Source organism: Agarivorans albus (assembly GCF_019670105.1).
GTDB classification, from domain to species: Bacteria; Pseudomonadota; Gammaproteobacteria; order Enterobacterales; family Celerinatantimonadaceae; genus Agarivorans; species Agarivorans albus.
Genome location: NZ_AP023032.1, coordinates 956,545 through 1,014,215, shown reverse-complemented (window position 1 = coordinate 1,014,215; position 57,671 = coordinate 956,545). Strand labels below are relative to the sequence as shown.

47 protein-coding genes (2 of these 47 only partly in view) are annotated in these 57,671 nt (G+C 44.9%); 19 read left to right on the top strand and 28 right to left on the bottom strand.

Annotated features, from left to right (window positions below):
* Positions 1-1,543, top strand: partial view of a M48 family metallopeptidase gene (locus K5620_RS04715; RefSeq protein ID WP_016400386.1) — the 3' portion only. The gene continues 425 nt to the left of window position 1, outside the view; 1,543 of the gene's 1,968 nt are visible here — the last part of the coding sequence; the start codon falls outside the window, past its left edge; the stop codon is at positions 1,541-1,543.
* Positions 1,544-1,582: 39 nt separating this feature from the next.
* Here the strand turns inward: K5620_RS04715 and add are convergent, their stop codons facing one another.
* On the bottom strand, positions 1,583-2,581 hold the full coding sequence (gene add, locus K5620_RS04710) for an adenosine deaminase (RefSeq protein ID WP_016400387.1): 999 nt from the start codon (positions 2,579-2,581) through the stop codon (positions 1,583-1,585).
* 273 nt (positions 2,582-2,854) lie between these two features.
* Between add and K5620_RS04705 the strand changes: the two genes are divergently transcribed.
* Positions 2,855-3,793 carry an aldo/keto reductase gene (locus tag K5620_RS04705; protein WP_016400388.1) on the top strand — a complete coding sequence of 313 codons (939 nt, stop codon included), beginning with the start codon at positions 2,855-2,857 and terminating at the stop codon, positions 3,791-3,793.
* On the opposite strand, the gene K5620_RS04700 is transcribed toward K5620_RS04705, so the two are convergent.
* From K5620_RS04700 to K5620_RS04675, 6 genes are all read right to left on the bottom strand, one after another.
* Complete coding sequence (locus K5620_RS04700) at positions 3,790-4,191, bottom strand: MerR family transcriptional regulator (protein WP_016400389.1); 402 nt, start codon at positions 4,189-4,191, stop codon at positions 3,790-3,792. The two genes, K5620_RS04705 and K5620_RS04700, sit on opposite strands and share 4 nt — an antisense overlap.
* 49 nt (positions 4,192-4,240) lie before the next feature.
* Entirely contained in the window at positions 4,241-4,804 is a 564-nt protein-coding gene (locus K5620_RS04695) for a DUF4136 domain-containing protein (protein WP_016400390.1), read from the bottom strand.
* 347 nt (positions 4,805-5,151) lie between these two features.
* Positions 5,152-5,769: a hypothetical protein gene (locus K5620_RS04690; protein ID WP_016400391.1), complete on the bottom strand. Its 618-nt coding sequence runs from the start codon at positions 5,767-5,769 to the stop codon at positions 5,152-5,154.
* Between the two features lie 490 nt (positions 5,770-6,259).
* The gene (locus tag K5620_RS04685; RefSeq protein ID WP_040306828.1) at positions 6,260-8,149 is read right to left on the bottom strand and encodes a transglutaminase TgpA family protein; all 1,890 of its coding nucleotides are present in this window, start codon (positions 8,147-8,149) and stop codon (positions 6,260-6,262) included.
* Positions 8,142-9,119, bottom strand: a complete 978-nt coding sequence (locus K5620_RS04680) for a DUF58 domain-containing protein (RefSeq protein ID WP_016400394.1) — start codon at positions 9,117-9,119, stop codon at positions 8,142-8,144. The genes K5620_RS04685 and K5620_RS04680 overlap by 8 nt, the downstream gene beginning before the upstream one ends.
* A gap of 2 nt (positions 9,120-9,121) precedes the next feature.
* Positions 9,122-10,033 (bottom strand): AAA family ATPase, encoded by a 912-nt coding sequence (locus K5620_RS04675; RefSeq protein ID WP_016400395.1) that lies wholly within the window; start codon positions 10,031-10,033, stop codon positions 9,122-9,124.
* A 276-nt stretch (positions 10,034-10,309) separates the two neighbouring features.
* Here K5620_RS04675 and K5620_RS04670 point away from each other — a divergent pair, with 276 nt between their 5' ends.
* Positions 10,310-11,125: a class I SAM-dependent methyltransferase gene (locus tag K5620_RS04670; protein WP_016400396.1), complete on the top strand. Its 816-nt coding sequence runs from the start codon at positions 10,310-10,312 to the stop codon at positions 11,123-11,125.
* Between the two features lie 129 nt (positions 11,126-11,254).
* Here K5620_RS04670 and K5620_RS04665 read toward each other — a convergent pair whose 3' ends face one another.
* The 4 genes from K5620_RS04665 to K5620_RS04650 all read right to left on the bottom strand — a co-directional run bounded on the left by K5620_RS04665 (position 11,255) and on the right by K5620_RS04650 (position 14,051).
* Positions 11,255-11,518: a CBU_0592 family membrane protein gene (locus K5620_RS04665; RefSeq protein WP_016400397.1), complete on the bottom strand. Its 264-nt coding sequence runs from the start codon at positions 11,516-11,518 to the stop codon at positions 11,255-11,257.
* Positions 11,519-11,732: 214 nt separating this feature from the next.
* On the bottom strand, positions 11,733-12,695 hold the full coding sequence (locus K5620_RS04660) for a S1 family peptidase (RefSeq protein ID WP_016400398.1): 963 nt from the start codon (positions 12,693-12,695) through the stop codon (positions 11,733-11,735).
* A gap of 99 nt (positions 12,696-12,794) precedes the next feature.
* Entirely contained in the window at positions 12,795-13,619 is an 825-nt protein-coding gene (locus K5620_RS04655; protein ID WP_016400399.1) for a nucleotidyltransferase domain-containing protein, read from the bottom strand.
* Between the two features lie 96 nt (positions 13,620-13,715).
* Positions 13,716-14,051 carry a DUF2960 domain-containing protein gene (locus K5620_RS04650; RefSeq protein ID WP_016400400.1) on the bottom strand — a complete coding sequence of 112 codons (336 nt, stop codon included), beginning with the start codon at positions 14,049-14,051 and terminating at the stop codon, positions 13,716-13,718.
* 314 nt (positions 14,052-14,365) lie between these two features.
* Between K5620_RS04650 and K5620_RS04645 the strand changes: the two genes are divergently transcribed.
* On the top strand, positions 14,366-15,493 hold the full coding sequence (locus tag K5620_RS04645; RefSeq protein WP_016400401.1) for an efflux RND transporter periplasmic adaptor subunit: 1,128 nt from the start codon (positions 14,366-14,368) through the stop codon (positions 15,491-15,493).
* Positions 15,494-15,507: 14 nt separating this feature from the next.
* Positions 15,508-18,660 (top strand): efflux RND transporter permease subunit, encoded by a 3,153-nt coding sequence (locus tag K5620_RS04640; protein WP_016400402.1) that lies wholly within the window; start codon positions 15,508-15,510, stop codon positions 18,658-18,660.
* 66 nt (positions 18,661-18,726) lie between these two features.
* On the opposite strand, the gene K5620_RS04635 is transcribed toward K5620_RS04640, so the two are convergent.
* A complete protein-coding gene (locus tag K5620_RS04635; RefSeq protein ID WP_016400403.1) occupies positions 18,727-19,440 on the bottom strand; it encodes a substrate-binding periplasmic protein in 714 nt (237 codons plus the stop codon).
* A 113-nt stretch (positions 19,441-19,553) separates the two neighbouring features.
* Here K5620_RS04635 and K5620_RS04630 point away from each other — a divergent pair, with 113 nt between their 5' ends.
* From K5620_RS04630 to K5620_RS04620, 3 genes are all read left to right on the top strand, one after another.
* Positions 19,554-20,432 carry a LysR family transcriptional regulator gene (locus K5620_RS04630; protein ID WP_016400404.1) on the top strand — a complete coding sequence of 293 codons (879 nt, stop codon included), beginning with the start codon at positions 19,554-19,556 and terminating at the stop codon, positions 20,430-20,432.
* A gap of 206 nt (positions 20,433-20,638) precedes the next feature.
* The gene (locus K5620_RS04625; protein WP_016400405.1) at positions 20,639-20,797 is read left to right on the top strand and encodes a hypothetical protein; all 159 of its coding nucleotides are present in this window, start codon (positions 20,639-20,641) and stop codon (positions 20,795-20,797) included.
* A 334-nt stretch (positions 20,798-21,131) separates the two neighbouring features.
* Complete coding sequence (locus K5620_RS04620) at positions 21,132-22,793, top strand: long-chain-fatty-acid--CoA ligase (RefSeq protein WP_016400406.1); 1,662 nt, start codon at positions 21,132-21,134, stop codon at positions 22,791-22,793.
* 78 nt (positions 22,794-22,871) lie between these two features.
* On the opposite strand, the gene K5620_RS04615 is transcribed toward K5620_RS04620, so the two are convergent.
* Positions 22,872-24,077 (bottom strand): carbohydrate porin, encoded by a 1,206-nt coding sequence (locus K5620_RS04615; protein WP_152780148.1) that lies wholly within the window; start codon positions 24,075-24,077, stop codon positions 22,872-22,874.
* 494 nt (positions 24,078-24,571) lie between these two features.
* Positions 24,572-25,861: a carbohydrate porin gene (locus K5620_RS04610; RefSeq protein WP_016400409.1), complete on the bottom strand. Its 1,290-nt coding sequence runs from the start codon at positions 25,859-25,861 to the stop codon at positions 24,572-24,574.
* A gap of 554 nt (positions 25,862-26,415) precedes the next feature.
* Here K5620_RS04610 and K5620_RS04605 point away from each other — a divergent pair.
* Both K5620_RS04605 and icd read left to right on the top strand, forming a co-directional pair.
* Positions 26,416-27,540 (top strand): endo-1,4-beta-xylanase, encoded by a 1,125-nt coding sequence (locus K5620_RS04605; protein ID WP_016400410.1) that lies wholly within the window; start codon positions 26,416-26,418, stop codon positions 27,538-27,540.
* Positions 27,541-27,685: 145 nt separating this feature from the next.
* The gene (icd, locus tag K5620_RS04600; protein WP_016400411.1) at positions 27,686-28,945 is read left to right on the top strand and encodes an NADP-dependent isocitrate dehydrogenase; all 1,260 of its coding nucleotides are present in this window, start codon (positions 27,686-27,688) and stop codon (positions 28,943-28,945) included.
* 10 nt (positions 28,946-28,955) lie between these two features.
* Here the strand turns inward: icd and K5620_RS04595 are convergent, their stop codons facing one another.
* Positions 28,956-29,465: a P-loop NTPase family protein gene (locus tag K5620_RS04595; RefSeq protein ID WP_016400412.1), complete on the bottom strand. Its 510-nt coding sequence runs from the start codon at positions 29,463-29,465 to the stop codon at positions 28,956-28,958.
* A gap of 661 nt (positions 29,466-30,126) precedes the next feature.
* On the opposite strand from K5620_RS04595, the gene K5620_RS04590 reads away from it, so the two are divergent.
* From K5620_RS04590 to K5620_RS04580, 3 genes are all read left to right on the top strand, one after another.
* The gene (locus K5620_RS04590; protein ID WP_016400413.1) at positions 30,127-32,565 is read left to right on the top strand and encodes a carbohydrate binding domain-containing protein; all 2,439 of its coding nucleotides are present in this window, start codon (positions 30,127-30,129) and stop codon (positions 32,563-32,565) included.
* An 80-nt stretch (positions 32,566-32,645) separates the two neighbouring features.
* Positions 32,646-33,395: a hypothetical protein gene (locus K5620_RS04585; protein WP_016400414.1), complete on the top strand. Its 750-nt coding sequence runs from the start codon at positions 32,646-32,648 to the stop codon at positions 33,393-33,395.
* Between the two features lie 32 nt (positions 33,396-33,427).
* Positions 33,428-36,235 carry a carbohydrate binding domain-containing protein gene (locus K5620_RS04580; RefSeq protein WP_016400415.1) on the top strand — a complete coding sequence of 936 codons (2,808 nt, stop codon included), beginning with the start codon at positions 33,428-33,430 and terminating at the stop codon, positions 36,233-36,235.
* Positions 36,236-36,284: 49 nt separating this feature from the next.
* Here the strand turns inward: K5620_RS04580 and K5620_RS04575 are convergent, their stop codons facing one another.
* The 3 genes from K5620_RS04575 to K5620_RS04565 form a co-directional block, all read right to left on the bottom strand.
* On the bottom strand, positions 36,285-36,848 hold the full coding sequence (locus K5620_RS04575; RefSeq protein WP_016400416.1) for a hypothetical protein: 564 nt from the start codon (positions 36,846-36,848) through the stop codon (positions 36,285-36,287).
* Positions 36,849-37,094: 246 nt separating this feature from the next.
* Positions 37,095-37,955, bottom strand: a complete 861-nt coding sequence (locus K5620_RS04570; RefSeq protein WP_016400417.1) for a hypothetical protein — start codon at positions 37,953-37,955, stop codon at positions 37,095-37,097.
* A 252-nt stretch (positions 37,956-38,207) separates the two neighbouring features.
* Positions 38,208-39,155: a LysR family transcriptional regulator gene (locus K5620_RS04565; RefSeq protein WP_016400418.1), complete on the bottom strand. Its 948-nt coding sequence runs from the start codon at positions 39,153-39,155 to the stop codon at positions 38,208-38,210.
* A 278-nt stretch (positions 39,156-39,433) separates the two neighbouring features.
* On the opposite strand from K5620_RS04565, the gene K5620_RS04560 reads away from it, so the two are divergent.
* Both K5620_RS04560 and K5620_RS04555 read left to right on the top strand, forming a co-directional pair.
* Positions 39,434-41,032, top strand: coding sequence for a methyl-accepting chemotaxis protein (locus tag K5620_RS04560; RefSeq protein ID WP_016400419.1), 1,599 nt, complete (start codon positions 39,434-39,436; stop codon positions 41,030-41,032).
* A 588-nt stretch (positions 41,033-41,620) separates the two neighbouring features.
* Entirely contained in the window at positions 41,621-43,408 is a 1,788-nt protein-coding gene (locus K5620_RS04555) for a putative bifunctional diguanylate cyclase/phosphodiesterase (RefSeq protein WP_221077450.1), read from the top strand.
* On the opposite strand, the gene K5620_RS04550 is transcribed toward K5620_RS04555, so the two are convergent.
* The 3 genes from K5620_RS04550 to K5620_RS04540 all read right to left on the bottom strand — a co-directional run bounded on the left by K5620_RS04550 (position 43,405) and on the right by K5620_RS04540 (position 47,128).
* On the bottom strand, positions 43,405-45,711 hold the full coding sequence (locus K5620_RS04550) for an FdhF/YdeP family oxidoreductase (RefSeq protein WP_016400423.1): 2,307 nt from the start codon (positions 45,709-45,711) through the stop codon (positions 43,405-43,407). The genes K5620_RS04555 and K5620_RS04550 overlap by 4 nt on opposite strands.
* The gene (locus K5620_RS04545) at positions 45,701-46,645 is read right to left on the bottom strand and encodes a formate dehydrogenase accessory sulfurtransferase FdhD (RefSeq protein ID WP_016400424.1); all 945 of its coding nucleotides are present in this window, start codon (positions 46,643-46,645) and stop codon (positions 45,701-45,703) included. The genes K5620_RS04550 and K5620_RS04545 overlap by 11 nt, the downstream gene beginning before the upstream one ends.
* Positions 46,646-46,762: 117 nt before the next feature.
* Positions 46,763-47,128 (bottom strand): 5-carboxymethyl-2-hydroxymuconate Delta-isomerase, encoded by a 366-nt coding sequence (locus tag K5620_RS04540; protein ID WP_016400425.1) that lies wholly within the window; start codon positions 47,126-47,128, stop codon positions 46,763-46,765.
* Between the two features lie 191 nt (positions 47,129-47,319).
* Here K5620_RS04540 and K5620_RS04535 point away from each other — a divergent pair, with 191 nt between their 5' ends.
* Positions 47,320-48,273, top strand: a complete 954-nt coding sequence (locus K5620_RS04535; RefSeq protein WP_016400426.1) for a response regulator — start codon at positions 47,320-47,322, stop codon at positions 48,271-48,273.
* Positions 48,274-48,385: 112 nt separating this feature from the next.
* Here K5620_RS04535 and K5620_RS04530 read toward each other — a convergent pair whose 3' ends face one another.
* Positions 48,386-49,042, bottom strand: coding sequence for a carbohydrate binding domain-containing protein (locus tag K5620_RS04530; protein WP_215426339.1), 657 nt, complete (start codon positions 49,040-49,042; stop codon positions 48,386-48,388).
* 336 nt (positions 49,043-49,378) lie between these two features.
* On the opposite strand from K5620_RS04530, the gene K5620_RS04525 reads away from it, so the two are divergent.
* Together K5620_RS04525 and K5620_RS04520 are read left to right on the top strand one after the other, a co-directional pair.
* The gene (locus K5620_RS04525; protein ID WP_016400428.1) at positions 49,379-50,608 is read left to right on the top strand and encodes an ABC1 kinase family protein; all 1,230 of its coding nucleotides are present in this window, start codon (positions 49,379-49,381) and stop codon (positions 50,606-50,608) included.
* Positions 50,608-50,811, top strand: a complete 204-nt coding sequence (locus K5620_RS04520) for a hypothetical protein (protein ID WP_040306835.1) — start codon at positions 50,608-50,610, stop codon at positions 50,809-50,811. Before K5620_RS04525 ends, K5620_RS04520 begins: the two co-directional genes overlap by 1 nt.
* Before the next feature lie 197 nt (positions 50,812-51,008).
* Here K5620_RS04520 and K5620_RS04515 read toward each other — a convergent pair whose 3' ends face one another.
* Positions 51,009-51,914 (bottom strand): endonuclease/exonuclease/phosphatase family protein, encoded by a 906-nt coding sequence (locus K5620_RS04515; RefSeq protein ID WP_016400430.1) that lies wholly within the window; start codon positions 51,912-51,914, stop codon positions 51,009-51,011.
* Positions 51,915-52,439: 525 nt separating this feature from the next.
* Positions 52,440-52,877, bottom strand: coding sequence for a DUF4399 domain-containing protein (locus tag K5620_RS04510; RefSeq protein WP_016400431.1), 438 nt, complete (start codon positions 52,875-52,877; stop codon positions 52,440-52,442).
* Between the two features lie 243 nt (positions 52,878-53,120).
* On the opposite strand from K5620_RS04510, the gene K5620_RS04505 reads away from it, so the two are divergent.
* A complete protein-coding gene (locus tag K5620_RS04505) occupies positions 53,121-53,396 on the top strand; it encodes a DUF3634 family protein (protein ID WP_016400432.1) in 276 nt (91 codons plus the stop codon).
* Positions 53,397-53,409: 13 nt separating this feature from the next.
* Here the strand turns inward: K5620_RS04505 and K5620_RS04500 are convergent, their stop codons facing one another.
* The 4 genes from K5620_RS04500 to K5620_RS04485 form a co-directional block, all read right to left on the bottom strand.
* Positions 53,410-55,065, bottom strand: a complete 1,656-nt coding sequence (locus tag K5620_RS04500) for a trypsin-like serine protease (RefSeq protein ID WP_016400433.1) — start codon at positions 55,063-55,065, stop codon at positions 53,410-53,412.
* Positions 55,066-55,346: 281 nt separating this feature from the next.
* Positions 55,347-55,847 (bottom strand): carbohydrate binding domain-containing protein, encoded by a 501-nt coding sequence (locus tag K5620_RS04495; RefSeq protein ID WP_016400434.1) that lies wholly within the window; start codon positions 55,845-55,847, stop codon positions 55,347-55,349.
* Positions 55,848-56,326: 479 nt separating this feature from the next.
* A complete protein-coding gene (locus tag K5620_RS04490) occupies positions 56,327-57,019 on the bottom strand; it encodes a substrate-binding periplasmic protein (protein ID WP_215426340.1) in 693 nt (230 codons plus the stop codon).
* A gap of 193 nt (positions 57,020-57,212) precedes the next feature.
* Positions 57,213-57,671 carry the final stretch of an ABC transporter substrate-binding protein gene (locus tag K5620_RS04485; RefSeq protein ID WP_016400436.1) on the bottom strand. It continues 777 nt past the right edge of the window, so the window shows 459 of its 1,236 coding nt (coding positions 778-1,236); its start codon lies off the right edge, out of view; it ends in the stop codon at positions 57,213-57,215.

Sequence of the window (57,671 nt, the reverse complement as noted above, 5' to 3'; positions counted from 1 at the left end):
TTTTGCAGCAGGGCACACCCCAGCCGACGCAGTGATTGGCATTACTCAAGGCGCACTTGAACAGCTTAATAGAGAGCAGCTGCAAGGTGTAGTCGCCCACGAGTTTAGTCATATTCTTAATGGTGATATGCGCCTAAACGTGCGCTTAATTGCCTTGCTTAGCGGGATAGTTTTTATCGCTAACCTTGGTGAATTTATTTTGCATACTCAGCGTTATAGCCACCGTTCATCGAGCCGTTCTAACAATAATGACGCTCGGGTGGCTGCTGCAGGATTTGGCTTACTGGCTCTAGGCTGGATAGGTTTATTCTTTGCAAATATGATCAAAGCGGCCATCAGTCGCCAGCGCGAGTATTTGGCAGATGCATCGGCTGTGCAGTTTACTCGCAACCCCAATGGCATCGCCGATGCGCTAAAAATTATCGGCGGTTATGATGCTGGTTCGGGTTTACGTACCCCACTCAGCCAAGAAACCAGCCATATGTTTATAGGTGATGCTCGCCGTTTAGGCAGTTTTTTTGCTACTCATCCAGCCATTAAATCACGGATAAAACGGATTCTTCCTCGTTGGGATGGCGCATTGATCAAGCGCGATATTAAAAAAGTAGCCAAACCTATTTACAGTAAAACCAGCCAACAGCAAGCCAAAAAGCAACGCCAGGAGCAACTCAAAAAAACCGTGTTTGTAGCAGCGGCAGCAGAAGCGGCCATAAACGCTCTAGATAACAAATCTGATAAAGCTGAGTTTACCCTGTCAGAAAATACCGTAACGGTAAGTGGCGAATTAGCCCACTTACCCGATGGATTGCTCAGTTTAGCTCATGATCCTTGTGGCGTTATCAGTGTGGTTTATGCCTTGCTGCTTAGTAACTATGAAGCACAACGCGCTAAACAGTTAGACGATATTAAAGACAACCTGAGTAAATCTTCAAGAATTGAAGAAACCCTTCAAGCATGGAATTGGATAAATTCGGTGGACAAAAGCTACCGCTTACCCTTGCTTGAACTATCTTTTCCTGCGCTTAAGTGTATGTCGGCTAAGCAATATCAGCGTTTTATGGATAACCTGCGCAGCCTAATTAAGGCAGACCAACAAGTGGATATGTATGAATGGTGTTTATACCACTTAGTAAAACACTACTTATCTCATCAATTTGAAAAAGTCACACACAGCAAACCGGTCTATAGCAGTATTCCAGCGTTATCTGAGCCATTTTCAGTCGTATTATCGAGCCTCGCTTACTTTGGCCATGATAATGATACCGAGACTCAGCGCGCCTTTGGGATTGGCGCCAACAGCATTGGTTTATATACCATTACCTTGTTGCCTCTAGAGCAATGTCAAGTTGAGCATTTTGGCCCAGCAGTGAAAAAGCTCGCCAACGCCTACCCGCAAATTAAACAGCGTATTTTGCGCGCCTTGGTAGCGTGCGTTTGTTTAGATAAACAACTTACTGTGTTAGAAAACGAAATGATCCGCTGCATTGCAGCAGTAATGGATTGCCCAGGTCCACAGATAAGCTTAGGTGTGCGGCGCCCATAAAAAAGCCCGTGCTAATGCACGGGCTTTTACTTAGCTCCTTTAGCGTTTTAAGGCTTTTTCCCGCAAGGCCTGACGCGCACTTTCACTAATAAAGGCCATTTTTAAACCATTGCTTTGCAGTTTGGCGATCTGTTCATCTCCAAAACCCAACTGCTCGCGTGCAATGCGGTATTCGTCGGGTAAATCAATCGCCGATACGCCAGGATCATCGGTATTTAAGCTAGCTCGAATACCATGTTCTAAAAAGCGTTTGAGTGGATGCTGGCTTAAGTCTGGCGTGGTATTGGTTTGGAAATTAGATGATAAACAAGACTCAACACCAATCTTATGTTTTGCTACATAGTCCATTAGTTTTGGATCGTCGGCAATCTTAACGCCATGACCAATACGGGTTGCACCTAGTTCGCGAATCGCTTGCCACACACTCTCTGAACCCGCGGCTTCGCCAGCGTGCACCGTAATAGAAAAACCTGCATCTCGAGCACGTGAAAACTGCTCCACAAATAAATTACCTGGATGACCTAACTCGTCACCCGCCAAATCTACCGCCACGATTTGATCGCGAAACGCCATACAAGCGGCTAATTCATCGCTACAACTTTGCTGACCAAAAGTGCGGCTCATAATGCCAATTAAGTTTACTTGTACATCATGCTTTTGCATGCCACGGCGCACGCCTTCGATAACCGCTTCAACCACCCCTTCTGGGTTCAGTTTATGGCTCATCGCCATATAGCCTGGGCTAAAACGTAATTCGGCATAATCGATCTGCGCTTTAACTAAATCTTCAACGTTCTCTTCAGCCACCCGCGCACAAGCATCGTAATCACCTAATACATTTACCCCCCAATCTAACTTAGAAAGGAAGGCCACCAAGTTAGGCTCTTGCTTGGTAATTTGCACATGGGGGATTAATTCCTGTAGCGAGTTAGCAGGCAAACTTACGTTAAACTTTCGACCCAATTCCAAAATGGTTTCTGCGCGAATGGTACCATCTAAGTGGCGGTGTAAATCGGTAACTGGGTATTGTTTTAACATGAAGATTCCTGCATCTTTTTTGTAACTTATTTATCGCCTCAGTGTAGTCAGCACAAGGCCGCAAGCCAAATTAGATTAACCGAAATAAGGCCTTCTTTTTCAATAAGTTTAGGGCTTAATTTAATCCTAGCCGAATGTGTTGAAATATCACTAGTCAATGCGATATTTCACCGACTCAGTATTAGCACTTGACTTGGAGTTAACTCCAAGATTTACACTCACGCCTAAGTTATTTGTTTACATAGTAATCAACAAGGCTTTTGAGGAGTCAACATGGAATTGGCACGTTTAGGCAACAGCGATTTAGATATCTCTCGTATTGGTTTAGGCGCTTGGGCAATGGGTGGAAAGTGGCAGTGGGGCTGGGGAGCGCAGCAAGATGACGACTCCATCGCTACCATTCATCACGCCTTGTCATTAGGCATTAATTGGATCGATACAGCGCCCGTTTATGGGCTTGGGCACAGCGAAGAAGTAGTAGGTAAAGCCATTAAAAGCTTGAGTGAAAAACCACTTATCTTTAGCAAATGTGGTTTTAACTGGAGTGCACAAAATAATATTGAGCCGTGTCTTAAAGCAGCCAGTGTTAAACAGGAAATAGAAAACAGCCTAAAACGTCTGCAAGTAGAAACCATCGATTTATACCAAATTCACTGGCCTAACCCAGCCGAAGACATTGAAGAAGCTTGGCAAGCCATGCTTGAGTTAAAACAGCAGGGGAAGATTCGATATTTAGGCGTTTCTAATCACTCCATCGAACAGATGCAAAGCCTACAAAAAATAGCCCCTATTAACAGTATGCAGCCACCATATAGCCTAATAAGCCGAGAATGTGAAACTGAGTTACTGCCCTATTGTCAGCAACACAATGCCGGGGTGATTTGTTACTCACCAATGGGGTCTGGCTTACTTACTGGAAAAATGACCGCCCAACGGATCGCTGCAATGGGTGATGATGATTGGCGAAAAAAAGCCGATGACTTCAACGAACCGAAGTTAAGTCATAACTTAAAAATAGTTGCTGCCCTACAGCAAGTTGCAGAAAAACATCAAGTATCGGCAGCAGAAGTTGCGATTGCATGGACCTTAAAACACCCGGCAATTACCGGCGCCATTGTTGGCATGCGTAGCCCTGAGCAAGCTGATGGGGTAATAAAAGGTGCCAGCCTTAACCTCGATAAACAAGACATCGCATTGATTGAATCGGTTTAAAGCGACTTAAGTTTAATGCTTAATTCGCTACCGGTTTGGTAATGCTCTATTTTCCGCTGTACGTGTTCTAAATTTCGATTTAGGCAGGCTATTTGTTGTTCGGTTTGTTGTTTATGATCGAGCAACAACTGCAAACGCTGTTGCTCGGTGCTAGGGCCTTCATCCAGCATATCGCGATATTGCTTAATCGCATCAAGCGACATACCGGTAGACTTCAAACAAACAATAAAACGCAGCCATTCTATGTTTTGCGAACTAAAACGACGATGGCCACTAGGTGAGCGATTAACCGTAAACAGCAGCCCTTTTTTCTCGTAAAACCGCAAAGTGTCGCTGCTTATGCCTGCTAATTCTGCTGCTTGCTTTACGCTAAAACTACTAGGTGTATTCTCGGTCATAGCTTTCGTCCTTAAGTCACTAATCTAGTCAACTAAATGCCAAAGCGACTCATCGCTGAGGTAGATATTGCAGCAAACGCTCAATGGCTGATTCGATACGCAGCTTTCGTTCGCTAAGGGGAATATCGGTAGGTGCCATGCCTTGGCCTAATACCCGCCAAAATGGGCCGGTATCTTCTGCTTGAAATAGCGCCACCATAATTGAGCCTTTTTGGTAGAGCTCAGGATCTAGTGAATCACTAGACATCCCCGCCATCATACCAGCGCGTTCTAATATTTGCTGGTCACTCATTTGAGATTCAAGCGCTGCGCCCACGCCTATTAAAAAGTCAGGTTGCTGCTGCATAGAGACTTGCGTATAACCTTTCTCAGCCATCACTTTGCTAATGCTTTTACGTAGTTCAGATATTAGTAAGTCTTCGTTTTCAGCTTTATTGAGATGGGCTTGGCCTAAACTTGGGTGCCAAGCATATCGACCACTCGAGCTTTCCAAATACTCGGTGTCCCCAGTTACCACCGTGGTTGAACGCGTTTCAGGAGCACGAGTTTGCTCAGCAGATACACAAGCAAACAACAAAGGCAGAAATAAAAATGGCAGCAATTTCAAACGCATATTACGGATACCTAAAGACAAATCAAAAAACTCACCCTAGCATAAAATTAACAGCATGTTGCGCTGTTCTGCTGCCGTAGTGCTAGAGGCTGTTTATCTTTCGCGGTTAAATTTTGTTTGCGATAAAATCGTTCTAGGAGTGGCAAGCAGTTTGTAGCCTAGCAATCTAGGTAAATACGCCTTAACAAAGCATAAAACGATGTTAGCCGAACCCTTCGGGCAGTGTTTGTGGCTTATTTCTACTGCGTTATCAGCTTCTCATTTAGGCTAACTACACATTAAAGCTTCTGCTTTTTATAAATAAGCCACAAAGAACTGCAAAAATCAGCTCGAAAGATAAACAAGCTCTAACTAAGTTTATATTGATATAGAGCAGCGTTATCCGCTGAAGCTTTGAAGCCCATTTTAACTAAATACTGCTGGTGACTCGCTACCGCCGTATAGCTAACTAGCTGCTTAACACCTAAGGCCTCAAAAAAACCAGAGCTATGGTAAAGGTAATCTCCGGTTTTAAAGTCGCGATAAGCGGGGAAAACGTAGTCTAGCTTTATTTCAAACTCATGCAATTGCTGTTTGCCCACCAATATGCCTGCAGGCTCACTATTGCGCATGAGTATGTAACAGCCCTGCCCAAGTAAACTATCAGTCGAAAATTGCGGAAAATACTTCTCGATATCAGATTGATAATGCTCAATCCAAAAACCAAGCAATGGGCTGCTAGCTTCCACTGCCACTAGTTTAAATTGGTCCTTGCTGCGGTAAATACCCTGCAAGTAATAAACGTTAGCAAATACAATAAAAAGGTTTAACAAAGCCACCGGCATAGCACCAATAATAAACCCGTAAGTAGAAAACAACGCTGCCCCCACCATGTTTAACCAGCGCAGCTTTACTATCGAACTCATGGTTAACGAAATGGCCACTACCACCGACGCCAAGTAACCAAACCACTCAATCCAATCCATTATCATCTCCTTTTGCCTGAGCTTTTAGTGTCGCTCACTTTACGAGCAGCGATACTAATAATCTGGTTAGCTCACACAAATTGACAAATAAATTAGCCTTAATTAAGGAAACTCACTGTATTTGTTGAAAAGAACTAGGGTCTGCTGATCTTTGGTGTTGAAATTTTGTTCGAGATAAGCGGACCTTAATCGCGGCGAGCACTTTGAAGCCTAGTGGGCTAAGCGAGAAGTGCTCAACAAAGAGTAAAGTTCGCTTACCTGAACCCTTCGGGCAGCATTTATTAGCCATTTATTCAGCGTTAGCGAGTGATTATTAAGCCCACTTAACTTCACACTCACTGCCTTGCCTAAATGGCGAATAAATTGCTGCAAAAACCATCAGCAAAGATCAACATACCCTAGTGAATAAACACAAATGATTAGCGAAAAACTGAGTGATAGAAAGGAATCAAAACCTCATGCGAGCCACCACGACTAATAGCTCTGGAGCCTAAGCCTGATAGCGCTTTTGGTTATAGTTATTAATAGCGTGTTCTAACGCGAATGCTCGCTGCGGAGCTTGCTGCTCTACACGCTTTAAGAAGTGACTAAAGCTTTCCCCTTTAGCCCGAACAACTCCCCGCCTTGCCAATAGCCAACACTGCCATTTTAGCGAGACAACTTGTTTATTAGGCAGACGCCATTGCCAAGGTTTAGCCATAAGTAAAACAGTGGCAAGTAAACCCAGCAAAATCATCCCGGCGGTTAACATTAATAAGGAGCTGCCCGGCAGCCAAGCCAGCAATTGAGAAAACAGACTTAACTGACGTTTGTGGTCAAAGTTAAGTACCCACTTAGCCCACCAATAATCGGCCTGGGCAAGCCATAAGCGCAGTTGGTTAAAGCCTTGGGTGTACCAAATCTTTTGGCCCCAACCGCTAATGCTTTGCCACTGCTGAGCGGTCGCTTGGCTTTGCTGTAGATTGTTTTCCACCCGGTCAGGGGCGATCCAGGCAGTGGGATCAAGCCGCACCCAGCCTTGGCCATCCCAATACTCCATCCAAGCATGAGCATCGTAGTTACGCACAGCTAGTAAGCTGTCTTGTTGTTCCCACTCTCCACCTAAAAAGCCGGTAACCATGCGAGCAGGGATCCCCTGTAAACGCGCCAGTATCACCACACTTTGCGCATAATGAACACAAAAACCGCTTTGCTGATCTAATAAAAAACGCTCGACGCCTAACAGCCCTGGGTAAGCTGGCGGACTGAGGGTATAACTAAACTGCTGACTTAAGAACCACTGCTGCACGCGTGCCATCACTTGCTTTGGGTAATCAGGAGCACGAGGGCTTAAGCCGGACCCCAAGTGCTCACTAAGCTCGCTAACTTTGGGTGTAATGTTTTGCGGTAAACGGGTGAGAAAGTGCAAATAAGCAGGTGGAACTGCGCTGCTGGTAGGCGGCTCTAATTGACTAAAATTTAGAATTTGTCGTGGAAAGCTCTCGCCTTCACGTTGCCAGCTACCATCGGCCACGTAGTTGGCGCCACCACCACGAACTTGGCTAGGGTTTAAGGTGGCTAACCACGCTTGACTGGCCGGTTCTAACAAGAGTTGATACTGATTAATAGCACTTGAGCTATCGGGAGCTTGTTTCTGTTGGGCTATCTGGCTGCGGGTCCATTGCTCACCATCAAATTCGTCTAAAACCATGGCTCGCCAATACAGCTCATCGGGTTCTGGCGCGCGACTAAACTCCGCCCGAAAAACTAACTTATCTGAGCGAATCAATTGGCTGATATCACCAGGGCGAACCACATCAGACAAGCCAGTTTGCGCGCTGCTCGGTGTCGGCATTTTCCACAAAGGCGCTAAGCGTGGAGCAACAATAAATAGCGCGATAGCTAGGGGAGCAATAGCCAATAACCATAAACCCAACCGCTTAGCCCAGTTAAAGCTTATTTTCACATCTAAGCTAAGCAACAGTAATAAGTGTAAAAATGCCACTAGCGCTGCCAATAATGCAGCTAAAGGTTGGCTAGAAAAAACCAGTGAAAATGCCACCAAAAATAAGCCCGTAAGGCTAAACATTTCCACATCACGCCGCTTATGCAGCTCAATATACTTTAAGCTATAGCCAAGCATTACCAGGCTCACCAGCTTATCAAACAGCTCAAAGGAGCGCGCTAACCACAGCACCAGTGCAATAAGTAGCACTAAGCTTAGCTTTACCCAGCGCGGTTTAGGTAAAGTGGCTAAACCTTGCATCACCCGCAAGCGCCACCACCCCGCAGCCAAGCCTACAAGCACTAGCAGCCATGGCACTTGTTGTAGCAATAACAAGGCTGTTGCCGAATAACACAACAACGACATGCGAATATGCGAACTGTTGAGACTATTCATCACTGCTCGGCGCCTCTGCAAGTAATCTTAAACCCGCTTTTAGTTGCTGTTGACCACTGCCACTGGCCAGTTGCTTTGCACCAACTTGTAAGCTAAAACTCTGTTGTTGCTGCGCCAACTGGCGCAACCAAAAAGCCAATACCGAGAGAGTTTGTTCATAATTCAAACCGCTGTGCCTGCGATCACTAAGGTGTAAATCAATACTAGGGTTGCCAGTAAATGCCTTAGTCTGTAAGCCTCGCCCCGCAGCAAACTGCTTCCAAGCCAATAAGCTTTTTCGCTCGCCGCTACGGTAAGCTTTAAGGCCCGAAAATTCACTTTGCAACTGGCTATCACTAGCCGCACGCTCAACATCATGAGCTTCTACCCATTCTTGAGAAGGGCAAGCAAAGCCGGCCAGCGGTGCAGGATAAGCCAGCAACTCACAATTAAAATCAGCCACCGTCCAACATCTAAATAAACCCAGAGGAAAGATACTAGAGAGACTTATCCGAGGCAGTAGTTGACGCCCACGTTGCTGTACTTCCAAATCTAACGCCAACTGACCATCGAGTTGCTGATAGGCTTGCTTACAGGGCCAGTTCTTTATTTCTGCAGCTAAGGCTTGGGGCTGTTTGTTGTTAACTATGTTAAGTAATAAACGCAGCGGCTTGTCACATTGCCCTTCGGGCCGCTGCAATAAACTTACGGTATTTCCCGACATGTTTTGATGGCATAACACCAAGCACACTAACCAAAGCGCCAACAACCATAGGCCCAAGGCAATAATTAAGTTATTTTGATAATTGCTGCCCATCATCAACATCACCACTAAGGCGATTAAAAAACCCCAACCAAAGCGAGTGGGCAGAATAAACAGATTTTTTCGAGTTAAACGTAAACTACTACTGTTAGGAACGCGTTTAGCTAACCAGGCCTCGCTGCGCACGCCCTTCCATTGTTTAAACGCTTTTAGCAATTTGAGTTTCATGCCTAAGTTAAATCACTATAGGGGTCTACTTCGGCCAATATTTGTTTGGCATAGGCTTCACCGCTATCTCCTCGCCCTAAACGGTGGGCACTCACCGCACTAAACACCGCTTGCACATCCTCTGGGGAAACGTGCTGCTTATGATGAACAAATGCCCACGCCTTAGCGCAAGCAAGTAAGGTTAAGCTGCAACGCGGCGACAAAGGACTAGCCCCTTCCAGCACTCGGCTGCAGTGCACCAAACGCAATAAATAATCTAACAAAGCATCACTGCAATGCAGCGCATTCACTTGCTGTTGCAACTCCAACAGTTGCTCTACAGAAAGAGCCGCTAAAGATTGGCTGGTCTGATTGCCTCGTTTAAGCATTGCCATTTCTGAATCTAAATCCGGAAAGCCAATGCTTAAACGCATGGCAAAGCGATCTAACTGAGACTCGGGTAAGTCAAAGGTGCCAAGCTGCTCGCGCGGGTTTTGGGTGGCAATAACAAAGAACGGCGCTTTTAAGGGATAACTCTCACCGTCGGTACTCACTTGTTGCTCTTCCATGGCTTCGAGCAAAGCACTTTGGGTGCGAGGGCTGGCGCGGTTAAGCTCATCAGCCAAAACTAGATGGTGAAAAATAGGCCCAGGATGAAACTTAAACTGCTGAGTAGGCGGTTCAAATACCGACACACCGATAATATCAGCAGGCAATAAATCGCTAGTAAATTGAATTCGCTGAAAACTTAAACCAAAACCAGCAGCAAGCCATTTAGCCAAACTGGTTTTCCCAGCACCCGGCAGATCTTCAATCAGCAAATGGCCAGAGGCCAATAAACAACTCAAAGCCAAACGCACTGCTTTGGGTTTGCCAAGCAATTGTTGCTCAAGGTAATCACAAATTGGCGCTAATTGAGGATGTATTTGATTCATATAAGTAAAGGCCCTATTTTTAGTCGCTCTAGCATACAAAGCTTTTGCTCATTTGTGCAGCCAAAGTCGTCAAACTTATCGCTCTTGTCGAAAATTTGTTTTGAGGAGTTCTCCTAACATTGATGCCCGACAGCCCAGTATTCACTTCCCTCTAAGGCATAATCAGCCAAACCACCTAAAGCCTTAACTGTAAAGATAATGCTGCACAAGCTACTGTCGTTATTGCCTTGTTTAACTGTAAGACTAGCGTACTAGACTAAAGTCTAAGCAGGTTAAATGGCGGAGTTTGAGATGAATACTCACCAACACGCAACAACTGGCAAAACTAATGGGCGCTTATGGGGATTGTCATCTCAAGACTGGGCCAATATTCAAGAGCAAACCTGTCGCCCGGTATATCTAGCAGCATTTGATAAACTGGCCATCAACGAGACCAGCTACTACTTGGACGTTGGATGTGGCTCTGGCATGGCCGCCGCTTTGGCCTGTGAGCAAGGTGCTACTGTGCATGGAGTTGATGCTTCACAAGCCTTAATAGAAATCGCCGAGCAGCGATCTCCAAACGTGTCGTTTCATGTGTCTGATATAGAAACTCTCCCATTTAGAGATGACAGTTTTTCTTGTATTACCGGCTTTAACTCATTTCAATATGCGGGGGATCCTGTTGCAGCCTTGAGCGAAGCCAAACGCGTTGCCAAGCCTGGCGCCAAGGTAATAATTATGACTTGGGGTGAACCAGAAGGAATGCAAGCGGCCTCCTTAGTGGCAGCCTTAAAGCCGTTGTTACCAGCACCTCCCAAAGGCGCTCCGGGGCCTTTTGCCCTATCCAACAAAACCTTATTGCGTGAATTCGCCCTTAAGTCTGGACTAAAACCTATCGACATCTTCGACGTTGAGTCCCCCTGGCAATACGCTGATTTAGAAACAGCCTTGCGCGGCTTAGCCTCATCTGGAGTTGCAGCAAAAGCCATTGAAAATACTAGCCATCATGCATTAGACAAAGCGCATCGTAAGGCCTTGTCGCCATTTGAGAACCTCGATGGCAGCTATCACATAGAGGCCACTTTTCGTTGCTTATATGCCAGCGCTTAGTTAGCCGAATTGAACTGGGAGTATCAGAGTAAGTGACAGGAGGGAAAAACAAAGTTTCAATCGTTTATTAAGAACTATCACCATTGAATAAAGGCGATAGCTCTTAAATTATCGCGAAGTCATTTTAAATTATGCTTGAGCGACAGCAGGCTCTCGTTTGAAGTACTTAACTATACCTACCACTGATGCACCAATCCAGAATAGCTCAATAACAAAGCTAGCTAGGTTAAAATTAATGCACAAACTAATGAGCAGTAAAATAGCACCGCTTAAGTTCATTAGGTTGTAGGCAAGTTGCTTGGGGTTTAAACGCTCTAACTGTAAAAGAAAAAACGAACCTACCACTAAGGCAGTACCAAGTAGTCCAACGATATCGGCAAAAATACTTTGCATAAAATTCTCATTAACAAGCAAAAATGTTCGTCCAAATTGCTGGCCCAATCCTTGGGGTGGACGTTCTCAACTGTTTAACAGCACTCCATGAGACAGCTTGTTAGTGGCATATAAAAATGCGGGCGTAATCTACCAGAAAACGCCCGCCGATGCATGAGGATTTTTTAAACAATTTTACGGAAGAATTGTTCCGTTAATTAACTAATTGAAAAATCTAATTTTTAGTTTTTCTAAAGCGGCGTAACACCAGCAAAGCAATTAAACCTAGACCGCCAGCAGCCCCACCACCAGAGCTAGGCCGAGGAACCGCAGCTAGTTGAGAGCACAAACTTGGGTCTGCTCGCTCTGCTTCGCTGGCTTGGATTACTTGGTTAATCCAGCCTGACAATTTGCCAACATCTGCGTAAACCCCAGGCGCATTAGCACAACTGCGTGTTCCCCAGCTAACAATGCCGGCCAGCTTGTATTGGGTCCCCTCATCAATAAACAATGGACCACCACTGTCGCCAGAACATGAATCGGCTATATTACTATCCGCACAAAACATTTGGTCGCTTAACCATTCCGCGCCATAAAACTGGCTACATTCTGAGGCCGATGTTAAAGAGAGATCGGCTTGTTGAAGCTCATCAAGATACTCTGGGTTATCAGCATCATTGTTTACTCGGCCGTAACCAATTACTCGCAGGCCAAAACCAGGAGAGTATTGGTCAAAAATGGCACTTTGATTAATCGTTATTGGCGTAATTGAAGTAGCGTCAGCTAAACGTATCAACACTAGGTCATAGTCTCCACTAACCTTGCCTTCCTCAGTGTTATCAAAATCAACGTAATCTGGATGTTGGCATACCTCCGCCATCGGCAAACCGTCATCATAAGAATAATTGAATTCATCTTCGCCAATAAAAGCGATGATATCTTCAGCTTGAGTATGCTGCCCTTCTTCATATTGATCGAAAGTACAATGCGCGGCACTTAACAGCCATTGCTCGTTAATTAACACAGCACCACAGTGGCTGCTACCCGCTTTAAGTTGAGCCATCCACGGATAAGCACCTTTAGGGGCATCTTCCCCCCCTACAACATAGGGAACGGCTAGATCGGAGCTTGCAAAAGAAGCGCCTGAGAATAGAGTTAGCGCGAGTAAACCACCTGCGGCTTTACGGCTTATTAGCATCAATACATCCTTGTTTTTACTACTATGATTAGCGCTACCTTCACATTAAATATTATTTAAATCAATAGAGATAGATCAATGTAGCTTATCTTTTATCTGCTAGGACTTAGTAGGCCAGCTTAAGGATGTTTGAGTCGTTACCACCTGCTGCAAGGTTTCGCTCAGCAAACTCACTGTATCTAATAAACTGCCTGCTGCTTGCCCCACCTCAGCCAGCAAACGTTCTACGTTTTCAGCTAGCTGGTCAGGACAAATATTGCAGTGCAGTTCAGCGAACTCAAGCATGCGCTTCTCTCCAGGGTGCGGCAGCCCATTAATAGCAAACAGAATGTCGAAATAGCTAGCTAAAAACTCCGCACAACGGTGATTTAAGCTAACTCGGTCTTGGCGCTTTAAGGCCTTGGCTAATTGAAAGTAGTAAGCGGGCATTTGCTGCATAAGTAAAGGCGCATTTTTATTTACGATTGCTTGTTGCAGTGCGCTGGGATAAGCCACATTAAAACGTTGCTGTAAACGCTTGGCTTGACCGTTAGCATCGTAAAGGATTTTTGAATCGAGCAAGTTTGCCCAAAAGCAGGAACTATAACCCACCTTGGCTTGATGGCGCTCCACTAAGTAATGCAGCTCATTTTCCAAGAAGGAAAAGTCTCGATAGATGAGTTCAATCTCTATTCCGTCGAGCAATACACCGTCGTCTTCAGTTTCCCAAAACTGATTATTCAACTCAAGATACTGACAATGCTTTGCCACTATCTTTTGACGTGCTTCAGCCGCCAAGGGGGCGTTTAAATAAACATATACATCGTAGTCAGAATAGCTATCAGAAAGGCCGCTAGCTCTTGAGCCCGCCAGTAAAACTGCATCAACTTGTGCAAGCGCTGATAGCTCATCAACTAGCGCTAAGAAGTGGATAGATTCAGACATATTTAACATTCCCTGTTGTTTATCAAGCTAGCTTAATAAAAAACCCTGTTAAATATAGGGGCACTTTATAGAAAAGCGCTTTCAAGCACTAAATCACTATTTGGCTTCTTTCTCTTCGTCTTTTAAGAAGCGAATATCACTAAAGCCCAAACGCTGGAACTCTTTTGCTCGGTATTCTTTCAAGGTTGCCTTGTCTCTTGTAGACATAGCCAACTGTTTCTCCATAGCTAAAAATGAAGAAATATCAACACCTTCAGCTGCCGCTACTGCTTCATGTACGTCATGATATTTATCAAAAGAAAAATTTATGACCTTGGTTTGACGTTTATATTTGTATGTCACTTGGCGTGCCATCATGCCCTCTACGCACTCTAAAATTTGGCTAGATAATAACGTAAAGCCAAGCCCAATGCTGTGCTTTATCCATTTCATAAATAGCTTTTATAGAGAAATCAACCACTAACAAGCTGCTTTAGTCTTCACTCACTCGATGAAGCATCAAGCAAACATCAAACTTGCGGATAAATCCCGAAGCTTAAACTCGGTATTACTGAGGCTACCTTTAGTAAATATGGGTGTATATTTAGCCTCTACTTATTTTTAGTAATTACTAAAAATAAAGGCGTCAGAAAGGCGTTTCGCAAGGATCGCGTTCTAGTTAGCATCCGCCAACTATACCAATGCAGGGAGCTCTCGGCTCTTTCGGCAACTTGTTCCGCACCATTGTATAGTTTGAGGATAGTTTCATGTTTTCCACCCGTCTTCGTATGCTTGTGACTGCCGCAGCATTAGTTTTGCTCAGTGCGTGCAACTCTTCTACCGAGTCTGCCGCCCAGATACCCGCCAGCTTAGTTAACACTGAATTGGCACAAAACCTTCAATACGCACCTTCCCAGCAATTTGTTGGTCGCATTGAGGCTTATCAAGATGTAGATATTCGCGCACAAGTAAGTGGCTACTTGGTAAAACGTCACTTTGAAGATGGCCAGATGGTAAAACGCGGACAACTGCTTTATGAAATTGACCCAACTCGCTACCAAGCCGCAGTTGCTCAAGCCAAAGCCTCACTCGCAAAAGCTAAGGCTGCGCTAACCAATGCCGAGATAAACTGGCAACGTGGTGAACGTTTATTGCCAAAGAATAATATTAGCCGCTCAGAGTTTGACCGCTTAACCGCAGAAAAGCTCTCTGCCGACGCTCAGTTAGAAGCTGCAGAAGCAGAACTTAACGCAAGCTTAGTTGATTTAAAACACACCAGCATTGTTGCCCCTTTTGATGGGCGAATTGGCCAAAGTGAAGTAAGTAAAGGTGACTTAATCACTATGACTAGCGGCGCGTTAACTAACCTTGTGAGCTTAAATCCAATTCGTGCCAGTTTTCGTGTATCGGAGCGCGAGCGCCTAGCAATGGGGCTTGATCATGTAGACGCACACTCAAGCGCACAAACCGACGATACCATCGTTGATTTGGTGATTAGCGATAACCGTAGTTACCCCAATAAAGGCCGTTTAGATTTCATCGACAACCGAATCGATTTACAAACCGGTACTATCAATATCAGTGCTCAGTTCGACAACCCGCAACAGCAGCTTTTGCCCGGCCAGTATGTAGAAATAGGCCTTACCAGCACCGCATTAGTTGAAGCAACAGTGATTCCTCGTCGCGCGGTACAAAGTGACTTAGAGGGCGAATTTGTCATGTTAGTGGGCGAAGACAACAAGGCAGAGCGTCGTAATGTCACCATTGGCCCAGTGCTAGAGCAAGGCGTTGTGATACATAAAGGTTTGCAAGGTAACGAGCAGGTTATCACTGCTGGCTTACAACGTGTACGCCATGGTCACTCAGTACAAGTTGTTGAAAAGCAGCAAGGATAAGGTAATTAGTCACTATGCTTAGTCGCTTTTTTATTCAAAGGCCAAAGTTTGCTTTGGTAATTTCTATCTTATTGTCGTTGGCTGGGGCTATTGCCCTAATGGTTTTGCCAGTGGCCGAATATCCTCAAATTAGCCCGCCTTCGGTAAGCGTTTCCGCTTACTACACTGGTGCCAGCGCCGAAACAGTAGAAGAAGCCGTCGCCGAAGTGATTGAGAGCTCGGTGAATGGCGTGGAAGACATGTTATACATGAACTCCAAAAGCGCTAACGACGGCTCTTATTCACTAACGGTAACCTTTGATATTGGTACCGACCCCGACATGGCACAAATTAATGTGCAAAACCGGGTTACTCAAATTGAATCTAAGTTGCCGCCAGAAGTGCGCCAAGTGGGTGTAACCGTACGTAAACGTTCACCAGACTTATTAATGGTGCTTAACTTTTATTCTCCAGACGGGCACTACGACGATACCTTCTTAAACAACTACGTCACGCTAAACATTGAAGACCAACTCGCTCGCGTAAAAGGCATTAGTGACGTGCGAGTAATTAGCTCAGCTGAATACTCGATGCGAGTTTGGTTAGATCCATTAAAGCTTGCCAACCTTAACTTAACTACCAGTGATATTCGCGCCAGTTTAGCCGAGCAAAACGTGCAAGTGGCTGTGGGTTCTATTGGTGCGCCGCCCTACCAAGCTAACAACGACGTGCAGTTTAGCCTGCTCACCAAAGGCCGCTTAGATACCGTAGAAGATTTTGAAAACATTCTATTAGTCGCCAATGCCGATGGCTCAAAAATATATTTGAAAGACGTAGCCCGGGTAGAGTTAGGCAAACGTGGTTATGCCGCTTTTGGCGAGTTTAGGGACCAGCCTTCGGTATCTGTGATTTTATCCTTGCAAACTGGCGCTAACGCTTTAGAAAGTGGCGAAGCAGTAATGGCTTTAATGGGCCAGCTTAAAGCCAATATGCCAGAGAAAATGGATTACGAAATTGCCTACGACACCACCTTATTTGTGGAAGAGTCAGTCAAAGGTGTAATTAAAACCCTAATTGAAGCTATTTTGCTGGTAATTTTAGTTACCTACCTATTCTTAGGAAGTTGGCGTTCTACGCTAATACCGGTAGTGGCTATTCCGGTATCACTGATCGGCACCTTTGCCATTATGTTGGCAACCGGCTTTACCATTAACACCATTACCTTGTTTGGCTTAATTTTGGCCATCGGTATTGTAGTGGATGACGCGATTCTGGTGATTGAAAACGTCGACAGTAAACTATCGGCCCACCCAGAACTCAGTCCACGCCAAGCCACCTTAAAAGCGATGCGCGAAGTAACTGGGCCGATTATTTCCTCCACCTTGGTATTGCTAGCGGTGTTCTTACCGGTTGCTATGCTGCCAGGAATTACCGGGGTAATGTATCGTCAATTTGCGATTACCATTTGTATCTCGGTGGTTATTTCCTCAATCAATGCCTTAACCCTTTCACCGGCGATTTGTTCGTTAGTATTAAAGCGCGGTAAGCAAAAACAAGCGCGTTGGTTTGCGCTGTTTAACCGCGGTTTAGTGGCAATTACCACCCGCTACGGACAAGCTGCCGGCATGTTAGTAAGGCGCAGTGCAGCGCTAGTGGTATTCTTCTGCTTGGCTATTGCTGCTGTAGCGTGGATGAATTACAACACGTCTAAAGCGTTTGTTCCGCAAGAAGATAAAGGCGTATTGCTGGTTAACGTGCAGCTGCCCGACTCAGCCTCACTTAGCCGGACAGCGGAGGTCTCTCAGCGTCTCAATGACATTATCCTTGAAGAGCCTGGCGTAGAAGCAGTGAGTTTGGCTAACGGCTACGGCTTGTTGGCTGGGGCTATCCAGTCAAATGCTGCCACCATGTTTGTAAAACTAAAACACTGGGACGAGCGCAACGACCTAGCGGGCGACCACAGCTCTTTTGCGATTAGCCAACGTATTAATGAACAAGCCTATGGGCGAATTCAAGATGCAATGATCTTCGCCTTTGGCCCTCCAGCTGTTCCTGGCATGGGCACCGCTTCAGGCTTTGAATTTGTGCTGCAAGATGGCTTAGGCCGCTCGCGCAGCGACCTTGCCCAGGTGATGCAAGACATCACCATTAAGGCCAACGCAGCACCAGAAATTGGCAGTGCTTTTAGTACTTTCCGAGCCGATGTTCCGCATTTTTATGTAGACATCGACCGCAGCAAAGCCAAACAGCTAGGAGTGCCACTTGGAGATTTGTTTACAACTTTACAAGCTAACCTTGGCTCGTTATATGTGAACGATTTTACCCTCTATGGTAAAAACTTCCGAGTCACCATGCAGGCAGAGGATGAATACCGTAGCCGCCTAGATAACCTTGGTCAGTTTCATGTTCGTAGCATCAGCGGCGATATGGTGCCACTGAGTACCTTAGTCACCATTGAACAGCAGTTTGCGCCCGACGTTGCCTGGCGTTACAACCTCTACCGCAGCGCAGTACTGCAAGGCCAACCAGCGCCGGGTTACTCATCTGGTGACGCCATTGCAGCAATGGAGCGAATAGCTGCTGAAGAGCTGCCAAATGGTTACCAATATGAATGGACAGGCATGGCCTATCAAGAGATCCAAGCGGGTAACATGGCCATATACGCCTTTGCCTTAGCACTGTTATTCATCTACCTGTTTATGGTGGCACAATACGAAAGCTGGACGATTCCGCTTGCCATTATCCTAGTAGTGCCGGTAGCCACTTTAGGTTCTTTTGTTGCGTTAGCCATTGCTGGTTTGCCAATGAACTTGTATGCGCAAATAGGCTTAGTACTGCTGATTGCCCTGGCCGCCAAAAATGCCATTTTAATTGTTGAGTTTGCTCGTATGCAACGTGAAGACAAGGACATGCCCATCAATCAAGCGGCGGTAACCGGCGGCACCTTGCGCTTTAGAGCGGTAAACATGACCTCTTGGTCGTTTATCTTTGGCATGATCCCACTGGTATTAGCGAATGGCGCAGGCCATATTAGCCAAAACTCTTTGGGAATATCGCTAGTAGGTGGATTGCTGTGTGTATTACTAGTAGGCACCTTCTTAATACCTGGTTTTTACGCGATGATTCAGCGTCGCCGCGAAACACACCATGGTGGCTCTACAAAATTAGAAGAAATAGAAGAGGTTTAAGCCTTCGCTATTTACCTCACTAAAAAGCAAGCCTTAGGGCTTGCTTTTTTATTGGCAAGATAACCGCTAAAAGTCGTCTCGGTTGCGCCTAATTGCGCGATTAATTTCATCTAAATGCTCTAAGCAGGGAGAAGATTTAGACATCACCATATAGATGTTCTGCTCGCTAATACTAGGCTGCATATCCACCAATACATCGGCATATTCTGTATCAGCAATTTTTAGCCTGCCCCCATGGGTGGCATATAGCAAATAGTCAGCTCTTTTTAAGGCAATCAGCTTAATCGCTCTATCTAGGTCATCCATTGTAGAAATAGTAAGGTTTTGCTTGGCATAGCTATCAAACTGGTCACCAAAGCTACTACCCAGCATTTGTATGCCACGCTTGCCCTGTAAGCTTTCTAAGCCACTAAAAGCAGCACTTTGCTCTTTATGAATAAAGGCAGTGCTGTACTCCACGCCTACCGCTTCGCTAAATACAAACTTACTACCGCGCTGTTGGTTATAGAAAGCAGCGATAACCACATCTAAATCACCCGTTTCCAACTGCAAAAACTGCCGCTTCCAAGGCACCATTGCTTGATATTCAACATCAATACCTACCTCGGCAAAAACTCGATTTGCCAAGTCGACCGCTAAGCCTTGCAAGGGAGCTTGAGCATTAACTCTGTATGAAACGTCAAACCAATTATGCTCGCCGTTCACGCGAATCTGTTCGCAGGTGGCTTGCGCAGTTGCGCACAATAAGCTGCTAAAAAACAATGTGAGTAGTCGTAACACTGGCGGTTCCTTTTGCCACTACTTAAGTTAAAAGTAGTAAACAATAACACCAAAAACAATCTGACTCTAAATAAGATATAGTACTCAAAATCAACGATTTTCAAGGCTGGTCTATGTCGCTATCGATTGAGCAACTCGAAGCATTTGTTTATACCAAAGAGTGCGGAGGGTTTGGCCCGGCGGCCCGCAAGTTAGGAAAACATCGCACTACGGTTAGTCATTTAGTAAACGACTTAGAGCTTGACTTAGAACTAAGCTTATTCACTCGCTCAGCCAAATCAGTAACGCTTACCGAAGCTGGCAGCTCACTGTACTGCTATGCCAAATCAGTTCTTAGCGAGCTAAATTACTTTGAGCAAAAAGCCCAAGGCTTACTTGAAGCACAGCCCGATAAACTCAGCATAGCGGTCGATGTATCACTAATGGATGAGCAATTTGCCTTAGGGCTAAAGGCGCTTAATCAACAGTATCCAAGCCTAGATATTGATGTGCTTAGCGGCGACACCATAAGTATTCACCAATGGGTAGAACAAGGTGAAGTAGATATCGGCTTTAGTTTAGGAACCTTTGAATACTCCACTCAGCTGGTTTATTCACGCGCTTATCAGTTTGAATTGTGTTGCGCGATTAAGGCTGAGCCCTACCAACAGAAATTAGAAGTCTCGGAGCTAGAGCTTCGCCAGCTTAGGCAAATAGGCTTCAACTTTTTCAATCAGTTGGGTTTAGCGAGTTCTCAAACTATTAGCCACCGTTTAATACGCGCCAGCAATAGTCAGCAAATTATCGAATTAGTGAAAGCTGGTTTAGGCTGGGCTATTTTACCGCGCTATTTATGTGAGCCACTGTTCGCCCAGCAACAACTTAGCGAGCTGTGGGTGAATGGAATGAACAAAGAGCACTGGCACTGCGATGTAGTCTGGAAAAAAGAACGCCCCCAAAACCTCGCTATGCAAGCCTTTACTCAATACTTCTGTAAACTGGAAGATAAATAACAGAATTTTATTTCGAAAATCCATTGGTTTATTTTGCTATACCCTAAACCAGCTTGCCTACCAAGCTATAAGTAGTGAAATATGTCACTCACAAACAAAGAGATACAAATTCAATCCCTAAGGGAGTTTTGAGTGTCGCCAATTCAATCTACACTGCAAGCACGTACTAGCAATATCGCTAAAGCCAACAAGCAGAGGAAATACTCATGGGTGACACTTTAGATATGATCGGAATAGGCATCACTTTAGAAGCTTCACGCAATAACTTAAACAAATTTGCCACCGAAGATTTAAAACGAAAAGTAGCAGAAGTGCAGGCTCTGGCTAACAACATCATCAGTCAAACACAGCAAAAAAATGACTAAGTACTAATGCAAAGCCTAAACACCACTGCCATTGTTCGTTTAGGCTTTGCTAGTTAGCAAACTCACTCTCGGTCATTTAAAGGCTTCAATAACTTCGCTAGCTTCAAATAAACCCAACACTTCTTGCCATTTTATCCACAAAACTGGTTACTTGAAGAAAATGGCTAATGATTTAGCTCAACGATTCACAAAAATACGCTAGGGTTTATTATCGCAATCAGCTAATCTTGCGGGCAAAAATAGATAAGCCCCAAACAGCATATTATCTGCTTGGTAAAACCGCTTGGTTCGCCAAACAGGACTTTTCGTGCTAACTAATGGGTGAGGATAGAATATGAATTCATCAGACCAACCTTGGTTAAAAAGCTACCCAGACGATGTGCCCGCAGAAATAAGCACAGAGCAATTTGAGAATTTGCTGGAATTGTTTGAGCACAGCTGCAAACAATTTCCCAAACAAACCGCCTTTATCAATATGGGTAAAAGCCTCACCTATCAAGAGCTAGACCAAAAGTCGCTGGCCTTTGCCGCTTATTTACAACAAGAGCTAGGCATGCAAGCTGGCGAGCGTATCGCCTTAATGATGCCCAATGTATTGCAATACCCCATTGCACTTTATGGCGCCTTGCGAGCAGGTTTAGTGGTAGTCAATGTGAATCCGCTGTATACCCCACGTGAATTAAAGCACCAGCTTTGCGACTCAGAAGCTAGCGCAATCGTGGCCGTAACCAACTTTGGTAACAGCCTGCAGCAAGTGATTAAAGATACCCAAGTTAAACACGTTATTCTTACCAGTATTGGCGACCAATTAGCCGTGCATAAACGCACACTAGTTAACTTTGTGGTTAAGTACGTTAAAAAAATGGTGCCTAAGTACAACCTGCCTGGCGCCATATCAATGCGTCGCGCCTTAACTCAGGGCAAAACCATGGCTTATCAAAAGCCCCAGCTTAGCGGCGATGATATTGCTTATTTGCAATATACCGGCGGCACGACTGGTGTGGCGAAAGGGGCGATGTTAACTCACCGCAACGTACTTGCTAACGTGATTCAGGTTTACTATCACTTTGCCCCACGCACCTTATTAGACCAAGAACATGCGGTAACGCCCCTACCGCTTTACCACATCTTCGCCAACACCGTGAGCATGATGTTCATCTTGTATATTGGCGGCAAAAACTTATTAATTACTAATCCACGTGATCTTAACAGCTTTGTAAACGATCTTCGTAAGTACCCGTTCACGATGATTTTTGGCTTAAATACACTGTTTAACGGTTTGCTTAATCATGCCGGGTTTAGGCAGCTAGATTTTTCGAAAGCACGCTTCACCATTGCCGGTGGCATGGCTACCCAAAAGCACATTGCCGAGCAATGGCAAGAGCTTACCCAAATGCCAATTATTGAAGGTTATGGGCTTACCGAATGTTCGCCAGTTGTGGCTGCTGGAACCCATCAGCAACAAGCCTTTATCCCGTCTATTGGGGTACCGATGCCTAGCACCCAAATTCGAGTGGTAGATGAAGAAGGTAACGAGCTAGACGTGGGCGGTGTCGGTGAGCTACAAATAAAAGGCCCGCAAGTTATGCAGGGCTACTGGAAACAACCTGAAGAAACCGCCAACGTTATCACCAAAGACGGGTGGATTAAATCTGGCGATATTGGTCGCATGGACGAACAAGGCTACTTCTTTATTGAAGACCGTAAAAAAGACATGATCTTGGTGTCGGGTTTTAACGTCTTTCCTAGCGAGATTGAAGAAGTTGCAACGCTACACCCATCCATTGTTGAAGCTGCAGCAGTTGGCGTTCCAGACGATGTGAGTGGCGAACGCATTCGCTTATTTGTGGTTTGTAATGCGCGAGTTGGCCGAGAAGAAATTAAAAAGCACTGCCGCAAACACCTTACCGGTTACAAAATGCCAAAAGACATTGTTTACCGTGAAGAGCTACCTAAAACCAATGTAGGTAAGATTTTGCGTCGCGAGTTACGCTAACAAAAAAGGGCGCAGCTAAGCTGCGCCAAAATTCCAAGATTAGGCTCTGTCCCTATCGCCCATTAAAAGTGGTAATAATTACCACCACGCGTCGAACATCATGCCTACGTTAGTAGCCGGTGTTGTTTTATCACCCACTTTCACTTCACCATGAGTTACAAAGAATCGAATCTCTGGGCGCGACCATAAGAAGCTTCCCATCGACATGTTTTGCTGAATACTAACTTTCCAAGCACTCTCGTCTTGGTTATCGTTGAAATCTACACTGTCGTAACCAAACTCAAACGACGTAGAGTGGATATCAGACCAACGGTAATGAGGTTTAATAACAAACTGATTCCAGGTGCTTTCATCGTTGTTTTCTAAATCAGATTGTTCAAAGCTGTAACCATAATCAATAGCAAACGAATCACTTAGACCTAAGTTACCAAACCAGTAAAATGCTGTTGAATTAATGTCGCCTTTAATTTGGCCGGCGTCCAACAAGTTGTTATCGCTCACATTGTCGTTGTAACGAATAGCAAATTCGTTAGTACCCATGCTCCAACCCACTTTATAGAAAGCTGCTGCTTGAAGCGAGGTTACGTGTTTTGGGTCATGCTCATCAGACTGGTCACCAAAACCATAGTTAAAGTTAAAACCTATGCTACCTGAGCCTACTTCGATGCTGTGTAGCTTTGAGGTTACCGCGTAACGGCCGTTATTGCCGTTGTCGCCAGATACCACTGCCAAATCAAATTTAGCCATACCAAAATCCATGTTGTCGAAACCACCACCGGCACCGTCATTCATGAAATAGAAGTAATCATTTAAGCCAAACTGAGCTCGCCCATTAAAGCGTTTACCGGCCCACACATACATATCTTTCTGGCTTTCAAACAAGTTTGAACCACCCGCAAAAGCCTGAGCCATTCTTAAATTGTACGTTGTACTATCATTGTGATCACGCTGCCAGCCATAGCCGTCGTCCGCCATAAAGTAGATATCCCAATCACCCGCATTTTCACTCTTTTGGTGATAATTAATACCTAACTCCATACCGGTACCTTCGTTACCAATACGACCAGGTTGTTGCGGGCTGCTTGGAGCTTTAATAATTGCAATACCATTTCGTACTGCGTTATAAGCTTGAGCTTCATGTTCACTATTATTTTTTTCTGTATTAAAACCCGCAACCATGCGGGCGTAGCCGTTGTAACTTAGGCCTTCTTCCTTCGCAAAAGCAGAACCACTAAATGCCATACCGGCACTCATCATCGCAACTGTAAGCGCTTTCATATTCATGTTTACAACTCCATGGAATAAATTTTTTTTATTAGTTTATCCGGCGAGTGAACCTCACCTTCGAGCCTGAGTATAATTTTGAGAGTCAAATTAAATTGAGACAAATATCACGCACAAGCAGAATAAAATAACTGCAGATCACAAAAACAAAAGCTTTTACTGCGATTTGAATACTGACGATAAATTAAGATAATTGAGGATAAAATATCATTAAACTACTGCAAATTAGATCAAAATACACATAAACGGAAAAATATAGAGATAAAAGTTTAATAAGAAAAACATAAAAGCAAAGGCGGCGTTTAATCCAATCAGCATAAAACTCCAAGCGGGAATGTTGTGATTTAGATATAGAGGCGTTAACTAAAGAAGAAATTAGTATTACTAGGTGGGAATTTATTAAAGGCTTACAAACAAAATAAAGGGCGTAAACAACGCCCTTTGATTATGCAACAGCCTCAACCGGTGAAGCTATAATTCATGGGTAAAACGCTTTACCACCAAGACTCAAACATAGCACCTAAAGCCAAAGTATCTTGCTTGGCTTCGATAGCTTCATTGCTACGAACTTGATTGTCGGCTTGGCCAGTAGTGGCATAGAAACGTAACATTGGACGAGCGTTACCAAAGGCATTAATGGTTACGTTTTGCGATAATGTCACTTTCCAAGCCGTGTTTTTACCGCCTTGATCGTAATCCACTACTGAGTAACCAGCCTCTAACCACGTAGAGTGCGTATCGTTCCAGTTATACATAGGTCGAACAATAGCGCTATAGTTGGTACGGTCATCTTCCGACGAGTTCGCATCGTAGTTGTGGTAGGCACCTAAATACTCTAAGGCTACTTGCTCACTAAAGTTAACCGCGCCTTCTAAGCTTAAATACAATGTGGTTAAATCTTCAGTTTTATTAAATACGCTGGTGTCTGCATTATCTGCATAGCGTGCAATAAACTGATTACGACCTTTAGACCAATTTTGGTCAATCACCGCAGCTAGGTGGTAGGCATTAATCTTGTCTTTGTTTTCTATTACGCCATTATCATCATATTGGTCGCTTTCAAAGCCATAGTTAAATAGAAAGCTCAAGGCAACAGAGTCGGCGAGTTGCAAGGCATGCAGCTTAGACGTTAAGGCATAGTTACCGTTGTCTCCCGGCCCATCAACCTGGCCAACTACCGAGAAATCTAACTTGGCCATATCACCTAGTTCAAGGTTATAAATACCACCACCTTGACCATCGTGACTCATCCAAAAGTAATCATTTAAACCCTGTTGTGGACGTTGGTGGAAATCTCGACCCGCCCAAATATACGCATTAGGCTGGGATGCAAAAATATTGGTAGCGCCGGCGTAGAATTTTTTAAGAGCAATATCGCCATACTCACTAATTTCTTCGCCACTTTCGAGCTCAGATTCATACTTCCACCAGTTTTCTAGCATCAGCACTACATCCCAAATAGCACCACTTTCACTTTGAAATGCTTTAGCGAATTGGAATTCACCACCATTGGTTTCGTTACCTAAACGACCAACAGCACGGCCTGCAAGCTCGCCTTCAGCTTGAACATACTTTTGAAAGTCATCTGAATAATGTAAGCCGTATCGGGCATATCCTGAAAAGATAATGCCTTCTTCAACAACAAACTCAGGGTCTAAAACCACTGGCTGAGAATCTTTAATTTGTTGAAATTGTTCAGAATTAACCTCGTCTTCAGCAGCGCTAACGAGGGGGGAACAAGTAAGTGCGATTGCCACAGCTGATGTAAGCGCTTTCACATTCATTAAAAAACTCCTGGAATAGTAATTATTTTATATTTTTATTCTGCCTGAATGGATTTATCTCTAGGCGAAAAGAATATAACTCCAAATAAGCCTAATTATTGAGAGCAATATCACGCATGAAAACCTTACCAAAGATTCAGATCACAAAAATAGCAGCAATAACTGTAAAAAATATAATCAAGTAAAAATGGTAATATTGAAGATAAAAATCACAAATAAACTTAATTTTAAGAAATAAGTTTCAATAAATGTACAATAAACAGCATAAAGAAAAATCAACGAAAAATTAATTTGAACAGTATTTGCTTGTTGTAAAGCTCAATCAGTGCAATTAGATAAACTTAAGCCCGCCACTCTACACTACTGATTTTATTAGCAATAAATATCAATTCGCCCTGTTACAACCTAGATCACAAAAACTATTTACTATAAGACGATTAGTGTTTTTGGTAATCATGTGAAAGCGCTTTAATCTGATTTAATAACACAGACTTAAAGCAAATGACTGCTTGCTCCCCTGCGTTGTTAGCGCTAACAGACATCAAGGATTATTTATGCGTGTACTACCATTAGCACTACTTTCTACAGCTATAAGCATTGGCCTAAGCGCTTGTGGAGGCTCAAGTTCTGATTCAGGAGAACCCATCGAGGTACCTCAAGTAGAAAGTCTAAAAGCACTAAGCACTACCTACATGGGTGCGGCCGTGCCAGCAGGGTACGAGGACCAGTTTAGTAACGGTATTGAAACACGCCCAGAATTGCAGGATGTTGTTATTCAACATTTTGATCAGATCACCGCTGAAAACATTATGAAATCGGCATACATACAGCCTCGCCAAGGCGATTTCACCTTTCAGGATGCCGATAACCTAGTTGATTGGGCCCTCGACAACAATATTACAATGCATGCTCATGCTTTAGTGTGGCACTCACAAATGCCTAGCTGGATGGAGAACTATCAAGGTGACTGGCTCACTATGATGGATACCCACGTAAGCACCGTGGCCGATCACTTTAAAGGCCGAGTAGTAAGTTGGGACGTGGTAAATGAAGCGTTTAACGACAATAACGATAACGGTTATGCCACCTACCGTGATACCGATGCAAATAGCGGCGGCCATGGCAGCCCTTGGTACCAAAACTTAGGGAAAGACTACATACCTGAAGCCTTTAAAATGGCCCATGCTGCAGATTCTGGTGCTGAGCTTTATTATAACGATTACAACATCGAAGACGACGGAGCCAAGCTAGCTTCGGTACTAAGAATGGCCGATGAGTTACTTGCCGATGACATCCCTATTGATGGAATTGGCTTCCAAATGCACGTTAACTACGATTGGCCAAGTGCTCAAGCTATTGGTACTTCCTTTGCCAAAGTTGTGGCAAAAGGACTGAAAGTGAAAGTAACCGAGCTTGATATAAAAATGAATCCGAACGGTGACCGAAATACTTTTACTACCGCTATGGCCGAAGAGCAAAAATTACGTTACCAAGAAATCATCAAAGCCTATTACGACAACGTACCTGCTAATTTACGCGGCGGCATTACTGTTTGGGGTGTAAGTGACGCAGACAGCTGGATCCCTCACTTCACCGGCCACAATGATTGGCCACTGTTGTTCAACAGCAGCCTTGAGCAGAAACCTGCCATTGAAGGTGTAGCAAACGAACTAAAATAAAGAGTAAGGCTAGCTGCCAAACCAGCAGCTAGCCGTTTCTTTTAGCTTAAATCCATACTAGGTCACTTCTTACTGCACATAGCGTTGCCCCTCTTTAGCTAGCCAAGTAAAGTAAAACTAAGCACTCGTTACTTTTAGGCTATGCATGCCATATCAACATATTCGTGTACCCGCTGGCGGAGAGAAAATAAGCCTTAACCAGCAGCAAGAATTACAGGTTCCCGACAAACCCATTATCACCTACATAGAAGGTGATGGCGTGGGAGTAGACATCACCCCAGTGATGTTAAAAGTAGTTGATGCCGCCGTGGCCAAAGCCTATGGCCAACAACGAAAAATTATGTGGATGGAAGTCTTTAATGGAGAAAAGGCTGCCAACATGTACGATGGCGACTGGTTTCCACAAGAAACATTGGGTGCAATACGTGAACATAAAGTAGCCATTAAGGGGCCACTTACTACACCGATTGGTGGAGGCTTTCGCTCGCTCAATATATCCCTGCGTCAAGAGATGGATCTGTTTGTAAATATTCGTCCGATTCGCTGGTTTCAAGGGGTGCCCTCACCACTTAAAAATCCCGAGCTAACCGACATGGTAGTGTTTAGAGAAAACTCTGAAGACATATATAGCGGCATCGAATGGAAAGCCGGCAGCCCAGGTGCAGAGCGAGTAATCGACTTCCTTCAACAAGAAATGGGCGTAACCAAAATGCGCTTTAGTGAGGAGTGTGGCATAGGGATAAAACATATTTCCGAGCAAGGCTCAAAACGGCTGATCCGCCATGCGATTCAGTACGCATTAGACCACCAACGCGACTCCGTTACTCTAGTGCACAAGGGTAACATCATGAAGTATACCGAAGGCGCCTTTAAAAATTGGGGCTACCAACTAGCCCAAGAAGAATTTGGCGCTCAAACCCACAACAACGGCTATTGGTTAGAGATCCCGCGAGAAGACGGGCAAGCCCCGCTAGTGATCAAAGACATTATTGCCGATAGTATGTTCCAGCAGGTAACCTTGCACCCAGAGCTTTACGATGTAATAGCTACCATGAATCAAAATGGAGATTTACTGGCCGACGCATTAGCTGCCCATGTGGGAGGAATTGGCATTGCCCCAGGCGCTAACATGAGTAGCGAAGTAGCCTTTTTTGAACCCACACATGGCACCGTTCCACGCTTAGCTGGACAAGATAAAGTAAACCCCTGCTCTATTATTTTATGCGCGCAAATGATGCTAAAACACATCGGTTGGATAGAAGCGGCCGACCTGATTAGCCAAGGCGTAGACGGTGCCATTGGCGCACGCACCGTTACTTACGACTTTGCCCGAATGATCGACAACGCAACCGAAGTAAGCTGCTCTGCCTTTGGCGATGAAGTGATCAAACACATGAGCAGCTAAACGGGTACTTTTAGACTTGTTCAACAAAGCGGTTTAACTCTTTTATTGAACGAATTACATAAAGCTTTTTGCCTTTAGCTATGGTTTGCAGCTTCTGCATAAAGTCATCATTCCAAAACTTAGGACAGAGCTTTAAGGTTTTATAGCTTTGCAGCGATCCTTTAATCACCGAGCTACCACTAGGCCAACCAGCTGGTTTAACAAATAAGCCTTTTAGTAGCCGTTTAGTCACCAGCCAGTAACTCACTGCATAAGGCAAATCGATATAAATAAGTGTATCAGCTGCCTCAAGGCGCTCATAAAAAGAAGAAATTGGTCCAAAGCCGTCTATTATCCAGCTGTCTGAATGCAATATCGCGCGATGCTTTTTATCATAAGCTTCGCGCTCTATTTGGCTGCCATCAGGCTTGAACAAGATGGAATCCAAAGCGTGTAACTCTAGATGTGTCGCTTGGGTCAAACCTTTACTTAAGGTTGACTTGCCGCTGCCTGGTTTTCCAAATATCGCTACTTTTTTCATATTACCTCCTAACAGTAAATACCCCAGAGGCAGAAATAGAAAACCCGCCTCAAGGGCGGGTTTCTAAATTTTAAGCACATCAGCAAACCCACCATTCCTATGGAATGATAATAATTCGCGCTGAAGATTGACTAAATAATATACTCATGAGGCAATATTTATCGATATCTGGATTAATGTCAACCAAGGGCTTTACTAGCTACCTTTTTAAAAACAAGTAAATGTATACACCACTTATCTTAAGCTAACCCACTTTGGTACAAACTAGTCATCGCTTAACCAAGGCTTCTTAGAACCCTGTTAACAAATATCCTTCTTTTATCTTGCGCATCACTCAATATTTCTCTGCCAAATAATCAGTAAAAGCTTAAATATGAGATCTGGCGCAGAAAAATCATAAAAACATGCTTAAGGCTTAAGCGCTAAATAATCACACAAGAACCCACAAAACTACTGACTAGGTATCGTTTTCAGAATCCATGAAACTAAACTATCTATATAATTATTATGAATTTTTATCAGTTATAATGATATTTGTTAGTTATTTTATAAATATTATATTAATTCAAATAAGCCAAGCTTTTTGACCGTTTGGTAAATAAACACCTAATTAATGGACTAACAAAAAGGTGTTAAGTGTTAACAATCAATAGGGAAATACATGAACAATATAGTGTGTCGCAGCATCATTTTCTGCTGCCTACTCCTCTCCTTTTCTAGCCACTTACAAGCTGCTCGCTACACTGGCGGTGTGGCGATTAACATAGATCAAAACGTCACCTTCAATTTTGGCATTGCCAATCAAGGCAACCGCACCGCTACCGTTTGGTATAGCAATAACATGGCTATCGCCATCGAGGGCGCAACAGCAAGCACTTATGAACGTGCAACCATGGAGAAGATTGTTGCGCTGATGGCAGCATCTAAGGCCTCATTTGAAGAATTCACTGGCCTACGTAATCTGCCTCTAAATGGCTCTTACAGAGGTCTACCCACCATTCAAGTTCCTAGAGACAACAATGGCGCGGGCGGCCTAGCAGCACATGGCGTATTTGGGCTTTCTGTTGGTAGCGGCCTGTTTAACCCTTTTTATGAGCGAGTCAAACAGGGTGATATCAGCATCGACCAAGTGTGGCTCTATGAGATGAACCGTAACTTCTACAAGAGTGGCAGCAACGGTTGGAACGCTTGGATAGACTGGGCCTGCGATGGTAATAACTCTAACTACGGTTATTGGACAGTCGGCTTCAACAATGCCGCTGCATTTTGGATTGTGGATGACTTAGGTGTAGGGCTGCACTACTTCGGTAAAGACTATGCACGCTTTCGCCAAGATCACAAAGACGAGCTAGACAAGTACCTAAACAACAATGCCTATAACTTTGACAATGTTTGGGCAACCAGCAAACTGCCTTGGCGCAATGGCACCATCAATACGCTAATGTCAGCGGTATTGCTAGAGTGGTACGACGATCTCGGTGGCAAAGCTTTTGTTCAGCGCTTATATCAACAAATAGAAAACAATCCCAAACTGCGCGATCGCTTCGACCATCAAGGCGCTAGAGATAACTGGTATCGCATGGTTAGCCGTGCTAGCCGCAGCGACCAAGCTCAATACTTCGAGAATACCCTGCGTTGGAGTATCTCAAGCTCAGCCAAAGCGCAAATACAAAATGAGCTCGGTGGCGACAATGGCGGTGGTGGCAATGACAGCGACATCATTATAGAAGCAGAAGATGCCCAACTCTATGGCCTATTCAAGGTAGGCAATGACAGCGCCGCTTCAGCTGGTCAGTACATTCACTCCGAGTACCAAGGAAATTACTACGGAGAAAACGTTGAAGCCAACCGTGCCGAGCTAAGCTTTACAGCACCTCAAGCGGGTTTGTATGCGCTAAAAGGCACCACCTATGCACCGAACAATCAAGCCGATTCGTTCTACATCAAAGTTAACGACAACCCACGTCAGATTTGGGATACCACCAACAGCTCAGTCTACGAAGAGATGGATGTTAACTACCGAAACGAAACCAACCAAGTTGAGATAGATATCTCAGCGGGCCAACACAAAATTGTGGTCTATGTACGTGAAGATGGCACCCGTTTAGACCGTTTACGCCTGGTACGTATTGGTGAAGGTAATGGTGGTCAGGATGACGGTGAAAACGGTGGTTACGACGGCATTCCCCGCTCCATCACCATTGAGGCAGAAAGCGCCACCCTATCGGGATTATTCCGCAAAGGTAGTGACGCAGCGGCAAATGCCGGTGCTTACATTGATTCGGTTCACAACGGCCAATATTTTGAGGGCACTGCTAGCAACCCTAATCGCGCTCAGATGTCCTTTATTGCGACTGGCGCAGGTAACTACCTGCTAAAAGGTACGGCGTACTCGCCAACACAAAGTGCAGACTCGTTCTGGGTGCAAGTAAATGGCGGGACGATCCACCTCTGGGATACTTTGGCTACAGCGGCGTATGACGAGATGGACGTAAATTCTCGTGGTGTTTCCGACACCCTTGAAGTCCAGCTAAACGAAGGTGAAAACACCATCACCGTATACGTGCGTGAAGATGGTACTCGTTTAGACCAACTGCGCTTATTGCCACTTGATGGCAACGGTGGAGGCGAAGAGCCGCCAATTCCTGAGCCAGAAGTAAACCTGCTAGTAAATGGTGACTTTGAAAGTGGCAACAGCTCCGGCTGGGTTTCTGGCTACTCCGCTACCACCACTACCACCACCAGTGCTTACAGCGGCAATTATGCGCTGTTGAGTAAAGACCGTAGCGCTTGGTATCACGGTCCTAAGCAAGACGTCATCAGCAAGCTCAATGTTGGTAGCAGCTATAAACTCAGCGCCATGGTACGCATGGTTTCTGGTAGCAGCACCAAGATTGAGTCTCGCTTACTGACTCGAGATAACACCGGCCATGTATGGCACAAACTCGGCCAGGTATCAGGCACTACCGCCTGGCAAGAGCTAAGCGCCGAATTCACCGTTCAAGCGAGTGGCAGCCTGATCAATGCCGAGCTGTACTTCTTCGGCCCGGATGCAGGTAACAACTTCATCATTGATGAAGTCTCGCTGACCGAGCAATAAACCTTTGAGGCTGGCCAGCCTAGTGCTGGCCAAGCCCTATCCTCTCACTGCTTTATTTGTATTTAATACCAGAGAACGACATGAAAAAGACAGCCCCCTTAGGCGCACTTGCTTTGCTAACCGCGAGCCTAGCTGCCATATACGGCCTAAATAGTGATGACCCACAACAAGAATTAGAGCAAGCCTTAGCTCCACCGACGCCTCAGCAAAAATCAGCCAGCAACCTTAAAGATGAGCAAACAAAGCTAAATGAAGGCAGCACTCAACTTACTCAACAGAGCAAGACTATTACACCTCAGCCGGCCAACGCAGAAAAACAGCAGACTGTACTTCAGGCAGCAAGCGATGAGGAAAACGTAGCCGGCGACTTACCGCGCGCAACACATGCTCGCGCTTGGAACAAATTGCCAGAAGTGCCAGCCCAGTTTGAAGAGCTGCTCAAAGACGGCACCGAGCGCCATTTTGTCGAGTATTCAAATTTCAAGGTGCAAGATTTGCGGGTTGGCGATCAACTTGACATCCCAGTCCCACAACTGGACCAAAACTTCGTCACCGAAGTCGTCAGTGTGGTTCCCCTAGAGCACGGCGGAAAGGACATTACCTCTCGTTTTGATACCGGAAACGGCGAGAACTATCGAGTCACGCTTACCTCGGGCCAAGGCGCGCTATACGCCACCATTGACACCCCCTATGAGACCTACTTTGTCCAAGGGCACGGCGGTGAAGCTTGGGTCATATCTAGCCGGGAAATGAGCTCACTGCGTAGCTGGGATCATTCCGATGAGTTACTGCCAGAACCAGTGAAAGCACCCAAACCACCCGTTAATTAATTCACTACAAACCAAATAAGAGAAACCACAACATGTTTCAAGGAACGAACAAAACTAAAGCAAAGCTAGGAATTTGCCTCGCGGGCTTGCTCGGCTCTGCCGTTGCACAAGCTACGCATACTGTTGATGTGATGGTGCTTTATACCCCTGGGGTAAAGGCCGAACAAAATGGTGCTATCGACACTTATATTAGCCACTTAATCAGCACCACAAACACTGCCTATCAAACTAGCAGCATGGACATTGAAGTGCGCTTGGTGCATAGCAGCGAGTACAACAAAGCGGGCGCTACTGCGATGAGTGGCGATGCGCTAAATCAGTTTCGCCAAGATCAAAATGTAACAAACCTACGCACTGAGCATGGTGCCGACATTGTTACCCTACTCACTATGCCCAGCAACAGTACTTGCGGCTTAGGCTATGTAGGCACTGGTTCCAATGGGCGCTTTGATGGGTATTTCAAAGATTGGGCTTACAACTTTGTGGGTGGCAGCTCAGGTTGTGACTCACTTACCTTTGCTCATGAGCTTGGCCACAACATGGGGCTTGGACACTCTCGTAAACAAAACAGTTTGGGTGGTGTATATGACTACGGCACAGGCTATGGGGTTGACCGCTCATTTAGTACCATTATGGGCTATCCTCAAGCCTTTAGCACCTATACTCGAGTTCGTCAGTTTTCTGATGCTTCTGTATCGACCTGCCGTGGTTACCCTTGCGGTGTAGACAAGAATACCGCTAACGGCGCTGAAGCTGTGGACGCGATTAATGCTGTCGCTCCCCAGCTAGCGGCATGGTATCCAACCGCCAATAATGGCGGTGATAATGGTGGCGACAACAGCGGCAGTGATAATGGTGGCGACAACAGCGGCGGTGATAATGGCGGCAACGGTGAGGACGTCGTTTTAGAAGCCGAAAGCGCTAGCTTGTTTGGTTTGTTTAGAACCGGCTCAGATACCGCAGCAAGTGCAGGTGGTTACATCGATACCGCTTTTCAAGGCAATTACTACGACGATACCGTTAGCACACATCGCGCCGAGCTGAAGTTTACCCTCGAAAGATCGGGAATCTATCGCCTAAAAGGCACTGCTTATTCTTCTAGCAACCAAAGCGACTCGTTTTGGCTGCAAGTTGATAATGGTACTCGCCACCTGTGGGATACCTTAAGCACCCCAAGTTACGACGAGATGGACATAAACTCGCGTAACCTTAGTGACACCATTGAAGTTGACCTGAGCCGCGGCGAGCACTACATCACGGTTTACGCACGTGAAGATGGCACTCGCTTGGATCAAATCCGCTTAGTTCGCACCGGCGATAGCAATAATGGCGATAACGGCGGTGGTGACAATGGTGGCGGAGATAACGGCGGTGGCGAAACCGGCGGCGAACCAAGCACTATTGTGATTGAAGCAGAAGAAGCCCAGCTCTATGGCATCTTCCGCCGAGGTAATGACAGTGTAGCTAGCGCAGGCAGCTACATAGATTCGGCCCACAACGGCAGCTACTACGAAGGCAGCGCTGCAATAGCAAATCGCGCAGAGTTAAGCTTTTACGCTACCGGAGCTGGGCTCTACAGCGTGAAAGCTACCAGCTATGCACCAACCGCAACCGCAGACTCATTCTGGTTTAGCATCAATGACGGTGAGCGCCATCTGTGGGATACCCATAACCAAGCTCAGTACCAAGAGATGGACCTAAACTCTCGCGGCATTTCAGACACCTTCGAAGTAGAGCTCGCTCAAGGCAATAACACCATTACTTTCTACGTTCGCGAAGACGGTACCCGCCTAGACCAAGTCCGCTTCATTCCAGTTGATGGCAGCGGTGGTGATAACGGCGGCGACAATGGCGGTGATAACGGCGGCGACAATGGCGGTGATAACGGCGGCGGTAGTGAACCTCCACAACCAGAAACTAACCTTCTGAAAAATGGTGACTTTGAGAGCGGCCAAACCACCAATTGGAAGTCTGGCTACAGTGCCACCACTACTATTACCACCAGCGCTTACAACAGCAACTATGCGCTGCTAAGTAAGAACCGTACCCAGTGGTATCACGGTCCTAAGCAAGACGTGTTCAACGTGGTTCAAGCAGGACAACGCTATTTGCTATCCGCCCAAGTGCGTATGGGCTCAGGAACAGGCAAAATTGAGTCACGCTTGTTGATTCGCGATGATGCTGGTCATACTTGGCATAAACTAGGTCAAGTGTCTGGTAACAGCAGCTGGCAAGAGCTAACGGCAGATTTTACTGTGCAGGCTACTGGCGCAATTCAAAGCGCTGAGCTGTTTTTCTTTGGACCAGACGCTGGCACAGAGTTCATCATTGATGACGCCAAGCTGAACGACTGGCAAGAAACTGAAACGCCAACTGACCCGAGCGATCCGACAGATCCAACCGATCCTGGTGATGGCGGCGAAACCGGCACCGTTTCAGCTGAGTTACTTGTTGCAGTAAATGAAGCCAGAAGCGTCGGCCGCAACTGCGGTAGCACCTACTACGCGGCAACTAATCCAGTGCAATTCCACCAATCCTTGCAACTGGCTGCACAAGAGCATTCCGATAACATGGCAAACAACAACTTCTTCTCACACACTGGTCTGGATGGTTCTGATTCAAACGACCGAGCCCAAAAGCATGGCTACGACAAATACTGGGCTGGAGAGAACATTGGTGCGGGCTATGGCTCTGTAGCTGATGTGATGAACGGCTGGTTAAATAGCTCTGGTCATTGTAGCCACATCATGAATCCAAACCATGTCGATTTTGGAGGTGCTAGCGCAGAGAACAGTAGTAGTAACTACCGTATCTATTGGACTTTGTTACTCGGCTACTAAAGTTACATCAATAAAAAACGAGGCTAATGCCTCGTTTTTTTATTATCACTTAACCATGGCTCACCATAGCTTGGCTATCGTGGTACTCAGCACGTTTACGCGCTTGAGCAATACAAGCCACATTGTCTACAGGGCGAATCACTTCTATATGTTGAGAATCGAAGCCCATTAAACAATGAGCGCGAGCAAACACCGCTTCCATTAACTCTGCTTCAGCTTGATTGGTGGTGCTAAGCGATAGCATCATATCTTGCTTGTTAGCAATTACCGTTGTGGTTAACACATCCAATAAACAGCTTGGGATAGCGCAGCTGTATTCATCTAGAATAGCTTTGCTGCTGCCATGGCTAATATTGATTGTGCTAGGCTTGTCAGCGCTGGCTTGGCACTGCTTTAAATGGATCTCACAGGCCATCTCTTGGCAGCTCTGATTTAGTTTACGGTAAGTTCCACCAAATTCTTCTACCAAGACAGACAGCGCTTCAAAAAACTGAGCCGCGTCAGCAGTATTATTGCCTAGCAATTTTTGCTCAATAAATGTCGCAAGGGGAGCGTCAATAAATAGGTTGTCTTTGTGTTGGTAACCTTGACCGCTTTGTAGTGTTGTATTCATGGTCAAATTCCTTCTGGTGGTATTTTGTTATTGTTTTATTGGCTAAGTCATTCGTTTAACTAAGCCTCAACTTCAAGATAGCGCGCCACCAAAACAAAATGAAATTGTAGTTTTCAATACAAACTATAGATTCTATGAATAGTAGTAAGTTAATCCCTCAAATTTGCACATTGGTGACAGTGCTAACTTAGGAAGAACAAACAACTGAACCCCTGCTTATTGCGTGCCGTTCTGTACCCTAACAATTTAAAGAGCAGGCAATATCGGCAGCGCCTCCGTTAATTGCTGCTGCGATAAGGTATGCATGGTAAACCACTGCCAGTCATTATTAATACGGCTAAACCTGCCAATGCCTACATCACCGTTGGTGGTCCATTGTTGCCAACCCGCTTGTTTATCAAGCCAGTAATCGGAACCGACACTCATAAGGTATTGTGCTTGGTCGCGATTATCAGGGCCCTCGGGATCATCTAATACCAAACGAGCTGCAACTACCGAAATCACCCCGGCTATACGCGATTCACTAATTGTTTTGCGTCCGCTAGATTTAGGCCAAAAATGAAAATTATAATCCGCTGTTAAGCTTACCGAACTGCCAAGCTCTTCTTTGCGCCTGTCAGCCATTTTGTTTTCATCATCAACAAAGTCTTCACGATAATAATGACCATCAACATCGGCAGAAGATTGCAGCACGTACCAAAGGCCATCTTCGCTATCTAATACATAGCTAGTAAGGTGAGCTAATTGAATTCGAACATTATCAACTGGCTCACTGCCAGCAGCCAAATATGCCTGCCCCCAAGTTAAAAAGGCACTAAATTCACCAGGGTAATTACCATAACCAAGCCGAGGAACATGAGACCAATCATAAGAGCTAGGCACCCCACTTGGTAACATTTGATGCGGTAAACTCATATCGTCACTTAAGCGTTGAGCTAAGGCTGGTTGCAGTGATACAAGTGCTGGAGACTCCACCTCTAACCGAGTGGAAGTGGTTTGATTTGCATGATTTGAAGAATTACAAGCTAACAAGCCGCTACTCAACATTACTACCAAGAGAGTATTGCTTGGGGTGATAGGTTTAAGCCATTTTTCAAAGGTACGCATAGTCTTGTCTCACTGCTTGAGCATTAAATTTAAGCCACGGTTTAAGCAAAGAAACAAGGCATAAGCATTTGAATAGAAGGGATAAGCCTGTACTCGCTCCATCACTTGGACTGTTTAATTTGCCATAGCCAACACACCCGTTTTGAGAGCCAGTTCATAAGCTTAATCAAACATACTAACGCAGAGTAAAGCTTTGAGAACAATCCAATAATATTGCCAAAAAACAGTAGCGATTAGAAATAATCATAAAGACTAGCGATCCAACACCGTAGTTGAAAACTCAGTAAGTGAACGGCGCAACCATTGGTGGGCTTTCGAATGCTGTAACAAGGGGCTCCAAATCATTTTGGTCTCGATAGGTACAATTTGAAAAGGCACCCTTACTATGCGCAGATCGGGGCTGTCTTTATAAAGCATTGCCTGTCGACGCGGCAATGTAGCCACCAGCTGAGGCTGAGACACCAACAAACCTGCCAGCGCATAATGGCGCGTATACACCCGAATATTGCGAACTTGTTCTAACTGCGCCAAGGCTTCATCTACCCAGCCAAGCTTTTGGCTGGCGGCTTGATTACCAATGCTTGTTTCGGCCCCCCAGCCTGCTCGGTTTAACCAAACATGCTCAGCAGCTAAATAACTGGATAAATCTAAGTGTTCTACATAAGGATGGTCTTTATGTACCAAGCAGCAAAAGTTATCGCGCCAAATGCTCGATTGATGAAAGGTTTTTGGCAAGCTAGTGAAGCGATTAATAGCTAAATCTATTTGGCCTTTTTCCATGTCACCTAAGCGAATATCACCAGGCGCATAAATATCGAAGTTAATTTTGGGCGCACTACTAAGCACACTTTGAATAAAAGGAGCCAACAAGGTTGCTTCAATGTAGTCATTACACATTATTCGAAAAGTAACGCTGCTTTGGGCCGGTGAAAAATCCTTGTCGGGCTGAGTGATCTTCTCGGCCATGCTCAATAAACTTACAATTTCTGGCTTTAACTTAGTGGCTTTTTCGGTAGGTGTCATACCTTCTGCGGTGCGCACCAGTAGAGGATCATCAAATAATTCTCGAAGACGTTTAAGTGCATTGCTCATAGTAGGTTGAGTAAGCGCTAGCTTGCTGGCGGCTCGCGAAACATTGCGTTCTTCGAGCAACACATTTAAGTAAACTAATAGGTTTAAATCTACTTTTCTAATATTCACAAAAACTATACTCGGCTCAAAAACCATTGGTTAGTTCAATTTATGCAGCTCGCTGCCCACAGTAAAGCTTCACAACTTAAAAGCGTGATAACACCTCCAAGACAGTAACGCTCAGCTCTAATATTGATTTTGTAAATAAAATCACTGACTACACTTTTGCTTACAAAACCCGCAAATAAAGCAAACTTTTGTCATGCCGCAGCTAAAGCATTTCTAAAGTTAAGTCGATAACAAACTTAGATTAGCTGGCACACCACCTGTTAGGTAAAGGAAGGTAGATGAGAAATAATCAACCCATCACTAAGCAAGAGCAGAAGTTCACCTCTAAAGAAGACCTCGTTTCCATCACCGATTTACAAGGTAAAATTAAATACGTAAACGACGCGTTTGTTGCAATAAGCGGCTTCAGCCGTGAAGAACTAATTGGTCAAGATCACAACATTGTGCGTCACCCAGATATGCCGCCCGCTGCCTTTGAAAGCCTTTGGGGCACCGTTAAATCGGGCAACCCATGGCGGGGATTTGTAAAAAACCGCTGTAAGAATGGCGATCACTATTGGGTAGATGCTTTTGTTTCTCCTATCGTAAAACAGGGCCAAACCGTGGGTTATCAGTCGGTGCGCTCAGAGCCCACAGCTGCGCAAGTAAGCGATGCCGAAAAGCTTTACGCTAAAATGCGCAATGACTCGAGTATAAAAATTCCCAAAGCACCGCTGTTTGAACGTACCTCCATTAGCACTATTAACAGCATATTTAGCCTAGTTTTACTGTGTTTTTCCTTGGCCATTGTCTTCATGGCAGACAGCAGCCTACTCAGTGGCTTAGCAATTGGCGCAGCAATATTGCAGGCTAGTTATTGGTTTTATAGTCATCAGCATGTTTATAAAAGAATTCAGTTGATTCAGCAGCATAACCGAGATTTAGCCGCTGGAGATTTTACTCGCCCCATTGCGGTTGATGGCAACTTAGAAATGCTACAAGCCTTAGCTTCGATAAAAATTGTTCAAGCCCGCTACAAAGCTATGTTTATGCAGGTATCTGAATCTGTAAAAACCATGATAAACACCGCGGACAGTTTGTCTGCAACCAGTAATGACGTACTAGAAAGCATGCGTACTCAAAGCAGCCATACCACGCAAATAGCAACCGGTATGAATCAAATGTCGGTAACCGTAGACGGGGTAAGAGAGAACGTACAACATACCGCCGAAACCACCCAGTTTTTGAGTAAAACCGTTGACGAAGGTGACCAAGTAGTAGCGGATGCCTTAGTCACCATGCAGCAATTCACCTCTGAAATGGCCAGTACCACCGAGAAGATTAAAAACCTTGCTCAAGAGAGCCAGCAAATTAGCTCGATTACCGACACCATTAGCAGTATTGCCGAGCAAACCAATTTACTGGCATTAAATGCCGCCATTGAGGCAGCACGAGCCGGGGAGCAAGGCCGTGGATTTGCGGTAGTAGCAGATGAAGTACGTAATCTAGCCGCCCGCTCTCAAGAAGCCACCAAAGAAATTCAAACCATGTTAGAGCACCTTTCTTCAGGCATTAGCAGCTCTGCCAGTACTATCGATCACAATAACAACTCGGCAAACCAAGCCTTAGAGAAGGTAAGCCTGTCTCGCGAAAAATTTGTTCAAATCACCGAGGGGGTTGAGCAAATAAACCAAATGAGTACTCAAATCGCCACTGCAGCGAGCCAACAAAGTGTGGTTGCAAATGAAATGGCTAGCAGTATCGAAAGCATTAGCGCGCAGGCCTCTAGTACTGAGTTAGAGGGAGAGAAGTTGCAAAATAATGCCACGCAGATAAACCAAAACTCGCTAAATCTACAAATACAAATTGATGAATTAGAGCTAGCACAAAAGGGCTAGCTCTCCAGCTGTCATAGCAATAAGAAGGAACTTAGGCTGATTACTAGGTTCCTTTTTAAGGTCTCTTCTGCATCTAAAATTGGGCTATTAGCTATGAACTAAAAGCTTTTATTAAATGTGATAATAATTTGGGATTTTGCAGACAAATAAACCGTGCGTTTCGGCTAAGCTAGCGGCACTTTTTAGCACTAGAAATAGCATAAAACCTTTAAAACGTAAGCTAGCTCTATGTTTCGCAAACATAATTCACTTGTGAACTGGTAGATTCTAGAGATCCTTAGCTATGCTTTTATTGCAAGCAACTAACTCTTCTGATTTTGCTGCAATACTAAGCAAAAGCGTAAGCTGTTAACGCTCACTCAAAGCAATGATACCGATCAATCGAGCTAGTGCACTCATCGAGGTTTAAGCAGAGAAATTCTTATCAATAACAATGAATTAAAACAGAGCAACGAAAGAGATAGAGCCAACCTGTTATACGACAACGCATTTTCTGGCATTGTAATCTCGATCATCGCGTCCAGCTTTTTAGTTTTTGCCTTCAATATTAGTGGCACTCAGCAGTTTAAACACGCCTGGTGGGTAGTAATGACAAGTTTATTACTTATCCGATTGCTGGATTGGCGAGTATGGAAACACCGCGAACAGCATAAGGCTTTTAACGGTAGAAAAGCCATTCGGCGTTTCATATTAGGCGCAAACATTACCGCTATAATGTGGTCGGTTTACATTCTCAAAGTTATTTCTAATCCACTAAGTGGTGATATCGATTTAAGCACTCACATTATTATTATTTCGGCCATGGCCGGCGGCTCTGCCACAGTGCTGGCTGGGCACAAATACACCGCCATGGCTTATGCCTTTATTTTGCTAGCTCCGCCCTCTGTAGGCCTAATGTTCTCTGGTATCTACGAGCGCCAAATGCTGGGTATTCTGGGAGTGTTATTTGGCATTGTGATGGTGGTGATTGCTAAAAAAAATGCCGAGTTTACCGCCCAAGCGGTGTTACTAAAAAACCAAAACGCAGTGCTGGTTCATCACATGGAAGAAAAAGTAGAGAGGCGTACCCACACCATTTATGAGCTGTCTAACCTAGACCCCCTCACCGGTTTATTTAATCGCACTGCCTTTTTGCAGCACTTAAAGCTTCGCCTACTAGAAGCCAAACAACAGCAACAGTCGTTAGCGGTTTTGTTTATCGACTTAGATGGCTTTAAAAAGATTAACGATGCTATTGGCCACGATACTGGCGACCAAGTATTGAATAATACTGCGCAGCGCCTAAAACACCTTTGTCATAATCATCAACTGCTGTGCCGCTGGGGTGGTGATGAGTTTTTACTTGCTATAGAAGATTGCGATGAATCACTCGCGATAAGCCGCTCAGAAGAGATTATTCAAACCCTATCTGCAGCATATACCTTTGCCAATAATCGTTTGTCAGTTGGTGCTACGGTGGGCATCGCGCTTTATCCGCAGCATTCACAAAATGAGCACAGCCTAATTCGTCTTGCCGATACCGCAATGTACGCCCAGAAAAAACGGTTGCCCTCTACGGTTGGCGTTTTTTCTGACCAACTAGAAAAACAAATTCACCGCGAATTACTGTTAAAAGATGGTTTAAGCCAAGCAGTAGAAAAGGATCAGCTGCATTTGGTCTACCAACCGATCATAGACGCTAATGATTGCCAAATAGTCTCCTTTGAGGCTCTGCTGCGCTGGCGCTTGAATGATGAGATGATCCCGCCCGATGAGTTCATCAGCATTGCCGAGCAATATGGTTTAATCCGAAAAATTGGCCAATGGGTATTGGAGCAAGCTTGCCAAACCGCCAGCACTTGGGCGCAGCGCCACCCCATCGCCATTTGCGTAAATGTATCGGTAGCTCAATTAGAAGATGATGACTTTGTAGACATTGTGGAAGCCGCTCTACAAAGCAGTCAGTTAGCACCGGAGTTTCTGCACATCGAAATGACCGAATCGGTATTTACCAGCGACATTGGTTTATTGGCCGAGCAAATTAAAGCGCTGCAAGACAAAGGGGTAAAAGTATCGATTGACGATTTTGGTACTGGTTATTCTTCGCTATCCATCATGCAAGATTTAGCGGTAAATATTGTTAAAATCGACCGCTCTTTTGTGGAGCGTATTGATACCAATGGCTATGCGATTATTACTGCAGTGATGCACATGGCCAGAGCCTTAAACTACTCGGTAGTGGCTGAAGGCATAGAAACCCAAAGCCAAATGAATACGCTGCGAAGCCTTGGAGTGGATTACCTGCAAGGCTACTACTTTGCTAAACCCTTGCCTATTGACCAAGTTGAACAACTAATTAGCGCTGAGCAAGCCCCAAAATTATTGGCAGAGTCTTAAGCAGACCTAGTATCAATTGAAGATTGATTAGATGCACTTAGCACAATGGCGACCGATTTAGAGGTTGGCGTATCACTAAAATCCCCTTTGCTAGCTAACGGCACCAAAGGGTTTGCCTCGGGAAAATAAGCCGCGGCATTGCCCTGAGGAATATCATAGGCAATCAACTTAAAGCCACTCACCTTACGCTCTACTGTATCAGGCCAGAGCGTTTCTATATCCACCAATGCGCCTTCTGTAAAACCTAAAGCTTGAATGTCTTTAGGGTTAATCAGTAGTACTTTACGTTCGTTATAAATGCCACGATAACGATCTTCAAAACCATAAATGGTGGTGTTGTATTGGTCATGCGACCGCAAAGTTTGCAACACCAATACTTGGTCTTCACTTAATGCACGCACTTCGGCGGGTAAAACATCATCTGGCAGAGGATGACTAATAAACTGGGCTTTGGCAGTCGCGGTATTCCACTCTCTACGCCGCGCACTGTTACCTAGGTAGAAACCACCTGGCTGCTGTATTCGTTGATTAAAGTGCTCAAAACCTGGAATGGTCTGCTCGATATAGTCACGAATCTTGTCATAGTCTTGCACGCAAGCTAGCCAGTCGATAGGCGATGCCCCTAATACCGCGTTAGCAATGCCGGCAATAATCGCCGGCTCAGAGCGCATATCATCGGCACTTTCATCTACCAAGCCGGCAGAGGCATGCACCATAGAGAATGAGTCTTCAACAGTTACTTTTTGTGGCCCCGCAGCCTGCATGTCGACATCGGTGCGGCCAAGGCAAGGTAAAATAAGTGAGTATTTCCCCGGTGTTACGTGGGTACGATTAAGCTTGGTGGCAATGCTTACAGTAAGTTCACAGTTTGCTAACGCTTGCTCGCTTAGGCCGGTATCTGGCGCTGCAGCCACCAAATTACCGCCTAAGCCAATAAATACTTTGCTCTGGCCCTTTAACATCGCTTCGATGGCCTGCACAACGTTGTGACCGGGTTTGCTTGGTGGGGCAAAGCCAAACACATCCTCAATGCTTTTCAAAAATGCTGCGTTAGGTTTTTCGTTAATGCCCATGGTCCGGTCACCTTGCACATTTGAATGACCACGCACCGGGCAGACACCAGCCCCCTCTTTACCTATTTGGCCAAACAATAACTGCAAGTTAGTGATTTCGTTTATCGTTGCCACCGAGTGTTTATGCTGGGTAATTCCCATGGCCCAAGCGATAATGACTCGCTCCGACTGCTGATAAATATCAGCAACACTTTCTAGCTGTGCTTGGCTAAGCCCTGATTGCTTTTCAATATGCTGCCAAGAGCTTTGTTCCACCTCAATTAAGTATGCTTCTAATCCTTGCGAATGCTGTTCAATAAACGCTTGGTTAAATACGCTATCACCATGGCGTAAAGCTTGTTGATGACGCTCTAACAGTATTTTTACTATGCCACGAACGGCCGCCATATCGCCGCCAAGTTTTGGCGTAAAATAGTGACTCGTTGTTGGGCTGGCAGCTCCACCCAGCATTTCTACCGGCTTTTGAGGATTAGCAAAGCGCTCTAAACCGCGCTCTTTAAGATTATTAAAGGCCACCACTTTTGCACCACGTTGCGTGGCGTGAGCTAAGGTTTCGAGCATTCTAGGATGGTTAGTGCCGGGGTTTTGCCCAAACAAAAAGATCGCATCGGCCAGCTCAAAGTCTTCAATGGTAACCGTGCCCTTGCCTATGCCAATACTGGCAGTAAGCGCATGACCACTGGCTTCGTGGCACATATTGGAACAATCAGGAAAATTGTTGGTGCCATAACGGCGTACAAACAACTGATACAAAAATGCCGCTTCGTTGCTAGCTCGCCCAGAGGTATAGAATTCGGCTTGGTCGGGGCTAACTAACTGATGTAAGTGCTCGGCTATCAACTTAAAGGCATCATCCCAAGAGATGGCTTGATAATGGTCACTGCCCGGCGCAAAAACCACTGGCTCGGCTAGGCGCCCTTGGTACTCCAAAAAATAATCACTCTGCTTGGCTAACCACTGCACCGAGTGCTGGGCGAAAAAGCTAGCATCAACCCGCTTGGAAGACGCTTCCCAATTAACTGCTTTTGCGCCATTTTCACAAAAGCGAAAAGTGGCTTTGTGTTCCTTTTCACCCCACGCACAACCGGGGCAGTCAAAGCCATGGTCTTGATTGGTATTGAGCAAATTCTTGAGATTTTTAGCGACGTTTTCGCTTTTTACGAGATGCTTCGCAGTGCTAGCTAAGGCAGCCCAACCTCCGGCAGCACCCTGATAAGGTTTATGACTCATACTGGGACCCACCCTCTTTACTTATTCGCCATGGGGCGTGATAAACATTAAATTGGCTGTCTTTAGTAAAGCCAATTAAGGTGATATTAAATTGTTTTGCTACCGATAATGCCAAGCTAGAAGGAGCTCCAACCGCGACCACTACCGGTATATTGGCAATCAGCGCTTTTTGCATTAACTCAAAACTCACTCGACCACTTAATACCAAAACGCTGCGTACCGCCTGTTGAGACTCCAACAGCAATTGGCCTAACGCTTTATCTAAAGCATTGTGCCTACCGATATCTTCGGCAACACTAAGGAACTTGCCATCAGCCCAAACACCGACACCATGCACCGCACCACTTTGCTTAAACAAGGGTTGATGTTCTTGCAGCAAGCTAGGCAACTGATAAATAAGCGATGCGGCTAGCCACTCTTCTTGCATGTTTAATTCAGGCTGCTGGTTTAAAGCCAAGGCCTTAACAGAGCTCGCGCCACACAAACCACAACTCGAATAGCTGGCAAAATTACGCTCTAGTGCCGCCCAGTCAAATTGTCGTTGCCGATTGAGTTGTATCTCTAGGTGATTGTAATCTTCAACTTGCTCAGCCGTAGCCCCTTGAGCAAAGCGAATATCGTCGATGTCGTTTAGTGACTCTATAATATTTTGGCTTTGCAAAAAGCCTAGAACCAAGGCCACGTCGTTACCAGGTGTGCGCATGGTAAGACTAAGTGGCCGCAGCTGATATTGATTGGTGCGTTGGCAAAACCATTGCAAAGAAAGCTGCAAAGGCTCTTCTATCGCTAAACAATCATGCTGAACTTGCGAGGAATACGCAGTTTGAGCAGAAAAGCGCTGAATACCTGTCTGCAAGCTAGCCTTTGCAGTAGCGCTAAGTTCTTGCACTACTGCTAATCCAAGATTCGAATGTTGCTGCTTAGGCTTTAGCATTTCGCTCCTACTTAAAGGGGTAATACCAATCTCGGCAGTTATTGCCGAATATTCAGCCTAATCAAAAGCCTGGCGCAAGGCCAGAACTTTGCTTATAGATGTTCCAAACTGTGCTGTTTACACCGCCTCACTCAAGGTCGTTAAACTTGCACGATTAGCATAGGCTTGAACGGCGATATCACGTACTTCCACTGAAATCATGTCAACACTGGGCAATAATTCACATACAGCGCGAGCAATATCAGTGGCTAAGGCTTTCTTTTGTAGCTCACTACGGCCACTTAGAATTTGCACTTCGGTATGTACATAAGGGGCTCGCTTACCACCTACTCGATAGTGGTTGGCTAACACTAAGCGCGCTTTTACATCACCAGGTGAAAACAGGCCACTAGCATCGGCCGCATCGTGTACCGCTTCCACCAAAACATCAAAATTGACTATGCGGGCTAAATCAGCAGGGCATTCTATTACGCAGTGTGGCATGGGGATTCCTTAATCTGTGTTGTATTCCATTAACTCAATCCTCGCCATTATTGGTCAGGGATCGCACATTTGATCAGACTGCTTGAATCGCTATAGCTTCTTGCCTAGAGTGGTTTCTCGCAATCAAAGATATGACAAATACTCTAGGAAGAGTAAGCCAATTCAGCTTAAGTCTATTAAAAAGGAAAATTATGACAGTAGAAACCATTCATAAAATTATTCTTCATCCTTTCATCCAAGAATCTTTACAGAGCCTTAAGCTAATGACCGGCCTTGATGGCCGCGCCGATGAATCATTTATCGATAATGTTGAAGACTTCCGCTTTAAAGGTTATGCAGTTTGTTCTGACATGCAAGGCCAGCTAGATGGCGTGGTGCTCATGCACCACTATCAAGAAACCGCCGTAGCAATTGGCCAAGCAGTGCAACAATCCTTAGTAGGAGAAGCAAGTAGCAGCGAAAGCTTAGATGACGACCTAGTTGCAGCACTTGAAGAATGGGGCAATACCATTGTGGGTCGGGCTACCCATATTCTACAAAAACACAACTTGGGCTTTGAGTTTGCCAGCCCCCATGTTGCTCTTGATTTAGCTGACATGAGCCGTTACTTAGAAGGCGTACAGCAAATTGTTACTGTGCCAGTGCATGTAGAAGGTGTTGGCCGCTATTACTTCAACTTGTTAGTACGCGAACTTAATCAACAAAACGACTACGAAGAAGCGGTTTTCAATTCTGACGCTTGTATTGTTGCTCCACCTACCACCGGTGAAACCTTAGCTAAAGATGCGCTAATTATGACAGTGGATGACAGCCCATTGATCCGCAAAGCCATGAAACGCATTCTTGCTGGCATTGGTTATAACAACGTTATTGAAGCAGATGACGGCGACAGTGCAGTAGCTGCATTAACCGAGCATAAACCCGAATTTGTGTTTATGGATGTGGTAATGAATCGCTTGAATGGCGACAAAGCACTGGGCCAAATGCGCCAGCTGGATAAACAAACACCCATCGTAATGCTCTCTTCGGTCACCGACAGCAATGTGGTTGACGCCTGCCAAGAGCAAGGCATTCAAGGGTTTATTTTCAAACCGTTAAATGCCGCAACCGGTGGTGAGTTACTGCAAGCCTACCTAAAGCGTTAATGCTTTAACCACTTAGCTAATCAATAAAAGGGGAGACATTAGTCTCCCCTTCATTGTTGTTCCCGCCAATAGTCAATGCACTAGCCACTGATTAAATACAGCGAAGCTCGGTTTAAGATTGCTTAGGTTTTCTGGTGACAATAAGCAGCGCCAAGGCAAAAATGAACAGCACAATTGTCACTGGCTCTGATACTGAAAAAGCCGCAGCGCTAAAACCACTAAGCGGAATAACTTCTACATATACATTGTCGATAAGGTTACCCAACGAACCATTTACCATAGAGTCGAAACGGATCCGTGATAAGGAATCGCTTGCAACAAAGTCACCAGAAAAGTTTCGCCAAGAGCTGGCGTCATGATCATCAATAACTTGCTTAAAAACCTCGCTGCCACTGCTATCTTGAATACTCACAGTAAAGCCCTCTGGCTTGTTAGTACGTGCACGATAGTCCAAACCAAAACGATATTTCGCTCCAGCTTCAGTTATAAAATCTTGGTAAATATGATACTTACCGGGTTGGCAAGCCTTTTTGCCTTTGCCAGAACAGTGTGCGTTTAGCTCAATAAACTGTTGCCCATGCGCTGCTTGAATATTAAACAAGTTATCCCAAATTTCGATATTGTGTCCCTGCCAACCAACTACATCCTCGCTGGCAAAAAAACTCCAGCCGCCATAACGAACATCATTTTTTTCAAAACTGCCATTGCTAATAATTCCAGCTTGGCTTACCAAGGGTAAGCAGCATATAAACATCAATAGGGTTCTCATAAAGCCTCTCTTGCAAATTGCAAATAACACCATTTGATTGGGATACAGCAAGCAGCGAGCCAAGTCATAAAAATCAACATAAGACATTGAATAGTAATGACTTAACAAATTGTGAGTGCATTAGGAAATTGAAAAGGCAGCTAAATAACAACGTGGAATCAAAACGATAGATATAGATCCATAACCACCTTTTCGACGTAAACTTAAGCAGAAACCTACCATTAGGGATAAAGCATTATCAGCCACTCAGATAACAATAGAGCCTCTAAAGTACCCAGCTCGCGCATTGCCCGCTTAGGAAAACTAGGGTCATTAGCCTCGCGTGTAGCAGGAGGTATGCTGGTAGAAGGCGCCGCCCAATTAGCAGCAGGCAAGCGCCCAAAACTAAATGAAATACTACTTACCCCCAACAATGTAAAACGGGTGGCCGATCAGCTGGCAAAACTTCGTGGTGCAGCCATGAAGGTAGGCCAACTTATGTCGATGGATGCTGGAGAGATGCTTCCTAAAGAAGTGAGTGAGCTGTTAGCGCGTTTGCGCGCAGATGCCGACCCAATGCCAATTGGTCAGCTTAGCCAAGTGTTGCTTAATGAGTGGGGAGAAAACTGGCAGCAACAATTTAAACAGTTTTCTTTACAGCCAATAGCTGCAGCTTCTATTGGACAAGTACACAGCGCTTACTTATCCGAACAACAAAGAGTCGCGATTAAAATTCAATATCCTGGCGTTAAAGGCAGCATCGACAGTGATGTGGACAACGTTGTAAGCCTGCTCAATATCAGCGGTATATTGCCCAAGCAGTTTGATTACCAGCAAATTCTTCAAGATGCCAAACTACAGCTTCACCAAGAAGCAGATTACCTTCAAGAAGCCGAGTATCTGAGCCAATATCAAGCTAAACTCGCTAAGCATTCAGAATTTGAATTACCAGAGCTATTTGGCCACTTAAGTACCAGTAACATTCTCACCATGAGTCATCATGAAGGAGAAGCGATTGACCAACTACAGCAGCAGCCGCAGGCATTACGTGACCAAGTTATGCATAACTTATTCAAATTGTTGATGATGGAGCTGTTTGAGTTTGGCCTAATGCAAACCGATCCCAACTTTGCCAACTACCTGTATTCAACTCAATCAAATAAAATTGTTTTGTTAGACTTTGGCGCAACTCGGCAAATTCCCCCACACATCAGCCAGGGCTATCGCAAACTTTTAAGTAGCGCATTGGCACAGCCATTTACTCTAGATTTAAGCGCCTTAGAGCAACTCGGTTTTGTTAACTCAAACAGTACCGAGCGCCAAATAGCCACCCTAAACAGTATGCTGCAGATGGTGATACAACCGCTTAAGTACGCTGGCGACTACAACTTTGCAAACTCACCGCTGGCTAAAGAACTACGCGAAGCAGGCATGGCACTTAGTTATGAACATGACTACTGGCACACCCCGCCTATCGACGTGCTGTTAATCCACCGAAAAATTGGAGGCATGTATTTACTGGCAAGCCGACTAAACGCCAAAGTAAACTTACAGCAGTTGTTTGAGCCTTATCGGCTAGAGCACTAATGCTCTTGCGCTTCGGTCCATCATCACAGCCCCATGAGCATGAGCTTGATGAAGCTTATACCCACTGGCAGCTATCCCCTCCAGCCCCTATCGACATGCTGCTAATACACAGAAAAATTGGTGGCATGTATTTACTGGCAAGCCGACTAAACGCCAAAGTAAACTTACAGCAGTTGTTTGAGCCTTATCGGCTAGAGCACTAAGCCTTAACGCTCCGGTCAATAATCACAGCCTAATAGACATAAGCGTGGTCAAACTCATGCCCACTGGCAGCTATCCCTCCAGCCCCCATCGACGTGCTGTTAATACAGCGAAAAATTGGTGGCATGTATTTACTGGCAAGCCGACTAAACGCCAAAATAAACTTACAACAGCTATTTAAGCCTTATCGGCTAGAGCATTAAGCCCTTGCGCTCAGTTCAATCATTACCGCTGCGTGGTCACTGGCTTGGCTGTCTACAGAGTAATCTGCGTGGGTGAGATGGCGGTCAAAACAGCGATAAGCCACTACCTCTGCCAACTGCTGTTGATAATCAGGAGAAAACTCTCCAGATAGCAAAATGTAATCTAATACACTACCTTGTCCGCCCCAATAATGCGTTGCGGAACGTGGCTGGTCAGTTTGGCTTAAGGTGAAACTGTCATGCATTCGCCAGTGTTGTTCAATTTCATCATGCTGCACTAAAGGCAAGTCGAATACATGGCTAAGAGCACCTTGAGATAGGTCATCATTAAAGTCTCCCAGCATCATTACTGCCTCGAGCTTATTTTTACGACAACTTAAGATATCCTGCATCAATAGACTTACTTCCTGTGCTCGCAAGGTATCGGACTGCCAGCGGCCCATGTATTCATCAATATCACTAGGCTCACCCACTAGGTCTTCATCTAAGATCGGCCGCTTGGATTTGAGATGAACCACATAAGCTTTAATCCAGCCTACTTCTGGCAACTTAACTTTTGCAATTAAAGGAGCACGACTAAAAGTATTCAAGTGATTCGGATTATAAAGGCTGCCACTACGAAGCGGATACTTGCTAGCCAGCGCTAAACCCGGTTTGCGGTAAACATAGCTAGACTCGTCGAGGCTACTGGGTGTAGATAAAAAGTGTGGGTAGCCAAGGCTTTTACATTGCTCAGCCAACGCTTCTGCGCTAAATACTTCCTGAAAAGCCATCACATCAGCATCAGCTAAGGCAATTATTCGACTTAACCAAGCTTGCTTTTGCTGCCATTGTTGTGAGTCCAAAATATTGTCGAACTCATACGCCGCATAGGGAGGAGCTAAGTAATTAAGTAGATTCAAACTGAGAATTTTAATGCTTACTCCTTAGGGTCTGTTGATCTTTGGTGTTGAAATTTTGTTCGAGATAAGCGGGCTTTAATCGCGGCGAGCACTTAGAAGCCTAGTGGGCTAAGTAAGAAGTGCTTAACAAAGAGTAAAGTTCGCATATCCGAACCCTTCGGGCAGCATTTCTTAGCCATTTATTCAGCGTTAGCGAGTGATTATTAAGCCCACTTAACTGCACACTCACTGCCTTACCTAAATGGCTAATTAATTGCTGCAAAAACCATCAGCAAAGATCAACAGCCCCTAGTAAAGCTCCTATTTTATCTAGGGGCAGTTTACCTTTCGCGAAAAGATTTTGTTCGCGAGAAAATCGTTTTAGGCGCGGCAAGGCGGGTGTAGCCTAGCATTCTAGGTAAATACGGCTTAACAAAGCATAAAACAATTTTAGCCGAACCCTTCGAGCAGCATTTGTGGCTGCAAAAATCAGCTCGAAAGATAAGCCACCCAGCACTGTGCTTGATTAACTAATCAGTGACAAGCTTATTTCACGGTTATGGTTATTTTCTCAGATAGAATTGGCGGAGAATGAGGGATGTGGGTCATATCACCTAACAGCAACTGTAAGGTATGTTCACCCGGTGCTAACTCAATAGTGGTTTCGGTTTGTCCGCCACCAAAGTGTATATGTTGAGCATCGGCTGGAACGGGCATATCGAGCGCAGGAAGCTCAGACACATCAATCAGTAGATGATGATGCCCGGTATTAGCCTTATCAATTCCTGCTGGCGCTACGCCCATCCCCTTAAGTCCAAAACTCACCGTAACTGGATTGCTCACCACCGCGCCGTTAGCAGGAGAAATGATGTATACGCTAGCGCCCTCAGGGGCTTTAGTTTGCGCCCAAGTCAGCGGAGCAAAGAGTACTGCTGTAAGTAAAGCTAAATAAACAAATGACTTACCACGTGTTAAATTACCCATATTCATTACCCTAAGTTTTTAACAAGAGAGCTTTAAAGGTAGTAACTAAGCTTTTACTAAGCAATTTAGCTAAGCTGCAAATTCGAGTTAGCCAGAACGAAAGTATTTGATTAATGCGCTAAGCAAACTTCAGGTTTTGTAAAAGTATCTAGCGCGTTCAGTTAAGCTAAATAGCAAATGAGTACGTATTATTTTATGATTAAAAATCTAACTAGATGGGTAAGTTAGCAGTAGTAGGTGAAGATGTTAAAAGCGATCAGTGCACAATTTGTAATTAAAGTAGATGGTATTCGAGTAGAAGTAAGTAAGGGACAAGTACCAGAGTATTTTATTCGAGAAATTAAGCTGGTACAGCGCAGCGCCCAAGCAATTAAAGGCAAAATCTACGGGATGCGCCGAGGTCGTCAAATAAACCTAGAGTGCTCAAAAGAGATTCCCGAGCACATCTTACAGCGCTTACGTAATGTTTGGCGACCTAATCCAACACCGAGTAACGATGGCAGTTTAAAGCGCCGCTAAGCGACGTTCGAAATTACGCTAATTGTTTTCTGCGAAGCCAAGCAAGAGACAGCAGAGCTAAACCGGCAAAGCCAATACTACCTCCACCAGACTCCGCTGCTGGTTGGCTGTTGTTCACCAGCTCGTCTGCCAATTTTGAGGTGAAATCACAATCTATAGAACTAGACTTATTAGCTCCCTCTTCAAACTCTAGTCTCATGATTTGGGTATATAAATGCCTCTCGCTAGGGCTCATTTTTGCACCCACACTGGAGTTAGTATTAACCTGAGTCGTAGTAGCTGCATCAGCTTGATAAGCAATTTTAACCGAGTGAACCCCTTCGGGTATATCGACTGCTAGTTCAGCCTTACAATCTCCACTTAACTGATATTTAGAATGCTCATCAACACTTATGGATAAAGAACCAGTGCCACTATAGCTGCCAAGGAAAACATCCAAAGCCAACTGCCCAGGGCCTTCAATATCGCCTATTAAATACTGGCGCACTTGCTCATTACCAGATTCGAAAGCAATTCCTTCTTCAAGCAAACTGCTCCATTGCTGCAATCCACTAACATTCCACACATCAAACGGAGTATCGTATACAGCTAGCAATTCAGAAGGCATTTGCGGTAATACTAAGAGATCAATAGTGAGGGCTTCATCAGCCAAGCTAAACGTTAGCTCTGCTGCTGCGTGACTAGCTTCGTTAAGCAATACATCCAGCTTCAACTGACAACTCGCACTTGCTTCTAGCACGCTACATTCATTTGTATCAACAATACTGAAGTGCTCAGAGCCCACGTCAAAATCGCTTAGCTCAATTGTCGAATCACTGTTATTTTTCAGGTTTATGCTTAAAGGCTGGCTTTGATATGTATCTTGGATATGCCAGATTTCTTCTTTTGCAAAATCAAGAGGACCAAGCAACTCCAGTTGCGTCGCCTTAATCCAATCCAAGTAGCGGCCTATTCGGGTGAATAACCCCATGTAGTTATAGCCATGCGACACTAAACCAGCATATACCTCCTCACCATCAACAAACACAAATGCAGGCGTTCCACTATCGCCAGGGGCAGGTCCTTTAGTCCGCTTTCCAGAACAGATAAAGTCCTCATCTGCGATGGCATGCGGAATATCCGCAGCAATTTGGTTATTACAGGTATCGATATCTGCTATCGGGGATATAGCCCCTTGCAACTGATAAGCGGGCTGATAGCTTTCATAGGCTGTAGAACCCAAGCCTAGTATTTTTAAGTTTTCTCCTGCTTGTAACTGTAGATTTTCAGCTTCACTAATCAATCGAACCGCTGGATAGTTTTCGGGATAACTTGCCATTTGATAAACAGCAATATCTTTATCATAGCTGCCAGCCACATATTGAGGATGGATAACGCTTTTAGCGAGAGGGTAACAATTATTCTTTGCTGCAGTGCCACTTCCTCCCATACAAGCATAAGCACGTGTTGCAGGAGCAAGAGCTACACAGTGTGCAGCACTTACAATCAAACCCCGGCCGATATAAGCTCCGCCACATTGGTGAGTCTCAAGGCTTCCAAGCCCAGTAAAATATCGCAGCGAAACCACACTTGGCCAATCTTTATCGGCCTCTTGCTCTCCACCAACAACGGCATTTGCACTACCGACAAACAGGCTTAAAATTAGCCCAAACCAAATCCTTATGCTCACTTTCCCATCCTTAGCTTTATAGTTTTTTAGCACCCTACATTTAATAATATAAAACTCAATAAAAGGTTGATGGATTTGTGAACAAGCGAAATCTAAGAAGAACTACCAAAGTAAAAAACTACAGCACTAAAATACATGCTGTAGTTCTTTAAGATTTAACTAATATGGACAAGCAAAAGTCCAGAGAGACCTATTAACCAGTAACATCGATATTTGAAAAGCTAGTTAACGGATTACAAGAAGCGACAAAGTAACTTTAGCTACGCGATACTATAGTCAAACTAATCACGCTTAGGCTTTACTCTAATGCGATCGAAGCGACCTTGCCCACCTTTTCGATAAGCACCAAATATGGTGACTTTATCGCTAATACCGCTGTTGAAATCGACTTCAATTACTTCCCAATCACCATGGTAATCATCGTCGGCATAGGTTTGGATGGAGAACTCTTGAAACTTGTTAATGCGCTTTTGTTCTTCTGTGGCTTCGGTTGTTACAGTCACCCCTATTTTTCCGGAGCCTTTTAAAAATACCGCTAAGGTATATTCGGTATTGGGTCGCACAGTTACTTCTTGCTCAAAACGGCCACTTTCACCGGTTATTTTGGCAGACGATTCATCATCGCGCCCTTGGCCTGAAATCGCGGTTGAACCAGACTTCTTCCAGCCATACCAGCCCTGCTCAAAATCAGGATTAAGCACCAAGACCTTAGCCATAGCGGCTTGGCTAATTACCAGTGAGCATACACACCCACAGAGTATCGATAGTACTCGTTTTAACATGTTCAATTTCCTTATTTTTTGTTTACCGTACTGTCTCTTTTCGATAGCAAACTGCAGCCTGTTATTGGTACTCCTAAGCCGCAAAATAAGTAATCTTATAACACAAATAAATCAGGTTAGTTTTACTCCAATCTTTGTTGGATTAATCCCTGCATTGGCCTTCCCATACCAACATTTGTAATACCAAACTACTTATTGATGATTTTCTCGGGAATTATTGTTTAAAAACAGAGACAAGCGGTGATTTTGTGAGCCAGCTCATACACTTATTACATAACCTGAACTCGGGATAAGGAAGTGACGAGAACTCTGCAAGCCAGTATTTAATCTAGCTCCTTGTTTCTGGCGAGATAATTTTGCTTAGCTCAAGGCGAAGCTGCGCGCCAATAGTTAGCCTATTGCAAGTCGCTTCAACACCGAAATAAGTAGAATTGGCCTAACCTGTTTATTTTCCCGATTTCAGCTTACATGGTAAGCCGTCAGTTGGTCATTGCGGGAACAGGGATCTGTTGAGAGTGATAGTAGTGAGCAATTGTAGAAGTCAATTTTCCAGAGTAATGAAGATAGTTAAGCAAGTGCTCTAGCTTTTCTCGCTGCTGATATAAGCTTGATTGACGGGAGATACCTATATACACCTTGCTATCGTAAGGCACTTCAAACTTAGCAATCTTAAATTTTCCAGCCCACAAGGAAGACTTCAAGGCTTTATGGCGGCCAGTCTCGCCGGCTAAGCATACATCAACGCGTTTTCGTTCAAGCATTTTCAAGCATTCGCTTTGGTTGTTTAGCTTCACTTTATATAGTTTGTGGTCTTGATCGAAGCGCGCGAAATGCTTAGCCCCAAGCTTAATGCCTACCCGCATGGGATAAAGATCTGAATACTGGTTTAAGCTTCGTAGTTCACTTTTACGTATAACGAAATAATGACGAGCAGTGCTTAAGTAAGCGGGCTCTAAGAAGTAGATATCTTGTTCACGCTGCTCAGTTTTAATTAAACCTGCGGTTATGTCCACTTGGCCAAGCTGCAAACTGCGCAAACGCCTAGCAAACGGCAAATAATAATTGACACTTTCCACCCGAGCTTCTTTAACCAACAAGTTCATAATGTCGTGGCTCAGTAGATGTTGCTTTGTTGAATAGGCTACTCGCCAAGTCGCTCTTGACTCAGCCATTGCAGTATTCAGCAACAAGCAAAGCCCAAGCAACAATAAGACCCTCATTAGCAAAAAATCCCTTTTAGCTAGCATTAAGCCTATGATTCCGTTAAGGCTTTCTCAAAAAGTCGCAATCAGGCTACAGCAAAGCAAGGTCAAATTAAAAGCACCTAAACGTAAAATCCTTAAGGTGAGAGTTGGAAATAATTGTTTACAGCTTAGCCTTGGGAAGGCTTGCAGAAAGCTTAAATGCAAACTGCCTTGCCTGCTCTAAATCGCGCTTTAAGCGCGGTATATCAGCATCGTCTAAAAACCGAGTAAAAGCCTTTACCGCGATTTGTTCAAACGCAGGAATGGTATCGCGATCAAAATACTGCGATACGCCGATAGATTCCTTTAGCATACTCGCACCTTCACTCACTAAACTATCACTACTCACTTCTGACGCAGTAGAAGCAGGTATATAGCCTAAGCCTTCAGCTATTTGGGCTTGTACTTCTGCCCTTGCCATATACTTTATAAACTCTTCAGCTTGGTACACCTTCTTGGTGTGTTGAGCAATCATAAACACATCGGTGGGAGCCACCTCATAGGTGGGTAGATCATACAGCACCGGAAATGGCATAAATCCAATATCGTCTTCCAACTTAGCTGGCCACTTGGTGGCTAC

Bases quoted from the DNA above. Each gene is read 5' to 3' on its own strand.
- K5620_RS04585 (WP_016400414.1), top strand. From the start codon at position 32,646: ATGAAAAAGACAGCCCCCTTAGGCGCACTTGCTTTGCTAACCGCGAGC.
- K5620_RS04560 (WP_016400419.1), top strand. From the start codon at position 39,434: ATGAGAAATAATCAACCCATCACTAAGCAAGAGCAGAAGTTCACCTCT.
- K5620_RS04685 (WP_040306828.1), bottom strand. From the start codon at position 8,149: ATGAATAGTCTCAACAGTTCGCATATTCGCATGTCGTTGTTGTGTTAT.
- K5620_RS04595 (WP_016400412.1), bottom strand. From the start codon at position 29,465: ATGAAAAAAGTAGCGATATTTGGAAAACCAGGCAGCGGCAAGTCAACC.
- add (WP_016400387.1), bottom strand. From the start codon at position 2,581: ATGTTAAAACAATACCCAGTTACCGATTTACACCGCCACTTAGATGGT.
- K5620_RS04680 (WP_016400394.1), bottom strand. From the start codon at position 9,119: ATGAAACTCAAATTGCTAAAAGCGTTTAAACAATGGAAGGGCGTGCGC.
- K5620_RS04570 (WP_016400417.1), bottom strand. From the start codon at position 37,955: ATGCGTACCTTTGAAAAATGGCTTAAACCTATCACCCCAAGCAATACT.
- K5620_RS04660 (WP_016400398.1), bottom strand. From the start codon at position 12,695: ATGCTAATAAGCCGTAAAGCCGCAGGTGGTTTACTCGCGCTAACTCTA.
- K5620_RS04495 (WP_016400434.1), bottom strand. From the start codon at position 55,847: ATGTTAAAACGAGTACTATCGATACTCTGTGGGTGTGTATGCTCACTG.
- K5620_RS04540 (WP_016400425.1), bottom strand. From the start codon at position 47,128: ATGCCACACTGCGTAATAGAATGCCCTGCTGATTTAGCCCGCATAGTC.
- K5620_RS04580 (WP_016400415.1), top strand. From the start codon at position 33,428: ATGTTTCAAGGAACGAACAAAACTAAAGCAAAGCTAGGAATTTGCCTC.
- K5620_RS04640 (WP_016400402.1), top strand. From the start codon at position 15,508: ATGCTTAGTCGCTTTTTTATTCAAAGGCCAAAGTTTGCTTTGGTAATT.
- K5620_RS04650 (WP_016400400.1), bottom strand. From the start codon at position 14,051: ATGAAATGGATAAAGCACAGCATTGGGCTTGGCTTTACGTTATTATCT.
- K5620_RS04625 (WP_016400405.1), top strand. From the start codon at position 20,639: ATGGGTGACACTTTAGATATGATCGGAATAGGCATCACTTTAGAAGCT.
- K5620_RS04705 (WP_016400388.1), top strand. From the start codon at position 2,855: ATGGAATTGGCACGTTTAGGCAACAGCGATTTAGATATCTCTCGTATT.
- K5620_RS04520 (WP_040306835.1), top strand. From the start codon at position 50,608: ATGCTCTTGCGCTTCGGTCCATCATCACAGCCCCATGAGCATGAGCTT.
- icd (WP_016400411.1), top strand. From the start codon at position 27,686: ATGCCATATCAACATATTCGTGTACCCGCTGGCGGAGAGAAAATAAGC.
- K5620_RS04620 (WP_016400406.1), top strand. From the start codon at position 21,132: ATGAATTCATCAGACCAACCTTGGTTAAAAAGCTACCCAGACGATGTG.
- K5620_RS04545 (WP_016400424.1), bottom strand. From the start codon at position 46,645: ATGCTAAAGCCTAAGCAGCAACATTCGAATCTTGGATTAGCAGTAGTG.
- K5620_RS04615 (WP_152780148.1), bottom strand. From the start codon at position 24,077: ATGAATATGAAAGCGCTTACAGTTGCGATGATGAGTGCCGGTATGGCA.
- K5620_RS04590 (WP_016400413.1), top strand. From the start codon at position 30,127: ATGAACAATATAGTGTGTCGCAGCATCATTTTCTGCTGCCTACTCCTC.
- K5620_RS04645 (WP_016400401.1), top strand. From the start codon at position 14,366: ATGTTTTCCACCCGTCTTCGTATGCTTGTGACTGCCGCAGCATTAGTT.
- K5620_RS04675 (WP_016400395.1), bottom strand. From the start codon at position 10,033: ATGAATCAAATACATCCTCAATTAGCGCCAATTTGTGATTACCTTGAG.
- K5620_RS04695 (WP_016400390.1), bottom strand. From the start codon at position 4,804: ATGCGTTTGAAATTGCTGCCATTTTTATTTCTGCCTTTGTTGTTTGCT.
- K5620_RS04510 (WP_016400431.1), bottom strand. From the start codon at position 52,877: ATGGGTAATTTAACACGTGGTAAGTCATTTGTTTATTTAGCTTTACTT.
- K5620_RS04655 (WP_016400399.1), bottom strand. From the start codon at position 13,619: ATGTCTGAATCTATCCACTTCTTAGCGCTAGTTGATGAGCTATCAGCG.
- K5620_RS04575 (WP_016400416.1), bottom strand. From the start codon at position 36,848: ATGAATACAACACTACAAAGCGGTCAAGGTTACCAACACAAAGACAAC.
- K5620_RS04505 (WP_016400432.1), top strand. From the start codon at position 53,121: ATGTTAAAAGCGATCAGTGCACAATTTGTAATTAAAGTAGATGGTATT.
- K5620_RS04535 (WP_016400426.1), top strand. From the start codon at position 47,320: ATGACAGTAGAAACCATTCATAAAATTATTCTTCATCCTTTCATCCAA.
- K5620_RS04605 (WP_016400410.1), top strand. From the start codon at position 26,416: ATGCGTGTACTACCATTAGCACTACTTTCTACAGCTATAAGCATTGGC.
- K5620_RS04630 (WP_016400404.1), top strand. From the start codon at position 19,554: ATGTCGCTATCGATTGAGCAACTCGAAGCATTTGTTTATACCAAAGAG.
- K5620_RS04525 (WP_016400428.1), top strand. From the start codon at position 49,379: ATGCTGGTAGAAGGCGCCGCCCAATTAGCAGCAGGCAAGCGCCCAAAA.
- K5620_RS04670 (WP_016400396.1), top strand. From the start codon at position 10,310: ATGGCGGAGTTTGAGATGAATACTCACCAACACGCAACAACTGGCAAA.
- K5620_RS04550 (WP_016400423.1), bottom strand. From the start codon at position 45,711: ATGAGTCATAAACCTTATCAGGGTGCTGCCGGAGGTTGGGCTGCCTTA.
- K5620_RS04665 (WP_016400397.1), bottom strand. From the start codon at position 11,518: ATGCAAAGTATTTTTGCCGATATCGTTGGACTACTTGGTACTGCCTTA.
- K5620_RS04530 (WP_215426339.1), bottom strand. From the start codon at position 49,042: ATGAGAACCCTATTGATGTTTATATGCTGCTTACCCTTGGTAAGCCAA.
- K5620_RS04690 (WP_016400391.1), bottom strand. From the start codon at position 5,769: ATGGATTGGATTGAGTGGTTTGGTTACTTGGCGTCGGTGGTAGTGGCC.
- K5620_RS04555 (WP_221077450.1), top strand. From the start codon at position 41,621: ATGACAAGTTTATTACTTATCCGATTGCTGGATTGGCGAGTATGGAAA.
- K5620_RS04490 (WP_215426340.1), bottom strand. From the start codon at position 57,019: ATGGCTGAGTCAAGAGCGACTTGGCGAGTAGCCTATTCAACAAAGCAA.
- K5620_RS04610 (WP_016400409.1), bottom strand. From the start codon at position 25,861: ATGAATGTGAAAGCGCTTACATCAGCTGTGGCAATCGCACTTACTTGT.
- K5620_RS04700 (WP_016400389.1), bottom strand. From the start codon at position 4,191: ATGACCGAGAATACACCTAGTAGTTTTAGCGTAAAGCAAGCAGCAGAA.